Below are 57,671 nucleotides of genomic sequence, written 5' to 3'. Positions count from 1 at the left end.
CTGGAAGAAGATTATGAGGAAAAAACAGGATATATTAAAGTGTTTCGAACTCCTAAACCTGAGTTTACTACGGGCGTTACCACAGGCTGCTCGCCGTTAAACGTTCAATTTAATGATAATACCAACCTTACGGGTGTAACGCTTAAAAGCCGCACCTGGAATTTTGGCGACGGAACTACTTCTTCCCAACAAAATCCTGCTCACACTTTTACCGGTACAAAAACGTTTGATGTTTCACTTACTATTGAAACGACGGACGGCTGTGTTAACCAGCTTAAAGAAGAAAATCTGATACATGTAGGCACTAAGCCAACAGCTAATTTTACAGCCACTCCCCGGGATGGCTGCGCCTCTGAACTAAGGCAATTTACCAATAAATCTTCGGCTAATGTTAAATCGTGGTCATGGAGCTTTGGTGATAAAACAACAAGCGAGGAACCTTCACCTTTACAGCATTACCAGGATTCCGGTTGGTTTAATGTGCGGTTGATTGTTAACAATAACGGGTGCAGGGATACGATGGTTAGAAATAAATACATTCACGTAAAAGCTCCTGGCGGAAGAATATTCGCAAACCCTGATTGCCAGAATCCTTATACATTTAATTTTTCAGCAACCTTGTCACCAAACACTACCTACCAATGGGCATTTGGGGATGGAGGTACATCCAACCTGAGGTCGGTACCACATACCTACCCCGCGGTAGGTGCATATAATGTGCAACTCAGGGTTGATGATGGTATTTGTTACGATACCACAAACCGTATGGTTTTTGTTTCTGAAATTAAACCTGTTGCTAATGTATTATCTGCGGCGCCTTACTGTTATGGTAATCCTGTTCAACTGGGGTTTACACAGTATGATCCTGATATTGCAAAAGATTTCAGGTGGTATTTTGGCGACGGGGATTCCACAGGATATAATTCAACCCGTGATACGATAAACCATGTTTATGATACGGCAGGTAATTTTAATCCTGTTGCAATTTTCCGGAATATTTATAATTGTACCGATACAATTGATTTAAACCCGATAACCATAGTAGGCGCTACCGCTAAATTTTCCCTGCCAGACACTGCGTGTACCCTTACCAAAGTAGATTTCTCAGATGAATCAACCCCATCAGGATCGCCAATACAAAAATGGTTTTGGAGTTATGGCGATGGCAGAACAGATTCAGTTCAGGGGCCTGCCCTAAACTATTATGATTTTCCCGGTCTTTATAATGTTAAACTCACCGTTACCGATGGCAATGGCTGCGTGAATTCCAAAACACAGCAAATGCAACTGCTTACCACGCCAACAGTTGTTGCAGGAAACGATACATTATTATGTTTAGGTAAAAGCGCTGTTTTAACGGCCACAGGCGCTTCAACTTATATTTGGAATACTGATCAGGCGGTCATTTGTAATCCTTGTACTGTTCCACCAACAGTAGCACCCAATGCAACAACAAATTATTATGTAAAGGGCTCTACGCCGGAAGGCTGTTTTGCTACAGATACAGTTGTTGTAACCGTTCAACCTAAAGAACGCGTAAGCATACAACCGGGTGATACGGCTGTTTGTGCAGGATCATCCCTGCAACTGATCGCAGGTGGCGCAAGCTCAGGCAATTATTCATGGTTTCCTTCTACGGGGTTAAGCGATGCTGCTATTGCCAATCCCATTGCCACGCCTTCCGGAAATATTTCCTATTCAGTTTCCGGCAGCGACAGCAACCATTGCTTTACCGATACGGCAACTGTAAACATTACCGTTAATCCGTCGCCTACAGTGGATATTACCGATAGCCAGGTGGCATTGCCTGTGGGTTCTACCTATACACTGCAGTCAACTTCAAGCGCCGATGTTATTGATTGGCAATGGTTGCCGCAAACAGGCCTTTCCTGTTTCAATTGTCCAAGCCCTGTTGCCACATTGGGCAGCCCGTTAACTTATACCTTAACAGTTCGTAACAATTTCGGTTGCATCAATACGGATTCAGTTCAGATGATTCCCGCCTGCATCGAGAATTTCGTCCTTATACCAAATAGTTTCACGCCCAATAATGATGGTTTAAATGATTATTTCTATCCCAATTCAAAAGTGCCAATAACCGTAAAATCCATGATTATTTTTAACCGCTGGGGACAGAAAGTTTTTGAAAAGGTAAACTTCACTACCAATGAAGCTGCTTATGGCTGGGATGGCAAGTTTAAAGGCCTTGTTCAAAACATGGGTACATACGTATATGTGATGCAACTGATATGTGTGGATGGAAGCATAATCAATCAAAAAGGAACCATAAACCTGCTGCGTTGATTTAATTTATTGGCGACCGGGATATTGTTCAAGCGCTTTCTGCAGGCAATCCATAGCTGCGCTTATGGCTTCAAGATTTAAAACATAGGCAAGCCTTACTTCGTCTTTTCCATAATCAACCGAGCCATAAAAACCTGTTGCCGGAGCCAGCATTAATGTTTGGTTATCATAACTGAATTCTTCCAGGAGCCACTGGCAGAATTTATCAGAATCATCAATGGGCAGCTTAGCCATAGCATAAAAAGCGCCGCCGGGATTGGGGCAGTAAACACCCGGAATAGCGTTTAATCGTTCTACAATTAAATCCCGCCTGGCTTTGTATGCTGCTTTTGTTACATCAAAATAATTATCCGGCAAATCAATCGCTGCTTCTCCCGCTATTTGCCCAAAAGTTGGAGGGCTTAATCTTGCCTGGGCAAACTTTAATGCCGTATTATACACTGTTTCATTACGCGTAATAAATGCACCTATTCTTGCACCGCAGCAACTGTAACGTTTGCTGATGGTATCCATCAATACCACATTGTCATCACAGCCTTCCAGTTGCATAGCGCTGAAATGCTCTTCTTCATAACAGAACTCCCGGTAGGCCTCATCGGCAAATAAATACAGGTTGTGTTTTAGAGCAATTTGCTTCAAAACTTCCATTTCATCTTTACTATACAAATACCCGGTAGGATTATTGGGGTTGCAAACAACAATTGCTTTTGTGCGGTTGGTAATAACTTTTTCAAAATCTTCTATCGGGGGTAATGCAAAACCGTTTTCTATGTGCGATGTTATCGGTACCACATTTACGCCTGCTGAAACGGCAAAGCCGTTATAATTGGCATAATATGGTTCGGGAATAATTACTTCATCACCGGCATCCATGCAGGCCATAAACCCAAACAAAATAGCTTCACTGCCGCCGGTAGTAATTATGATTTGATTATGATTGATGCTGATGCCATTCTTTTCATAATAACCCACCAGTTTGCGGCGGTAACTTTCATTACCTGCGCTATGGCTGTATCCCAGAATTTTAAAATCTGATTTGCGGACTGCTTCCAAAACATGTTCAGGTGTTTCAATATCGGGCTGGCCAATATTAAGGTGATACACTTTTATGCCTTTCTTTTTCGCTGCTTCGGCAAAAGGCACGAGCTTTCGTATGGGAGATGGCGGCATTTCGCGGCCACGCTTGCTAATGGTGAGCTTAGACATACCACAAACCTAAAAATGAAAACTGATAAGGCAATAAAATTTATCCGTTCAGCCTGCCCGATTTCTTAATTATTCTTATGAAGATGTAAATAACCAGTAAAACTGCGAGGATGATGATGAGCAGGGTGTTACGCCAATGGCTATCGTAATTTGTGAGCTGCGGATAAAAGAACAGCAGCAATAAAACAATACCAACCAGCCATATAAAAGTGGTTGTGTGTTCTTTGGCAACATAACGTTTCCAGTTAAAATGCATGCCTGAAAATGTTTTGCTGATGCCTTTAAAACTGGGTACCCAGCGGTTCACCCTTGCGCAATAATTTATAAACTGTTCGCCGAATTTATTGCGCAGAAAATTTTCTTCGGCCAGCACAATTGCCTGCCATATAAAAAGAAAAAAGGGGATCATTATAACAACATACAAAAGGGAATTGGATAATATACCCACACCGGTAATCATTAAAATATTACCCACATATAAAGGGTTGCGGCAATGAGCGAATATGCCTGTGGTGACAAGGTCTTCCGCATAAACTTTTTTATTCTTTCCACCGCGGATTATATAAGCAAGCCCAATGGTAGCGCCGCGTGTAGCCTGCCCTAAAACCGTAATAATTAAACCGATTATAATTGGGTACCAGTAATAGTTTTTACCAAATTTTTCTTCGGTAAATAATTGAGGCAGGCCCGGCACAAACAGCAACGCATAAAATATGATAAACAACCAGTTGCGGTATTTAAAAAAGAAATTGCCTATTTGTACCATATTATTTTTTTACTGCAATAAGGCCGGCGAAATTATACCATTTGAAAAAAACTTCCACATGTGCAAAGCCGCTTTCGCGTAAAAGCAGGTTATCCTCGCTTAGTTTGTAAGGCACCAAAACATTTTCCAGCGCTTCTCTTTTTTGTGAAATTTCCATTTCGCTGTAGTTATGGCGGCGTTTCATATCGTAATAATATTTTATGAAGTCGCGGTTAAAGCTGCTTTCTTCAGCCAGTATTTTTTCAATCAATATTAAAACGCCGTCTTTATTCAGGCCATCATAAATTGTTTTAACCAACCGCTCCCTGTGAACCGGGCGTATAAATTGCAGTGTGAGGCAAAGCACTACCACAGAAGCATTCTTAATTTCAACATTCTGATTGAGATCTGCATTTACCAGTTGGTATTTTCTTGTAAAACCGGCTTCCTTTAGTTTGGCATCGCATTTTTGAAGCATCTGGTCAGAATCATCCACACCAATAAACTCAATATTTTCAGGCACCAGCGTATTCATGCCTATCATGGTAGTGCCGGTTGAGCAGCCGAGGTCATACACATAACTGCCTTCTTTTGCATGGTCTGCAGCAAGTTCTGCTGTCATGCGCTGCATCTCGCCATAATAAGGCACCGACCTGTTTACCATATCGTCAAAAACATTGGCTACAGTGGCGCCGAACTTAAAATCGGAAGCTTTTTTTATTTCGTCTTTAAAAACCTGGTCCTGGCTCATAAATTATGATGGCAATATTTGTGTTGCCATTGCACAAAAGTATTGAATGATAATACATTTTTCAGCTAATTTCAACGTATTTGTAAAATGGCTTTATTCTTTTATTGATGAATGCCCCGGCAGATTTGCCAGCATCAATTGTTTTTAAAAAATCTTTCCACACCTTTTTTGGCATTTTTATATACTGATAAGTCCGGTTATTGGAAAATGTGGCTTCCAATATATGTTTATCTTCATTGTAGCTTATACTTTTTAAAGCTTCGGAATTTAAATGGATTATGTTATTGTGAAATGATTTTTTCATGCCTGGATTATTAATAATTAAAAAATTATACCGGAATTGATGCAGTTGCTGCCAAATAAATAAATTGCATTGCTTTGATTGGAAAAATAAAATTGAAAAACCGCCCTGTATTGTTCTTTTTCCTGCTGCTTTTAAATACGGGAGCTTTTGCGCAAAATCCGTACGAGCTTGCTGGCTCGGCCACACAAGACGATTGCGGTTGCTATACTTTAACCAATGAAAGCAACTTCACGAAGGGCGCCGTATGGAATAAAAACCAGATAAACCTTTCCCAACCGTTTAATTATGCTTTTAATGTTTTTTTGGGCTGTGATGATGTGGGCGGCGCCGACGGGATTTCTTTTGTGTTGCAAACCTCCGCTGCAGGTGTTGGTAATGAAGGCGCAGGGCTTGGGTACGAGGGCATAGCATCTTCAATTGCTATAACCATAGACACTTATACTAACGGCGTTCAGGATGATCCTGATTATGACCACATCGCTATACAATCTGACGGAAACACTTTCCATCATTCAATTTATAACCTTGCCGGGCCTGTTGCCGTTTTGCCCGGCGGCGACAATATTGAAGACTGCCAATGGCATGTATTAAAAATAAACTGGCAGCCTGAGAATGATTTGATGGAAGTAAGCATGGACGGCCACCTGCGCCTCTCTCTCACCAAAAACATTGTGCAGGATATTTTTAATAATAACCCGCTTGTATATTGGGGCTTCACTGCCGGTACCGGCACCAATTTCAATGTGCAGAAAGTTTGCGTGCCGCTTGAATCTAAATTTGTTTTGGCGCCGCATAACAACAGTTGCGTTGGCACATCTTTCAGTTTTGCCGACAGCTCCACTTCGTATGGAAATATCAGCAACTGGTATTGGGATTTTGGTGACGGCGCCACTTCAAACTTAAAAAATCCCCCGGCGCATGCGTATGAACAACCCGGCGTTTATAATGTTTCTTTAAACGTTAAGGGCGGCGATGGCTGCCTCTCTGATACTTTTGCCCAAACCCTCACGGTGGGCGCTTATCCCAATGCAGGTTTTAATACCAGCGTAACCCCCATTTGCGCAAATGATACCGTAGCTTTTACAGATGCCACCGCTTTAAACGGCGGCACTAAAAATTACTGGTATTGGGATTTAGGCAATGGCAGCACTTCTTCATTACAAAACCCGTTACCCGTTAAATACCAGCCCGGCACTTATACCGTAAAACTGTTTGTAAACACCAAAGAAAACTGCCCTTCCGATACGGCCGTGCAAACTTTTACCGTAGGCAGAGCACCGCAAATAGATTTTACAAAAACAGATACCTGCAGCAATATCCCTGTAACCTTTAGGGCAAAGAATAACAGCCCTGGTATTGTGATAAATAAATGGCTATGGGATTTTGGCGACAATATTTTCTCCGAAGACCCGGTTGCCACCCATACTTATACAAGCGGCGGCACTTACACGGTGGCGCTTGCGGCACAGGCTGACAACGGCTGTGATGCCGATACGGTTATAAAAGCAGTGCGGGTGTATGGCTCTGCTGCCAATGCGGGCAGTGATACCACGGTTATGCTTGGCTCCCCCTTTCAGCTGGAGGGCAGCGGCGGTGAAATTTATTCATGGTCGCCGTCCACGGGGTTAAACAATACCCACATTGCCAGCCCCACCGCTATTTTGTATGAAGACATTACCTACACGCTTACCACCACCACGGCCATAGGGTGCGCCACCAGCGATATGGTGCATGTAAAAGTTTTTAAGGGGCCGGAAATATATATCCCCACCGCTTTTACGCCCAACGGCGATGGCCTGAACGATAAGTTTAAGATTACGCCCGTGGGCATTAAGGAAATATTTTATTTCAGGGTACTGAACCGCTGGGGAAAGGTTGTTTACACCTCTCAAAGTTTTTCTGCCGCCTGGGACGGTAATTTAAACGGCATACCGCAACCCACAGGCACTTATGTATGGATGGTTGCAGGCAAAACAAATGCAGGCGCGCCATTTGTGAAACGGGGCACGGTTGTATTGATACGATGAAGGTTTATTTTTTGATTTGGAAATGCTTTTGATGGAAGAACCCGTTGCTGAAGAACACCAGCGGCGGCGGAAAAAATATACTTTTCCCTCAGTTACCGATAGATAACTAAAGAAGGTGCTTTACTTGTAGATTTTTCTAACTCAAACCCGCTTTTTCTTAAGTTGTCTTTGAAATCTTTACCTTCAACAATGAAGGGAAAATTTTTAAGGAAGTTATATTGAAAGTCGATATTATAACGATCGGATAAGTTGGTCTTGTCTAACACCAGGTAAGGGCAAATACCCTGAATACAATTTTTAATAAAGTCCGAAACAGAAGCGCTGTCTACCTTGTATCCGTTGCTACCATTCTGAATTTTATAAAACACCTGTTTCCCTGTTGCTTTTTGAAATGTATAGCCTTTTACTTTTTTAAGAAGATAAACTGGTTGCTCAACACTATCTATACGAACCTTAATGCCAAAATTCTGCAACAGGTATTTCCGTAAATCAACGAAAAGACTATCCTTTCTTTCCTTACTTACAATAATATCAAAACACAAAGGCTCATCCGGAACCACGGCAGCAGCAGATGAATCATACCCTATCAATTTAAAGTTTGGTTCATCAAAAGTTTGTTGCAGAACATCTTCAACAGTATAATTGATTGCCGTAAATCGTCTTCCATCAAATAGTGGGTGATGGTGCCAACCTTGTATTCGTGCAGGCAGAGATGGAATAGCTTTAGTAATCTGAAATCTTGTAATGGTAGAAGAATCTGTTTGCATATAATCGGTATTGCTGTCAAATTCCTGATATTTTTTTTCATGGAGACTAACCGATTCTCCTTTCAAGGCATTTTGTATTACCTCCTTGGTAATGTTGTACGGCTCGGTAATAGCCAGCACCTTTAAGTCTTTGCTAATTAAAACCGTATGAGGTATTGTAAGATGGGGAAAGTAATTATTTAATTTTCTTGTAGTATCCAATGCAAAAACAAAAGGTTGTCTGTTTTTGGAGAGGTAATGTTTTATAGTGTTTTCATTTTCATCTGAAACAGCTATAATAGTAATGCTATCGCCATACGTTTTCTTTAGTTCTTCCAAATGCTTCATTGATAAGATACAAGGAGCACACCAGGTTGCCCAAAAATCGAGGATAGTAAGTTTTCCCTTTAAGTCGTGTAGGCTCTTAGTATTCTTAGTATCATTAATTATCTTATCTATGGAGATTTTTTCAACTGTTTGTCCAATTGCAGCCTGTTTAATTTGACCGGAAGCTGTTACAGAAATAAATAATATAAATATAATCTTAAGAAGCCTTATATAGTATATCATGATATCAAAATGTAAATAGATTATGATTTGGCAGCCGCTCAGGTCTGTCTATAAAGTTGATGTTTCGCAACGTCAGCCATTACCAAACACTTCGCTGAGCGGGTTGTTGAACAAAAGCTAAGTAGAAATATAAGTGAAACTAAAAATTTCAAGGTCTAAAAATATTATATCACACAACGCGCTGTTTTCCGTTACAAAATACGAAACTACTCAAAAAAGCCGCTATTCAAAATCAACGCTTTAATGTTATACAGAATCAATTGTTGTTGGAACAATCCGATCTTTCTCTGCCCATAAATTAATTCAAAAAAACCGCACCTTGCGGCCATACCCGTCGGGAGTTTCAATTAGCAGTTAATCATTCACGCCATCATTCCACAATACGCAGCTTTGCATAATTCAGCATGATCTTTTTTTCGCCGTTCAGTTCAAACTTTACGGTGGCTATGGGGTTATGGGCGCTGCCTTCCAGTTTGGTAACTAATCCATAACCAAATTTCTGATGCTCTACTTTCTGGCCTTCCTGCAAATTGGTGGTGTCGCTCGGCACAAAATCTTTTGATGGAATATGCTGAACCGTTTGCGGCGGCTTGCTGGTTAAACCGGTAGGCAATGCCGACGTTTTTGATTTGGGCGCCTGGCGGCTTGCGTTTGAAAATTGTGTGTTGCCTTCAAAGCCGCGGTGCATTCTCGCAAATGCCGAACCCATATTACTGGTTTGGTTCCTGGCGCCGCCGCCCGCATATGTGCGGTCTAAAAATGTTTCGGGCAGTTCATCCAAAAAGCGGCTGGGCTCGTTTTGGGTTAGGCTGCCAAAACGGTAGCGCGCATTGGCATAGGTTAAAAACAAATGCTTCTCTGCCCTTGTTACCGCCACGTAAAACAAACGCCTTTCTTCTTCCAGTTCTTCGCGTGTGTTTATGCTCATGGCATTTGGAAATAATGTTTCTTCCAGGCCGCCCACAAATACCACCGGAAACTCCAGGCCTTTTGCAGCATGTATCGTCATCAGCTTTACCACATCAGCATTTTCATCTTTTTCATCTGCATCGGTTAATAAAGTTATCTGCTGCAGGTAAGCGCCAAGGGTTTTATCGCCCACTTCACCATCTTCATTATCCGGGCTTTCGGTAAACTCTTTTATAGAGTTGAGCAACTCCTGCACGTTCTCATACCTTGCCAAACCTTCTGTGCTTTTATCGTTAAAAAGCTCTTTTACAAAATTGGTATGCTTGCCCACCTGCACCGCAACATCGTAAGCATTCTTTTGTTCCAGCATGCTTTGAAAGTAGCGGATCATGGTTACAAAATTCTGAATGGCTTCCAGTGTGCCTGCTTTAAAACCAAACTCAGATGCACGGGTAAGCACATCCCAGAAAGTTATGTTTTGATCGTTAGCGAAGATCACAATCTTCTCCACCGATGTTTTGCCAATGCCGCGAATGGGATAGTTAATGATGCGCTTTAATGCTTCTTCATCCCGTGTGTTTACAATTACACGCAAATAGGAAATAAAGTCTTTAATTTCTTTTCGCTGGTAGAAGCTGATGCCGCCGAAAATTCTGTAAGCAATGCCCATGCGGCGCAGGCTTTCTTCATACGAACGGCTTTGTGCATTGGTGCGGTAAAGAATGGCAAAATGTTTATTGTGATAATGATTGCGCAGCTTTTGTTCCTGAATGGTATCAGCCACATATTTTCCCTCATCATTATCCGTCATGGTGCGCACCAGTTTAATTTTTTCGCCATGCGCATTTTCCGTCCACAAACTTTTTGGCAGTTGGCCTTTATTATTTTTTATGACTTCGTTGGCCACATTCAGAATGCTTTGTGTGCTGCGGTAATTCTGTTCCAGCTTAATCACTTTTACATCATCATAATCCTGCTGAAACTGCAAAATGTTTTCAATGGTGGCGCCGCGAAAACTATAAATGCTTTGTGCATCATCGCCCACCACACAAATGTTTTCGTTTACAGCAGCGAGCAGTTTTGTTATCTGGTACTGAACAGGATTGGTGTCCTGGTATTCATCAATTAAAATGTATTTGAATTTATGCTGGTACTTATGCAGCACTTCGGGAAAGTCGCGCAGCAGTTCATACATCTTGAATAAAAGATCGTCAAAATCCATTGCGCCGTTTTTAAAACAACGCACCTGGTAAGCTTTATACACCTGTGCCAAAGCGGGGCGGTTGGCACGCATGTCTTCCTGCTGTAAATAATAATCGTTGGCATATTCATCAGGCCCCACCAATGCATTTTTTGCAGATGATATGCGGTTATGAACAACGTTTGGTTTGTATAATTTATCGTCGAGATTTAATTCGTTCACTACTGTTTTTATAACAGAGCGGCTGTCATCCGTATCATAAATAGTAAAGTTGTTTGGATAACCAATACGCGGCGCTTCGGCCCTTAAAATTCTTGCAAATACGCTGTGAAAAGTTCCGATATAAAGATTGCGGGCTTCGTTGTTGCCGAGAATTTTTTCCACGCGCTCTTTCATTTCGGCGGCGGCTTTATTAGTAAATGTAAGTGCCAGGATGTTAAACGCATCAATGCCGTTTGCCATTAAGTGTGCAATGCGGGTGGTAAGCACTTTCGTTTTACCGCTGCCGGCGCCGGCAACTATCATCAATGGCCCGTTAATATGTGTTGCTGCCTCACGCTGCGGCTCGTTCAATCCTTTCAAATAATCCTGCATGGGCGCAAGTTAACTTCCATCCTAAAAAAGGAAATAAAAAATTATTGACAGCTATTGAATGTTATAGTGCGCAAGGGATAAATTAGCGAATCATATTTTTTGTCAGACCTCACCCCCTAATCCCTCTCCAAAGGAGAGGGCGCTAAAACCGAACAGCACAAAATCACTTTTTTACATCTTGCGGAGTATAAAAAAATTACAGGAATAAATTGCCGGGTTGTTATTGTTTCATCTTACAACTCCACCACTGCCAGCACCGGGAAATGGTCTGATGAAAACCTGCCGTTCCAGCTTTCTGAAATAGTGCCGTGTTTCAGCACGTTTACTTTATTTTTTATGAAGATGTGGTCGATGGCTTTATCACTTACTTCTTTTGATTTAAAAGCATTGAATGTGCCTGTGGGCCCGTAATGCGGCGTTTGCGAAACGGAAATAGATTCCGTAAGATGGTCAGGATTTGTTTTATCAACAATAATTTTTATAGGCTCATCATTTTCCGATGCATTAAAATCGCCCGTAACAATTACCGGCAGGCTGCCCGCCATTTCTTTTGCTTTTTGCAATAACAATTTGGCGCTTTCAGCCCGCGCCACTTTGCCTATATGATCAAAATGTGTATTAAAAGCATAGAATTTTTTATGCGTGAGTTTATCTTCAAAAAAACACCAGGTAACAATTCTCGGCAATACCGCATCCCATCCTTTGGAACCTGCTTCATCCGGCGTTTGCGATAGCCAGAAAGTTGCATTCTTTAAACAAAGTAATCTTGTTGTATCATAAAATATAGCGCTGTATTCGCCTTTTGTTTTGCCATCGTCGCGGCCCACACCTGCATGCTTGTAATTGGGAAGGCGTTGCTGTAAATCCTGCATCTGGTCATCCAAAGCTTCCTGCACACCAAGAATATGCACGTTGAAAAATTTAACCTGCGAAGCCGCAAGGTCTTTTCTATAAGGCCATGCGTTTAAACTGTCGCCGGTATTGTTATAACGAATGTTAAATGACATTACATTCAAAGGCTGTGCTTCTGTAAACATGGCGATAAAGCAAAATGAAATGAAGAAAGCAAATTTCAACAATCGCATAATTTATTATTTGGGGCAATGTTATATAATTTTGAACGAATGCCACGAATGTCTAAGTAAACTGTTGGTGATTTAATAAAAAATTTATCTGTGCATCTGTTGCATTAATAAAATGAAATGCCGTAAAATGTTTTCAAGAGGAAGTGTATGTTAAGGCGTTAGATGAGGCCATTGAAAAAACAAATTTGCACGAATGAAATTTCAATTTATAAATATTGGCAAGCCGCATGATGAAGCTTTTAAAAAAGCGGTTGATGATTTTACAAAACGTGTAAACAATTATTATAATGTTGAATGGCTTATTATTCCACCGGTAAAAAATGCTGCAGTATTGCCGGAGGCTGAATTAAAAAAACAGGAAGCCAAACTTATTTTAAGTAAAATAAAGAGTGATGATTTTTTAATGCTGCTGGATGAAACAGGCAAACAATTAACATCGGTTGAATTATCAAATTTTATAGAACAAAAAATAAATGCAGGCGTAAGAACTATAGTGTTTTTAATTGGTGGCGCCTTTGGTGTAAGCGATGAAATAAAGCAACGCGCAAATTTTATATGGAGTTTATCAAAACTTGTTTTTCCGCACATGCTGGTGCGGTTAATTTTGACGGAGCAGGTTTACCGTGCATGTACTATTTTGCGCAACGAAAAGTATCACCATGCATAAAAGGCTTAAGGTGTAAGGCCCGCAGCTGATTGCTCATAGCTCACGGCTTTCTTAAAAAATTAAACATGTCAATAACAATTATTATTATCATTATAACAGGCATTATTTCTTTCATGGCGTTTAATAACCAGGACCTCATGGATAAACTTATTTTTTATCCGCCTGATATTGCCAAACGCAACCAGTGGTACCGGTTTTTTAGCAATGGTTTAATTCATGCTGATATTGGCCACTTGCTTTTTAATATGCTGTCGCTGTATTTTTTTGGCGACTATGTAAACGATGGCTTTTCGCAAATATTTGGCAGCGCGGGCACATTGCTTTACCTGGTAATGTATGTTTCTGCACTGGCCATTTGCCTTATACCCACCTACATGAAAAACAAAGACAATTATTATTACCGCAGCCTCGGCGCTTCCGGCGCTGTGTCTGCTGTTGTGTTTGCAGGCATATTGTTATATCCCGATGCACGGTTAAGCCTGCTGTTTTTACCCATACCTATTCCCGGTTTTATTTTCGGGCCATTATATCTTATTATCACGGCTTATCTTAATAAACGCGGCGGTGGCAACATCAATCATTCTGCCCACTTATGGGGTTCGCTGTATGGCGTTGCTTTTGTAATTGCTTTAAGCTTTGCATTGAATACCGGCTTTAATCCAATCAGTCATTTTGTTGATGCTATACGCAGCAGTTTAATGCGGTGATTTTTTGTTTGCCAACTGCTGAACACTCCTCATCACGGTTGTGTCACTCCCTTGTACAGTTGATTTGTTACGCAGCTTCAGCGTTCCTGTGCAGCAGTAAAACTTATTTTTAAAACCTCCTGTGTTGATGGTGTTATTTTAAAACGCTCATCAATTCTGTAACCAATAACCCAGATGATTTTTTTATTCATTTCAATAACCCAGGCATTTTCTTTTGCAGTTGCAGAAAGTTTAAGGTCAATAAAAAAGCGGCTGAGTTTTTTTTTCTTCTTCATTCCGAGAGGATAAAAATAATCGCCCTGTTTCCATTTGCGCAGCAATAGGGGATATTCAATTTTGCTTTCATCCATTTGTGCCATATTGCTACCGGCTGATAACTGGTAGCTGGTAGCTGAAAGTTTTTCAAACATCAACATGCCATTTTCAAATTTTACCTGCTTATCATTTGCTTCAATTAAAATGTGGTTAGCTTCTGAAGTTTCAATTGGTGCAATAATAAAATGGTTGCGGTTTTTTATTATCCTGTGCGTTGATGATTGCACATAGCTGCTGTTTGCTGCATCAAACAATTTTTTTATTTCAGCTAATTGTTGTGCATGAAAATTATAAGGTTTTATTATTTCCCATAAAACGGTATCCAAAGGTTGCGTTTGCTGCAGTTTTAAGATGGGGATATGAATTTCATTGCCTTTTTGTTCAATCAATTTCTTTTTATGTGTTTCAACTGACTGTTCGTATAAAATTGCCACATCTTTAAACCGTTGAATATTGCTTTGCAGGTTTTGCCTTGTGTTTTCAAATTGCGCTTCTGCCAAAGGAATAATATTATGCCTGAAAAAATTGCGGGTGTATTTATCCTGTAAATTGGAAGAATCTTCCACCCAGCCTAAATTATTTTCTTCCGCATAAGCGGCTATTTGTTTTCTTGTGGCAAACAATAAAGGGCGGATAATTTTTCTTGCTTTATCATAAGCTTGCATGCCCGTTAGGCCGTGAATGCCGGTGCCGCGAAAGAGGTACATCAGCATGGTTTCAATATTATCATCAGCATTGTGCGCTATGGCAGTAAAGCTGATAGCTGATAGTTGATGGCTGATAACTGAAAACCAGTCATACCTTAATTTTCTTGCTGCTTCCTGTATGGAAATTTTGTTGTCTTCAGCGTATTGTTTTGTGTTGAATTGTTGTATGATAACTTCCCTGTTATATTTTTCTTTTAAGGTTGTCATAAACAATTCATCTCTTAAACTTTCTTCACCGCGCAGCTGGAAATTGCAATGCGCAATAATAAAATCATAGCCTGATTTATAAAAAAGATCGGTTAATACAACGCTGTCTATACCGCCGCTTACAGCTAATATGAATTTGTTATTGGCCGGCGATAAGTGCGGAAAATCTTCTTTTAAATGCTGTTGAAATTGTTGAAGCAACATGCGGCAAAAGTAGTTCAAGTGTTTACTTGTTCACAAGTTCACGGGTTCATTTGTTTGAAGGTTTAAAATTTAATGTATGCAGAGGTATATCTCTGCATACATTAAAATGTTGCTACGAAGTGCAGCACCGGCATGACCACAATAAACAGAAGCGAAAAGCTTTTTATAATTTCAATTCAATCTTATTGCTGGTTTTGCAGGCCTCGTAAATGGCATCAATGATCTTTAAATCTTTCACGGCTTCTTCACCATCAACAGGCACAACGGGCTTTTCATTATTTAATATAATTCCCGCCATAGCATCCATTTGTACGGTTTGATGCGTTACCACCGGCGCTTCTAATTCACCTTTATTGGTACGGCCTTTTATGGGCCCATAACCGGTTGCCGGCAATAATTCTGCAAAGCCTTTAGTGCCATTGAGAAAAAACCTGTCGAGGTTGTTCATGCTGTAAGTGGAAAGGCAGGAAGCAACAGCGCCGCCGGGAAAACCAAGCTGAAACTGTATGGTCTCATCAACGCCTTCTTTAAATTTCTGCGGGTTGTTTTTGGTTTCCTGAGCTGTAACCCAAACCGGGTCTTCGCCAATCATATAGCGCGAACCATTGATGGAATAAATACCAATATCCATCATAGAGCCGCCGCCGGCAAGCGCTTTATTTAAACGCCATTGTGTGGGATCGCCGATAGTAAAACCGCTCAGGCCCTGGAAGAATAAAACCTTGCCAAATTCGCCGGCATTCCGCATGCGGATTATTTCGAGTGTGTGCGGCTCAAAATGCATGCGGTAGCCAACCAGAAGTTTTACATTATTGGCTTTGCATGCATCCACCATTTCCTGCCCTTCTTTCGCATTCAGGGCCATTGGTTTTTCGCATATAGCATGTTTGCCTGCTTTGGCAACACGTATTACCTGTTCTTTATGCAAACCATTGGGCGTAATAACATACACGGCATCTATATCAGGATTATTTTTTATAGCATCAAAGTTTTCGTAGTTGTAACAGTTCTTTTCAGGAATGTTATACTTTTTTTGCCAGTCGGTAATTTTAGATGGCGTGCCGCTGATGACGCCAACCAGCTTTGCCCTTTTACAATCTTTCATGGCTTCGGCTACACGTGTGCCATATCCGCCCAAGCCCATAATGGCAACGCGTAATATTTTATCGTCGTTAATACTTGTATTCATAGTAGTTGCATTTAAAATGTTTAGAACAGGGATGCTTGCTGCGGTTAGTGAAACCTGTTGAATAAAAGACCGGCGAGATTTCATAATGGCTTATTGTTTTAAATTTTAATAATTGCGGATCAGAGACCCGTTACATAATGCTGCGAAGCCCGGGGACTTCGCAGAGCAGAGTTTTTTATGTGGCAATTTATAAATTTCTGTTTAACTATTTCAAGATGTGTGGGTATTGATGTCAGCATAAATGCATGGTTGTAGTTATTAATGCCCATCTTCTTTTAGTACAGAATGAGATTGCGGAAGCGTATCATTCGAAGTAAGTGCTCAAAAATTTTTTTAAACAGATGGTTTGGTTTTTGTTTTTGAATAGAATGATTTTAATCATTTAAAAGTTAATACTATGAAATCTCTACAGGGAAAGAAGGTTGCTATACTTACTGAGACAGGGTTTGAAGAGGTTGAATTGACAAGCCCTAAAAAAGCGCTGGAAGCAGCCGGTGCGGAAGTGCATATTGTATCGCCCCAAAAACAAAAAGTAAAAGCATGGAATCATGATCATTGGTCAATTGAACTGAATGTTGACAGGCAGGTTGATGATGTAAAAGAAGAAGATTATGATGCATTGGTTTTGCCCGGTGGCGTAATGAATCCTGATAAATTGCGTACCAGTAAAAAAGCTGTTGAGTTTACAAAGAACTTTATTGAATCAGGCAAACCAGTTGCAGCTATTTGCCACGGCCCGCAAACATTAATTGAAACGGATTTGCTGGATGGCAGAACGCTTACTTCTTATCCATCGCTAAAAACAGATATTGAAAATGCCGGTGCAGACTGGGTTGACCGTGAAGTGGTGGTTGACAATGGCCTGGTCACAAGCCGCAGTCCCGATGATTTGCCGGCCTTCAATAAAAAAATGATAGAAGAGATACATGAAGGCGTGCATGTGCCTGCACCTGCGCATTAAAATAGTGAGTATGGTTTTTTGAAGGATAAGCCCCGTTAACAATTTAACGGGGCTTTATTTTTGTTGATGATTTTTAAAACATAAGATGGAAACCATCACGGCGATTGTTGAAACACCAAAAGGCAGTAATGCAAAATATAATTACGATGAACAGCACAACGGCTTTAAATTGAAAAAGCTTCTACCGGCCGGAATGGTATTTCCATTTGATTTTGGATTTATACCTTCCACGAGGGGAGGTGATGGCGACCCGCTTGATGTAATCATCCTATCAGAAATAAAAAGTTTCCCGGGTTGTATTATGGACTGCAGGCTGATAGGCGCTATAACAGCTTCACAATCCGCAAAAGGAAAAACTGTTCGAAATGACAGGTTGCTTGCGGTTCCGCTTGCCTCACAGTTATTTGAAACCATTCGCTCAATAAATAATCTCCCAAAAGATATCATAACTCAACTCGAAAGTTTTTTTATCAATTACAATAAACTCGAAGGCAAAACATTCAAACCTTTAAAACATATAGGCGCACAGCAGGCATTAAAACTTATTAAAACCAACATACAATGAACATAATAAATTTTTTATTCGGAGAAGGCGAACATCTAGAAATGTATCAAATGTGCATCAGGGCTTTTGTCATGTTTATTATAATGCTTGTGCTGATAAGGTTTGCAGGCATGCGCACCTTTGCCAAGCGTTCCCCGTTTGATACAATTGTAACCATTATGCTGGGTGCCATACTCGCAAGGGGTGTGGTGGGCGCATCCGGTTATGTTGATACAATCGTAGCTTCCGGTGTAATGGTTGTGATGCACCGCATTGTTGCCTGGCTGTCTGTAAAAAGAAGGAAGTTTGAAAAGCTTGTAAAAGGCACTTACATTAAGTTGTATAATAACGGCGCAATTATACAGGATGCGCTTGAAAGAACGGGCATGAGTGAAAATGACCTGCATGAAAGCCTTCGCCTTGAAACCAAAAAACTAACGCTCTCCGAAATTGATACGGCATTTCTTGAAACAAACGGAAGAATAAGTTTTATATTGAGGCGGGATGAACAGGGAAACTAAACCAGGGGTTACTGCTTATTCCAAAATTTTTGTTTGCTATTAAATTAATTTTAGTCTTCATCAATCACCTGCTATGAAATTACTTTCCGTTTTTATCTTACTGATAATGATTACAATTAATGCTGCCGCACAAAATGCTATTGGCGTTTTTGAAAACCAGTTTGCCATAGGCGATACCAAACAGGGAAGTGCTGTTTACAATGCACAGGAACAGGAATATACCATAGAAGGTTCGGGTAATAATATCTGGTTTAACCACGATGGCTTTCAGTATGTATGCAGGCAACTGGACGGTGATTTTATTCTGCGCTGCAATGCATCTTTCATTGGTAAAGGTGTGGATGCGCACAGGAAATTGGGATGGATGATCCGTTCTTCTCTAGACAGCACTTCGGCTTGTGCCAGTGTTGCCGTGCATGGTGACGGGCTTACTTCGCTTCAATACCGCAAAAAAAATAACGACAGCATGATGGAGGTAAAAGCAAAGCTTACCGGCGCCGATGTGATACAACTGGAAAGGCGCGGTAATACATACATCATGTCTGTAGCGCATAAAGGCGAAATATTTACCGAAGACAGTGTTCAGCTTGATCTTGGTGATAAAGTATATGCGGGTTTATTTGTTTGTGCGCACAATCCTACGGTTACAGAAAAAGCTATTTTTTATAATGTACGCATTGTAAAACCGGCGCCGCCCACACTTGTTCCGTACAGGCAGTACTTAGGCAGCCAACTGGAAATAATGAATGTTGAAACAGGCAAAAGCAGGATTATTTATCAATCGCCAAAATCTTTGCAGGCGCCTAACTGGATGAAAGACGGTAAACATTTATTGTATAACAGCGAAGGGCTTATTTATAAATTCGATCTTGCCACTAATAAACCTGCTGTTTTAAATACCGGCACTGTAAATAAAAACAATAACGATCATGTGCTTTCTTTTGACGGAAAAATGCTGGGTCTCAGCAGCGGCAGCCCCTCAAATATTTTTACAGTTCCGGTTGAGGGAGGGGAACCAAAGCCTGTTACACAAACAGGCCCGTCTTATTTACATGGCTGGAGCACTGATGCAAAAACGCTTGTATTTACCGGCCAGCGTAATGATGATTTTAATATATACACCATTCCGGCAACCGGCGGAAAAGAAACGCAGTTAACTACAGCCAAAGGCCTGGATGATGGCCCGGAATATTCGCCCGACGGTATATACATTTATTTTAATTCTGCAAGAACTGGTACCATGCAGTTGTGGCGCATGCATACAGATGGAAGTAACCAGGAACAACTTACCAATGATGAATTCAATAACTGGTTTCCGCATATTTCGCCTGACGGTAAATGGATCCTTTTTATTTCGTTCGAAAAAGATGTTGACCCTTCAGACCATCCTTTTTACAAGCATGTTTATATAAGACTGATGCCGGTTGAAGGTGGCAAACCAAAAGTGCTTGCGGCTTTATACGGAGGCCAGGGCACCATGAATACACCTAACTGGAGCCCTGACGGTAAGTATATTGCATTTATAAGCAACAGTGATTTTTTATCGCCGGTTTACCCGGGTGAATAAAATTATTCTGAAATTTTAAAGGCGATTTTCTGTTTGTTCAGGAATGCAACAGTATGCCCGTTTTCAATGGCAGGCAGCCATTTTGGCCCTTGTTTAAGCACACGAACAGCCTCTGCACCGGCGCCGTAACCGGGATCATTTAATGCTTTTACATCAGATAAATTTCCGTCTTCATCCACAATAAAGGAAAGTGTAACTGTGTAAATGCCAGGAGGCGCTTTTCTTTTGGCAAGTACACTTGCATCCAGTTGTTTCGCCAGGTAAATGCCCCATGCCTCGGCACCGCCGGGGAATTGAGGTTCAATTTGTGCCGTGGTAAAAATGGGTTTAGTGTTTGAATCTTTTACATCAATTGATTTGTTGTTATTGCTTGTACTGTTCCCGGTTTGATCTTTTGATTTTATTTCTATTACGCCATTCTTGCCTTTATCACCGTATTTATCAATTGCCGGTTTGTCTTTTAAAACGTTTACTGATTCTATAGTTTTTTTGTCGAGCTTATTATATTCTTCTTTGCTTGAAATTTTACCGTCAATTACGTATAAAACATCAACGGGAACTTTCAACACGATTGGTTCTTTAGCTGCATTCTTAGAAGTTATTTCTATTACGCCATGCTTCCCTTTATCGCCATATTTATCAATGGCTGGTTTGTCTTTCAAAACGTTTACTGATTCTATTGTTTTTTTGTCAAGCTTATTATATTCTTCTTTGCTTGAAACTTTTCCATCAATTACATATAAAACATTATCGGGCACTTTCAACACGATTGGCTCTTTAGCTGCATTCTTAGAAGTTATTTCTATTACGCCATTCTTTCCTTTATCGCCATATTTATCAATGGCTGATTTGTCTTTTAAAACGTTTACTGATTCAATATTGGTTGCTTCATTCTTTATAGCTTCTTCCTTTGAAACAATTTTTCCATCCACAACATATAATGGTTCCTGGGCTTTTTTCGCAGACGTTTTTAAAGTAATTAATACAACTCCATTTTCTGCTTTTGGGCCATAGATTACTCGGGATGCAGAATCTTTTAAAACATCAATACGCTCAATATCTGCTTCATTAATTAATTTGATTTCTGCTTCAGAAGATGGCTTCCCGTTTACAACATATAATGGTTGTTTGTCGGCAGTAACATTAAGTATGTTTGCAGGTATGGTATCCCTTATACTGGTTGCTGCGTGGTTTGCATAAGCTGCTATTCCTTCGAGAATATTTTTCGCTATCAATTCAATCTTTGCATCGTCTTTTAAATTGGCTGCATCTTCTTTGTTGGTTATGTAGCCGCATTCAATTAAAACTGAAGGAATGTTACTGTTCTTTAATACCCATATGCCGGTACTGCGTGTTTGTAAAGATGGCGCTGCGGTAAAATCCCTGCTTATATTTTGAAGAATAGCAGAACCCAGCACTTTGTTTTGGGTAGCAAACTTTTCATCAGACTTCGAAGAAAGCAATACTTCAAAACCTGATTCTTTTGGATGTTCTTTATCATTAGTGTTTACATGAATCGAAATAAACGCATTTGCATTTTGTGTATTCGCAAAATCTGACTTTTCACGTGGGTTCATATATACATCGCTGTTGCGGGTAAGTATTACATCAATGTTATATTGAGATGAAAGCTCTTTTATTTTTTGTGCAATTTTTAAAGTGGCATCTTTTTCATACATACCATTTGCTGATGCGCCTTTATCTGCTCCGCCATGCCCTGCATCAACAACCAATACAAAAGGTTTTGCCAACACCGGGATGGCGTTGCCTGCATTTCTTGTTTTTACGGTAAAAGCAAACAGGCAAACGAGGGCTGTGATTAATGGTAAAATCATTAATCTTCTTGCATAACTAAATTGGGGTTTCTTTGAAATGGTAAGCATTGTTAATCGTCTTTTAATAGATGAATAAAAAATAGATTGTGCAGGTAAAAAATTGAATTTTCCAAACTGGGCAGTTAATAACATTTTGGCAAAAGCGTCTGCATCTGCATGTTTTACAGCTTCTTCATCGGCAATAAATTCATGTATTAAATACAGTTCTTTTTTTATAAGGTGAAAAAAGGGGTTCATCCAATAAAAACACATTATCAGTTGCATAAACAGCTTATCCCACGAATGTTTTTGCCTGATATGTGTAATCTCATGCTGCAGTATTTGTTTGCCGGTTTCTTCTTCCAGGCTTATATCATTTCTCCAGAAAATATCTTTAAGAAAAGAGAACGGTGCTGATGAAATATCGGTATTTATGAAATCAAAATCTGTAAACTGCTGTACAGGATAGTTTTTCTTCAGCAGCTTGATTTTTATTATGCGGCTGCATAAAACGGCAAGTAAAACAAGGCCTGTTGCTACCATAGCATATATTGTAAGTTGTTCCCAGTTAATACCGGTCTTGCCGGTTACCATAACTTCATGTTCACCGCTGCCATAAATAATTTTATAGAGATGAATAGTTTGATCAGAGTCGCTGAAAAAAGTAAACCATTCCAGCTTTAGCAAGGGCAAAACAATGCTTATGGCAACTGCCATTAAAAGATAAAAACGGTTATAATAATGAAAGCGTTTATTGCGCAGCGCAATGTGATAGTATAAAAAAAGAAGCCCGCTAATGCTGGTTACCTTCAAGAGGTAAATACTTAGTTGCTGCAGCATATTATTTCTTTTTTAATTGTTGAAGCAATAGTTCAAGATCTTCCACGCTTAATTTGTTTTCTTCTACCAGGAAGGAAACGGCTTTGCTGAATGAGCCGCCAAAATATCCTTTCACCAAACTGCTCATAGTGTTTTTTGAATAGGCCTGTTTGGATACAGCGGGCGAATATTCATTCATCCTGCCGAAGGTTTCTGTAACTACAAATTTTTTTTCAATCAATATTTTCAAAAGCGTAGCCACCGTATTGGGATGGGGTTTTGGGTTAGGCATGGATTCTACTATATCTTTTAAAAAACCTTTATCAATTTTCCAGAGCGCCTGCATAACCTGTTCTTCGGCCTTGGTTAATGTTTTCATATAACTAAATGTTTAGTCAAATGTAAAACTATGTTTTTAGTTTTACAACTATTTTTTTAGTTAATGTTTTTGTAATGCTGAAAACCGGGAAGCTATCCTGGTTTAATCCGCGTTAATGGTTGCGTATAATTTTATTTGGAAATAAGCCGGTTGTAAAAACTATTCTATTAACTATATTCACCTGCAATATATTTTTCATCAAAAACATATTTTCATGAATTACCGGCATCTTTTCGAAAAGCCATTTTTTTTATCTTCTTTCAGCTTATTGATACTTTGCTCCAGTGCTTGTTCTCAAAACAAATCTTCTGCACCTGTAATTCGTTTTACAAAACAAATGATTGCTGCAGAAAGCTTTGAAAGCGTGAATGTGTTTGATGTAAATAATGATGGAAAACCCGACATCGTATCCGGGTCGTTTTGGTATGAAGGGCCTGATTTTTTTAAGGCGCATTACATAGGGCCGGTAAAACGCTACAATGAATATTGGGATGACTTTTCCACTATTCCTTTAGATGTAAATGGTGACGGGCGAATGGATTTTATTACCGGGAGCTGGTTTAGCAATAGCCTTCACTGGAAAGAAAACCCGGGAAATAATACAGGTATATGGACAGATCATTTAATTGATTCCACCGGTAATGTAGAAGCTGCACAAGGCTGGGATGTGGACAATGACGGCACAATAGAAATAGTGCCTAATAATCCCAATTTCCCGCTGAAATTTTATAAGCTGGAAAAAGATGCCGGCGGCAAGGCTTCAGGAAAATTTGCTAAGACAGAAGTAGCCCCAAAACAAGGGCATGGATTGGGCTTTGGCGATATTAATGCGGATGGCCGTGGTGATTTTATTATAAGTGATGGCTGGCTTGAAGCGCCTGCAAATCCTTTAAAAGAAACATGGGTATTGCACAAAGAATTTAACCTGGGACAAGCCAGTGTGCCTGTGTTGGTGGAAGATGTAAACGGCGATGGAAAGAACGATATTATTTCGGGCCAGGGCCATGATTATGGCCTGGACTGGTATGAACAAACCATGGATAAATCAGGGAAAAGAAATTGGGTTAAACATGCTATCGACCCAAACAATTCTATGTTTCATACTATGCAGTGGGTGGACATTGACGGCGATGGCAAACCTGAGCTGATAACCGGAAAACGTTACCGGGCGCATGATACAGACCCGGGCGTGCATGATCCGGCAGGATTGTATTATTATAAATGGAACGGGGAATCATTCACCAAGCAAATCATCAGCTATGGCCCGCTGGGTGAGGGTAAAGGAACGGGGTTATACTTTGCTGTGGCTGATTTACGCGGTACCGGAAGAAAAGATATTGTGGTGGCAGGTAAGGATGGTTTATATGTATTTTATAATGATGGCGCGGCTGCTGTATCCAATAAAGGAAAATAGATTTCCTGTTTCATCTGACAATACATCATTAAAATAATTCAAAAATTGCTGTTATGTTAATATTGTGAGCAGTGAATGGTAAGTTGTGAGTAAATACGCTCACACTTCACGATTATCGCAGCACTACTTACGGTTTTATTTTTACTTTTGCCGCCTGTGATAAATGCAGCAACCTTTAAAATTTATATTTCATGTTTGAGCCTGTAGTTACTGTAAGAGATGCCAATATATACCAGGGAGATAACCTTGTTTTAAGTGATGTAAGCTTTACAATTGAACGTGGTGAATTCGTTTACCTTGTGGGTAAAACCGGCACCGGCAAAAGTAGCCTGCTGAAAACATTATACGGTGAGCTGTCTCTTAAAGAAGGCGATGCTACAGTTGCCGGATATAACCTGCGTGATATGAACTGGAAAAAAGTTCCGTTCCTGCGCCGTAACCTGGGCGTTGTTTTCCAGGACTTTCAATTGCTTACCGACAGGAATGTGAACGAAAACCTGCGCTTTGTTTTGAAAGCAACGGGCTGGAAAGATGAAAAACTGATTGAAGAAAAAATTGCTGACGTGCTCGGTAAAGTTGGCCTTAAAAGCAAAGGGTTTAAGATGACCTTTGAATTGAGTGGCGGTGAGCAGCAGCGTATTGATATAGCAAGGGCCCTGCTTAATTCTCCTAAACTTATTTTGGCCGATGAACCTACAGGTAACCTTGACCCTGAAACCAGTGATGAGATTATGCAGTTGCTGGTAAGTATTTGTAAAGATTACGGCACATCAATCATTATGGCCACACATGATTTTATGGTGATAAGCAAATATCCTTCCCGCATGCTTAAAACCGAACGCGGTAAAGTGTTTGACAGCGCGGTGGCGGAAGTTTAAGATTCAGAAAACATAAGGTAAAACGATGGTGAGTAGCGAGTGGTCAGTTGTGAGTATGTTAAACACAATGCAGTTGATGCATTTTCTTTATAACTTCTAAAACTCAATTGATGTTTCAAAACCCTGTTTTTTAAACGGCCTTTTTATGTTTTAATTCTAAACCAAATAATACTAACTGTTATGCGTTTGAATGTGATGAAACCCTGCCTTATATGTGCTGCAATAATATTTTTGTGCGGCTGTCTTGGGCCAAAGAAAATTAATAAATGGGTAGCTCAAAATTATGTGGATGCAACGCCCACAAGAAAAAAGAGCAATATTATAACCATTACGTCCGGCATTAATTCAATGGGCGATGTATTATCTGAAACACAGAAGAAAACAAGTCATGTATTGCCCTTATTGTTTTACTGGCAGTATGATTATAAAAACAGCACGGCGCTCAATCCGCAAATTGGCATTAATAATTTTACTTCAACGGTTTTGTCTTATTCCAATAAAACGCTGAAGCAAAAATTAAATGGCAGAAAGCTGGAATTGAACATTGAAAAGATGCCAACAAATTTTGCCATTGATGACAAGGGACATATTGTTTGGGTGATTTTATATGCTTTCTCATGGGATGTATTGACCGTGCAGCCTGAAGACCATCAAATGGTGGTTTCCTACAAAATACTGAACCAGGATAATTCCTCTTATAAAACCGGAACGGTTGATATTTCAAATACTGATAAAGGACTTACACTGGGTATGTTTCAATCGCTTAAAAAGAAAACATTCCAGTATCTTGATCAATACGATGCTTCTATAACATCCATGAGTAAAATGGTGATAGATAAGATTGCTGCTGAATTGTAAGCTGCTATGGGTGTGAATCAATTCACTACTGCTATTGCCATGCCATCATGTTCTTTTTCACCCACGTTTTGTATAATGCATGCTGTTACTTCTTTGGTTTCAGCTAATAATTTACTAAAGCGCTGCACGCCTTTTACGGCTTCATCTTCAGAGGTTTCATCCAATATTTTTCCTTCGCGTATAACATTATCTGCAATAATAAGTGTGCCGGGGTGCGACAGTTTTAATGCCCATTGAAAGTATTCGGCATACGGCGGTTTATCTGCATCAATGAAAATCATATCAAACACCTTTTGCTCCTGTTGAAGCTGCGGTAAAAGGTCAAGCCCTTTGCCCACCCTTATTTCAACCAATTTATCCAGCCCGGCACGTTTAATATTTTCACGGGCTACATCAGCATGCAGTTGTTCATATTCAAGGCTGATGAGTTTACCATCTTCAGGCAATCCTCTTGCCATCCAGATGGTGCTGTAGCCTGCCAGTGTGCCCAGCTCCAGGATGCTTTTTGCCCTGCATAATTTCACAAGCACCTGTAAGAATTTTCCCTGGCTGGCTGAAACACTTATCTGCGGGATATTATTCTTTTCTATTGATGCAACAACTGCATCCAATGCCTCATCGTTTTGTGCAAACAATTTGCAGATATATTGATCTACGGCTTGAAATAATTGCTGGTTCATTAATGTTTGTGTTTTATAATGTTTAAAATGTTTTATATAAGCTTTGCTGTTTACTTTTAAATGAAGTGCATATATAATTCAAGTACAGTTGAAAATTACAGCGATAAAAATCAACAAATATGATAATTGTATAAAAAGATATTTTTTCTTTTTTGCAAATGCCTCAAGCCACGTTACAATATTGGAAATTAAATAAACGCTAAAGCCTTTGAAGTAGTTTTCCGGGAAGCAAAAAAATGGCTTTGAGAAAATTAAACACACCATCTACGGCAAAGCCAATAAGCCTGAAAGGCAGTGTTATAATCCAAAATACAGGATAAAGTACTAATGCTAAAATAGCCAGTGGCCAACAGAGGATAAACAAAATAATCCAGGCAATAAATGTGAGCATGTGCTGAAGGTAATTCCTGATTGCTATTTTTTAATACTGAATTATATAAGCGGTGCAAAAGATACAGCAGGCTGCTTTACATACATCCATGAGATAAAATATTTGAAATATGCTCATTCCTTCTCAATTCACAAACACTTCATCTACAAATGCCCAGGCTTTATCGCCTTTGCCGCCATGCCAGGCCGGTAAACTGCGTACCGGCATTACTAATAATTTAATACAGGTAACGCTTGTTTTACTAAAGCTGCATGTAACAGCAAGGTTTTCCTGCGTTGACTCCGGAGTTGGTTGCTGCGGTTTTACCGTAGTTAATAGCTTTAAATTATTCTTATCTGTTCCGCCCCAAACGGTAACCTGTGCCGGCGGAAAAATATAAGCGCCAATCTGCTGCAACATGCTTAAGGTTATACTGCTGGCTTCAACTGGTTTGTTAAACAGCAACATTACTTCCATCGGGTTTTCGCGGTAGCCCAGCCATTTGCCGCTGGCAAAATTGATGTCGCTTTTTATGCCATCAATAATAGTAGCGGCACCGTTGCCTTTGTATTTGTCATCCACTTTGGAAAGCAACAATGCGCTGTCAGCATGATAAGTGCCTTTAAAGAAATGCTGGCTGATAATGTCACTGCTTATCCAGCCTGGTTTATAGGCTTTCGCTTTTAAGGTAAAATCAGTATTAATATCAATGACCTTATCATACACCGGAGAGGAAATGCTGTCGGGCTCATTTCCATTCATCGTATAGCGAATAACCGCGCCGCGTATATAATGTTTCAGCTTTAAAGGTGTTGGATTAGTGATAACAAAATTATCGTTCTCTAAAACAGGCGGCGTAAGTTTTAAAATAGTGCTGTCGCCTTTAAACCCGGTTTGGTAGGTAATATTCTTATTCTTTTCTTCCAGTGACTGAATATCTTTTTTGTCAATCTCTGTATTCCATAAATAAACGGCCCTTAGTTTAGGCAATGTTGTAAGCGCTGCTACCTGGCTGGGTTTTACTGGTGTGCCCGATAATGATAAGCTTTTTAAAAATCGAAGTTTATTTAATTCCTGTAATGTGTTGCCGGTGATGGATGTGAAGTTAAGATTAAGGTAACGCAGGTTCACAAATTGCGCTATGGCTTTAAGATCATCATCTGAAACAGGCATGTTGCCTAAATTCAGCTCAACAATTTGTGTGTTCAAGGGCTGCAATGCTTCCAGTTCTTTGCTGTTATAAAACGGCTTGTTATAAAAGTTTACAACAAGTGCCGGCGATTCCATGGCAACCGGCGTTATTACGCGGTTGTTATTGCTAAGCTTGATAATTTGCTTTTCATCAGCGGCCGCAAAATCATATACTTCATCTGATGATTGTTTCAGCACTTTTGATGCGAGTATATGCAACGTATCGGTAACAGGTAAATCCGTTACTTTTTTATCGAATTCAGCGCCGCTCTTTATCCATTCATATAAGATGGAAGATTCTTCATCCGTTAACTGCGGCTTGCCCTTTGGCGGCATGTGTTCTTTTGCTTCTTCGGGCAAATGAATGCGCTGCATCAGCAAACCAAGATCAGCTTTTGCAGTGTCCCAGAGCTTACCATTTTTACCACCTTTTAATAGCAGTTCTTTCGTCTCCATCACCAGTTCGCCTTTAGCTTTTTTACTGTTATGGCAGCCCATGCATTTATCTTCAAGAATAGGTTCTACCAGGTCAGCATATACAAAAGCATCTTCCAGGCTTACCTGTGGCTTTGTGTGGGTTGGTGTTACAGGAGCTAATACAAAATTGTCGCCATGTGTAATATCAGCGCCGAGATGGCCAGCCCAGATAATAAGCACAGCCGTGCATACCACGGGGATGTTTAACAACGCAGGGTTTGTCTTAAAATAACTGCGCAGAAAATAAATTGATACGAGTAAGAAAGAAGTTATGGAGCCTGTGTATTTATGCAGTGCGATGTTATCTGCATCATAACCTGCTTCACGGGATAATAACAATCCTGCCAATGCCGTTATCACGGCCATAAAAGCAGCAATAACCAAGAGCCATCCGCTGAGGTCAATAAACCAGGGTTCGGCTTTTGTTTTTTTGGGTATTATTAAAGTGATGACAAAATATATAAGTACTAATACAATTGGGAAATGCAGTATAACCGGATGCAGCCTGCCCGCCACCTGCAACCATAATGGCACAATAAGCTTATCATCAAAAATTAAAAAGAGAAGCAGTAAAGAATTTAATGGTATCAGTAAAGTAGCGAGTATATTTTTCATGCCCCAACCCTAAAGGGAAATTATGTAAAGCCCAACTCTAAAAGACATAACTTTTATTAGCGTTGGAACGAAAATTCATTTATAAGCTGATATTAGTAAACAAGTTTGATATTTCACACTCTTGAAAAATTCCCCTTTGAGATGGGGGCGTAGTGGCGGCTCATACCCTCTTTAATTTATATGGATACACTTTGCCCGAAGCCCATTGCGCCACATATAAATTATGATCCCTGTCAACACACACATCATGCGGATGCACAAATATTTTATCGGTCTGGCTCATTGGTTGTAACACACCGTCAATATAGGTTGGTTCACTGCCGCCAATATTGCTGATAACTTTATTGTTTTTATCGAGAATGGTTACAAAGCCCGAGCCTTCTTTATTCATATCCGGCGAACGCAGTACCGCTGCATATAAATGATCGCCCTGAATAACGGGCCTGCACACGCAGGCGCCCGGCAGTTTAATTACTTCGAGCAGTTTGCCATCCTTGGTAAAACGTTTAAAGCAGTTACGTGTTCTGTCGGTAACCAATAACATATTATTATCAATCCTTGTGTCGAAACAAATGCCGTGTGCGTTATCCAGATGTTCATCGCCATCGCCGCGGCCGCCAAAATAATTTTTCAGTTTGCCCTGCTGATCGTATTGCAACACATATTGAGCGCCGTAACCATCGGCAATAAAAATATCGCCATTGCTATCAATAATAGTTTCAGTTGGCACAAACTCTTCCCGTTTTTTATAAATGCCGTTTGCATCTAATGGTGCGTCAATTGTCAGCAATATTTTGCCATCCATTGTGGCTTTATATACCTGGTGTTTTACGGTATCGGTAATGTATAAATATTCAGTACCGTTTTCATTGTGCAAGGTCAATCCGTGGCCGCCTGGAAATTCATGCCCCCACACATCCAGCAGTTTGCCTTTTGTATCGTAGATTAAAATATTGTTTTTGGTTTCGTTGGTTAATAAGATAATGCGGCCTTGTTTATCCTGCACCATTTCGTGGCAATCATTCACAGGATATTTAGATGCATCGGCCTGGCTCCATCGCGTATCAAGCGTATATAACATATTGTTGTAGCCATATACTTTCTCTTTGTTTTTTGCAAACAGGTTGTGCATAATCAGCAGGCTTCCGGCGGTCAATGATGTATGTTGTACAAATTTTCTTCGGTTCATAAATGCAATTATTTTATTGAATACAAGCTATGTGCTTTTTTATTTTAATAACGAAGGTTTATAAAATTTTTGAGCCACAAAGGCGCAAAGGCTCGAAGAAACATGAAGTTTATTAATCCAATCTTTTTGTTAAGAAGCTTCATTCTTTTACTTCAACTTCTTTATGCCACTTAGTGTTTTCGTGTCTTTGTGGTTTAATATTTTTTTGAGCCACAAAGACCAAAGGCTCGAAGAAACATGAAGTTTATTAATTCAATCTTTTTGTTAAGAAGCTTCATCCTTTTACTTCAACTTCTTTATACCACTTAGTGTTTCCGTGCCTTCGTGGTTTATTTATTTTTTGAACCACAAAGACACAAAGGCACTAAGGGAATGCAAATTTATCAGGCCATAATATCTTTTACCACCGTTCCGGCTACATCCGTTAACCTGTATCTTCTGCCCAAATGCCTGAAGGTTAGTTTCTCATGATCAATACCCATCAGCGCTAAAATGGTGGCGTGAAAATCATGCACATGCACCGGGTTCTCCGCTATGTTATAACCAAACTCATCTGTCTCGCCATACACGCCTGGCTTTATGCCGCCGCCTGCCATCCAAACCGTAAAACAGCGCGGATGATGATCACGTCCATAATTATCTCTTGTCAGCAATCCCTGGCAATAATTCGTGCGGCCAAATTCACCACCCCATATCACCAGCGTTTCATCCAATAAACCACGTTGTTTTAAATCTGTTATCAATGCAGCGCTCGATTGGTCAACATCTTTACACTGGCCTTTAATTTCATTGGGAAGATTGCCATGCGCATCCCAGCCCTGGTGATACAGTTGCACAAAGCGCACACCATTTTCACTTAGCTTTCTTGCCAGTAAACAATTGGCAGCAAAAGTGCCAGGTACCAAACAATCCGGGCCATATAATTTAATAATGCTTTCCGGCTCCCTGCTCATATCTGTAATTTCAGGAACAGCGGTTTGCATGCGGTAAGCCATTTCATACTGTTGTATGCGGGTGTTTATTTCAGGGTCGCCAAACTCTTTGTAAGAAGCATCATTCAACTCGGCAAGTTTATCCAGCATAAGTCTGCGGTCCGTTTTATTCATGCCATCAGGGTTGTTGAGATACAGCACCGGGCTATCACCGCTGCTAAACTGTACACCCTGGTGAATAGAATCTAAAAAACCATTCGACCAAAGCTTTGAATACACGCCCTGTCCATTGCCTTTTCCTTTTGACAACAGCACACAGAATGCAGGCAGGTTTTTGTTTTCACTGCCCAGGCCATAACTCAGCCAGGCGCCCATACTTGGCCTGTTGCCCACCTGCGCACCGGTTTGAAAAAAGGTTAATGCGGGATCATGATTAATAGCTTCGGTGTATAAGCTTTTTACGATGCAGAGGTCATCCACCACGCCGGCTGTATAAGGCAACAACTCACTTATCCATGCTTTTGCCTGGCCATATTGATTGAATTGAAAATAAGTGCCTGCCAGCGGAAATTTTTTCTGATCGGCTGTCATGCCGGTTAAGCGCTGGCCCATGCGTATGCTGGCGGGCAAATCTTCGCCGTGCATTTTTTGAAGCAAAGGTTTGTAGTCAAATAAATCAAGCTGCGACGGGGCGCCGTTTTGAAAAAGATAGATGATACGTTTTGCTTTTGGTGCAAATTGCGCAAGGCCGGTAATGGCAGCCTCTTCATCGTTTTTGCTGAACAGGTCGGGAATAAGCAATGAACCTAATGCCACGCTGCCAATGCCAAGGCTTAACCTTGATAAAAAGCGGCGGCGGTTCATGCCCAGCCTGTGTTCCAGAATTTCTTTTTCCATGATTATTTTTTGAACCACAAATACTCGAAGGCGCAAAGAATCTTTATTCCTGGCGTACCTTAATGATTTTGTGTTTTCGTGGTTTATATTAAAGTCAAGTTGCTACTTCGTTATCGCCTCGTCCATATTATATATCATCTCTATTGTTTTCATTAATGCAGCGGTTGAATTCTTATCCACTTTGTCATCCTGTATATATTCGCCCTGCATCAATGTTGTATCAGCGCTTAATTTATTTTGTTTGAACGATTGCAATTGTTCATCATAATAACTTTTCAAAATCTTCATTTCCTTGTCATCTGGTTTGCGGCAAATGATCAGCCTGAAGGCTTTCGTTAAATTGTAGGTTTCATCTTTTTTTTCTTCCATTAATTTTTGCGATAATACGCGGCTTGCTTCCAAAACTGTTGGATCATTTAACATGATCAAAGCCTGCAGCGGCGTATTGGTTTTCAATCTTTTTACTTCACACTGATCGCGGTTGCTCGCATCAAAAATTACCATCGACGGCGGCGGAACTGTGAGCTTGATAAATGTGTATATACCACGTCTGTATAGCGAATCGCCGTGATCTTGTTTGTAAGTTGCCAAAGCGCCGCGCCCTGAAGTGGCCTGCTCCCAAAGCCCTTTTGGCTGGTAAGGTTTAACGCTTGGGCCACCAATAGTTCTAACCAATAACCCGCTGCTCGATAAAACCATATCTCTTATCAATTCAGCGGGTAAACGAAACCGTGGCCCCCTGGATAAATAAGCGTTTTCCGGGTCAACTTCAATCTTTTCTTTTGAGGCAACAGCCGACTGGCGATAAGCTGCACTCATTACCATTTGTTTTACCAAACGTTTAATGTCCCAGCCGTGTTCCATAAAATCAACGGCCAGCCAGTCAAGCAATTCCGGGTGCGTGGGCAAATCGCCCTGCATACCAAAATCGCCGGAAGATTTTACAATGCCACGTCCAAAAAACTCCTGCCATAATTGATTTACAAAAACACGCGCTGCAAGCGGGTTGTTTTTATTCACCGTCCATGCGGCCAGCCCAAGGCGGTTACGCGGATATTGAACAGTATCAAACCTCATTACTGCAGGCAAAGCAGCAGGCAGCACCTGGTAGGTGGGCCGGTCATACACGCCGCGATCCAGCACGTATGTTTTGCGCAGCGTATCCTGTTCGCCCATTACGGAAACCATCAGTGTTGATGTATCCGCATCATTAATAAAGTTGAGAAGCTGCTTGCGGTCGGTATCTGAAATGGAAAGCAAAGGCATTTTTGCAGGCTTCGATATGCTTACATCGCCTTCATAACCCACCTCTTTTGTATTATTGAAGAAAGCAAACAAAGAATAATAATCTTTCTGGCTGAAAGGATCATATTTATGATCGTGGCATTGCGCACACTCCACTGTTAAACCCATAATGCCACGGCTGTAGGTTTTTGTTTTGTCAAGAATATATTCAATGCGGTATTCTTCCGGAATTACGCCGCCTTCTTCCGTGTATTTATGGTTGCGGAAAAAGCCTGTTGCCAATATTTCTTCCTTGTTGGCCTCTGGCAACATATCGCCGGCTATCTGCCAGGTAAGAAAAGTGTTGTAAGGCAGGTTTTCGTTAAACGCATGGATCACCCAATCCCGCCAGGGCCATTGTGTGCGGATGTTATCATCCTGGTAACCATAGCTGTCTGCATAACGTGCCACATCTAACCAATGCATGGCCATCTTCTCTCCATAGGCATTACTTTGCAGCAAACGGTCAACAGCTTTTTCGTAAGCGCCGGGGCTTTTATCATTCAAGAAATCATCCATTGCCTGTAATGATGGCGGCAGGCCTGTAATATCTTCTGTAACGCGTTTTAATAAACGTTCCTTATCTGCTTCTTCATTTGGTTTTAACCCCTTCGATTCCATTTTGGAGAGAATGAAATAATCAATTTCATTCTTTGTCCATTGCTCATTTTTTACTTTTGGCAAAGGCGATTTTTCAGGCGCCACAAAAGCCCAGTGGCGTTCATATTTTGCACCTTGTTTTATCCATTTTTTAAATAAGGCGATTTCATGTTCGTTCAAAGTTCCCAAATGCGATTCAGGCAATGGCATCAGGTAGGTGGGATCGGTTGATGAAATGCGCTTGATCAGTTCACTTTCTTCCGGTTTGCCCGGCACGATGGCAAAAGCGCCTTTGGTTTCTTTCAGTGGTGCATAAGCTGAATCTGCAATGTCTAATCTTAAAGAGGCCTGCCGTTTATTGGCATCGGGGCCATGACAAATAAAACATTTATCGGAAAGGATGGGGCGTATGTCAAAATTATAGCTAACCGTTTCCGGCAAAGCATCGCTGCTGCTGTGTGTGTTATTACAGGCGTTTATAACAAAAACACAAATAGTAATACAAGCAAATAATGTAAGTAATCGTGAAAGCATTGGCTCAATCGTAGAGATTGCAATATACAAATTAGCCGTGAGAGTTGAAGATTGCAGGAGTTATTTCTGCGTGTTGAATATAACCGATATATAAGGTGCCTGCAAGGGATGACCAGAACACCTGCTGATTTTTTATACAGAAGATAACAGCTCCATCTGTTAAGTTTGTTCTTAAAAAAATATTGATTATGTCCTTACACTTAGGCCGCCAGGTTTTTGGTAATCCGGCCAATGCAGGCAAAGTTTTATCGAAAGAAGAAGCCTATAATTTATTGAATGACTGGGTGAAGAACCCACGCCTGCAATTGCATGTAAAACAGGTGGCTGCTTTAATGCACGCCTGGGCAAAAGAAAAAGAAAATTTAAGCGATGCAGATGCATGGCGCTGGAAACTTGCAGGCTTGCTGCATGATGCAGACTGGGACCAATGGCCAGAAACACATTGCCGTAAAATTGTTGAAGAGCTCGAGCAGAGGAATATAGATGCTGAAATTATTCATGCCATAGCAAGCCACGGCCCGGCACATTTTGGGGTAGAACCGCAAACAAAGATGGATAAGATGATGTATGCTTTTGATGAATTAAGCGGGTTGATTCATGCCTATTCTTTAATGCGGCCAAACGGTTATGAAGGCATGGATGTGAAGGGCGTGAAGAAACGCCTGAAGGAGAAATCTTTTGCAGCAAATGTTTCGCGGGATGAAATAAATGACGCCTGCAACAGGGCGGGCGTGACGCCGGATGAACTGATTGCGTTTATTATTCCGAGACAGGCGGTGGTAAGTTAAATAGTTCACGGGTTCATTTATTTGCGGCCTGGCGGGTTGGAACAAAAACTTGTGAATATATGAACCCGTGAACCCTGAAACCCAGATAGGTTCTTTTAACTTCTTATCTCTCAGCAAATCTTAACTTTGCGCAGTTTATGAAGCAGTTTGCAGTTCCCAATATATACCGCAGTGAGCTTATTACAGCTATAAAAAATAAGAGAAAAAGCGAGGATAAACTGAAGAAAGATTTCACACCCACGCTGCTTGATTTTGGCCCGCTGCAAATTTATCTCGCAAGGCATTTTGGCTTTTGCTATGGTGTTGAAAATGCCATTGAAATAGCTTTCAGAACCATTGAAGAAAATCCCGGTAAAAGAATTTTTTTGCTGAGCGAAATGATTCACAATCCGCAAGTAAACGCCGACCTGAAAGAAAATGGTATTGAATTTTTGCAGGATACCTATGGCAAACAGCTTATCCCCTTTGAAACATTAAAAGAAGATGATATTGTACTGATCCCGGCTTTCGGTACTACGCTTGAAATTGAAGCCTTGCTGCAGCGTAAAGGCATTCAATCCGAAAAATATAATACCACCTGTCCCTTTGTAGAAAAGGTTTGGAACCGAAGCGCCCAGATAGCCGGCAAGGGTTACAGCATTGTGGTGCATGGCAAACCAAAACATGAAGAAACAAGGGCAACGTTTTCGCATGCTTCATCCAAAACGCCAACGGTTATTGTGAATGATATGGATGAAGCGGTTGAACTGGCTGGCTATATTACAGGTAAAAAAACGGCGGAAGAATTTTATACGGCATTTAAAGGCCGTTACTCCAATGGATTTGATATTACAAAAGACCTGCAGCGTTTTGGCGTGGTAAATCAAACCACGCAGCTTGCCACCGACACACAGGCCATTGCCGATTATTTAAAGCAGGTGGTAAAGGCGCATTACAATCTTGATGATAAAAATATCCAGGAGCGTTTTGCGGATACACGGGATACGCTTTGTTATGCTACCAACGATAATCAGACGGCGGTTGCGGATTTATTACATACCGAGGCCGATATAGCCATAGTGGTTGGCGGTTACAACAGCAGCAATACTTCGCATCTTGTGGAATTATGTGAAGAAAAACTGCCTACATTTTTTATAAGCAGCGCCGATAAAATTTTGTCTTCAACAGAGATTATGCATTGCAACTGGCGCACCAAGCAGGAATACCTTACTCAAAGTTATATGCCCGCCAAAAAACCGTTACGCATTTTAATTACCAGCGGTGCAAGCTGCCCGGATGCCGTTGTGGAAGATGTGATAGAACGCCTTGCCGGATTCTTCTCAACAGAAAAGAATGTGCAGGCTTTTATTCAGGATTTTTCATAATACAATTTTCCATTGCATTTTTGTTATTATGTTGCCGGTGGTTGATGCGTTTTGAAACCAGGTTGGTTTATCCTCCTTCCGGGAAGCGATTGCTTCGGCAGCATATTTTAATCAGCAGTTTAGCACATGCAAAAAACCGTTATTATAATTGTTGGACCAACGGCATCAGGCAAAACTGCGCTGTCATTACAATTGGCAGCACATTATAAAACAAGTATTATTTCTGCTGATTCGAGGCAGTGTTATAAAGAACTGAATATTGGTGTTGCCAAACCGCCCGAAGCGGCGCTGCAATCCATCAAACATTATTTTATTAATTCTCATTCCATTCATGATAATGTAAATGCGCAGGTATTTGAGGAATATGCTTTGCAGGCTGCTGAAGAAATATTTGCAAATAATGATATAGCGATAATGGTGGGTGGCACAGGCATGTATATTAAAGCATTTTGTGAAGGGCTGGATGTGATACCGGAAATAAATGCGTCGGTACGTGAATCTATTATTCAGCAGTATAATCAGCAAGGTTTAACATGGCTGCAGCATGAAGTAAAGGAGAAAGACCCGGCTTTTTGGCAGCAGGCTGAACAGCAAAATCCCCAGCGCCTGATGCGGGCGCTGGAAGTAATAACCGCAACCGGCATTTCAATAGCTAAATTCAGAAGACAGGAAATGAAAACAAGGAATTTTCAAATAAAGAAAATTGGGATAAACCTGCTGAAACAGCAACTGCATGAAAACATTAATGCCCGCGTTGATGAAATGATCAGCGAAGGATTAGTGGAGGAAGTAAGATCGCTGTTGCCCTATAAAAACATTAATGCCCTGCAAACCGTTGGGTACAAAGAGGTATTTGATTACCTGGAAGAAAAATGCAGCCTGCCTGAAGCTATAGAAAAAATAAAAACAAACACCAGACAATATGCAAAACGCCAGCTTACGTGGTTTAAAAAAGATAAGGAGATTGAGTGGGTTGAGAAATATGAATTAATAAACCGCTGGCGGAGTTAAAGATTAGGGTGCTCCAAAAAAAATTGGATATTAATATTTGAGGAGTCTCAGTTCTCAAACAAAGATGAAGCCCGTTGGTTAATGAGACATTTTGTTGAACTTATTTACCGCAATTTCCGGGCTGCTAACTTATATAATCAATACTTTTTTTGACAAAACCCTATACTTTTCCAGCTTATTACCATATAACTAAATGAGATTGTTTTATTTATAAACAATATATGTATTATTTACACATTACTTTTTTTAGCATTTTTTTTGGAAAGATGCAATGAATTGTTAATCTTAGCTGTCTTATTAGCTTTATTTATTCATCACTTCTTATTAATTCTTATGAGACAAAAAATCGATTGCATGCGCGTATGCGCCAGTTTTCTTTTGTTTTTTTTATTGAGTATCTCAGCAATTGCACAAAAACCGGTAACAGGTAAAGTTACCAGTGCCAAAGACGGTTCACCCATTGGTTTTGCAACGGTAACGGTAAAGGGAACCAATGTGGGAACTTCCAGTGATGCTGATGGAAACTTTTCACTCACAATGCCTGCCGGCAGTACAACCCTGGTTATTTCTTCTGTAGGGTATGCTACTATTGAAGTTGACGCCAGCTCGGGCTCGGTTAACGTTGTTTTAAGTGAATCTTCTTCTTCACTTGATGAAATTATAGTAACCGGCTATACTTCTCAAAAGAAGAAAGATATTACAGGTTCCGTATCCGTGGTAAACGTAGAGGAAATGAACAAGCTGCCTACAAGCCAGATTAATAATCAGCTTCAGGGCCAGGCAGCCGGTGTAACGGTTATCGGTTCCGGGCAGCCGGGTGAAACGCCCCAGGTACGTATCAGGGGTATCAATACTTTTGGTAACAACAACCCATTATATGTTGTTGACGGTGTGCCAACGGGTAACATTAATGACTTGAACCCTAACGATGTGGCTTCGCTGCAGGTTTTAAAAGATGCAGGTGCTGCTTCAATCTATGGTTCCCGTGCTAACAATGGTGTTATCATTATTACAACCAAGAGGGGACGGGGCAAAACATCCGTAACTTATGACGGGTATTATGGCCAGCAGGTGGTAAAGAGAGGAAATCCCTGGAACATGCTGAACCCGCAGGAAAATGCCGATCTCACTTATTTAGCTTACAGGAATGATGGTTTGGAACCTACCACCTATTATTCATTGTATGGTTCTGGTGATAAACCTGTGCTTCCGGATTATATTGCTCCGGCAGGTGCGAAGGAGGGAGACCCTTCTGTTAATCCTGATTTGTATTATGTAAACCCCAATTATACGGATGCAAGTGAATTAGGTTCTTTCCACAGGATTATCAAAGCTAATAAAGCCGGGACTGACTGGTTTCATGAAATGAATAAGGATGCCCCAATGCAAAGCCATAATGTAACTGTAAGCGGTGGCAGTGATAAAAACTCTTACCTCTTTTCATTTAACTACTTAGATCAGCAGGGAACTGTAATTTATACCTATCAGAAAAAATATGCTGTAAGGGTAAATACACAATTTAGTATCGGCGACCGCATTCGCGTAGGTGAAAATTTAAGTTATACCATAAATAATAACCCTCAAATCACTCCTCTGACAGAAGGCGGGTTTATAGGCTATGCCATGCGTGAAATGCCTATTATTCCTGTGTATGATATTATGGGAAATTTTGCCGGTAACTACGGGGCTGCGCTGGGTAATGCATTTAACCCTGTTGCAACGGCTTACCGTACAAGAAATGACAAAGGGCTGGGCAGCAGGCTGTTTGGCGCAGGCTATGTAGATGTTGACCTCATAAAAGGTCTGACATTGCACTCCCAGTTTGGCGGTGAAGTGTATTCCGGTTACTATCACAGCTTTGGTTATCCAACTTATGAGAATACAGAAAATACCACATCTAATACGTATTATGAGGGTTCAAACTGGGGTTATAACTGGACATGGACAAATACACTAACTTATCACAGAACTTTTGGCAAGCATGATGTTCAGTTAATGGCAGGTACAGAAGCTTATTATGAAACCGGTGAAAATATAGATGCCTGGAACAGGGATTACTTTTCATTTGATCCCAACTATACCACATTAAACACAGGTACCTATGCATCTCCTTCTGTAAGCAGCGGCAGGTATTATGGCAGTTTATGGTCTCCCATTATTGCAAGACTGGATTACCAGTTTAATGAGAAATACATTATAAGCGGGGTCTTCAGGCATGATGGTTCTTCCAAATTCACACCAACACATAAATATGGCAATTTTCCTGCTGTAACTGTGGGCTGGCGTATATCCCAGGAAAAATTTATGGAAAGTGTAAAATGGATAAACGAGCTTAAGCTCCGTGCCGGATGGGGCATAATGGGTAACCAGATAAACGTGTTCCAGAATAACCAATATGCAACTTATAACGGAGATAAAGGTTCTTCATTCTATGATATTGGCGGAACTAACAGTTCTCTTGTGCAAGGCTTTAAAACAGGCCAGGTTCCTAATGAAGATACTAAATGGGAAAAAGACATTAACAGCAATATAGGGGTAGATGCCACTTTGTTTAACAATAAGCTGAACTTTACTTTAGATTACTACCAGAAAAATATCAAGGACCTTTTATTTAACCCGCCATTACCTGGTACTGCCGGTAACGGAACAGCGCCTTATGTAAATATCGCCCAGATGCATACTAACGGATGGGACGGTTCTATATCCTATCATGGAAATATTACCCGCGATTTACAGTTCGATTTAGGCTTTAACCTTACTTCTTATAAAAATGAAATCATCAAGGTTTCAAATACATCAGACTATTTCTTCACCGGTGATTCAAGAAGGTTTGGAAACAACTTTATAATTAACCAGGTTGGCCAGCCTGTAAATGAATTCTATGGTTACAAGGTATTAGGATACTTTAATACGCAGGCTGAAATAGATGCGCTGAATGATGCTGCCAGCAAGGCTACCAATGGTGAAGTTACCACTTATGAGCAGGATGCAGGTCTCGGCCGCTTTAAATATGCCGACGTAAATGGCGACGGATATATTTCAGATGATGACAGGACTTATATTGGTAATCCCAATCCTGATTTTACCTACGGTATTAATATTGGCCTTACTTATAAAGCGTTTGATTTCAGTGCTTTCTTCTTTGGTACACAGGGTAATGAAATATGGAATAATGTGAAATACTGGACAGACTTGTTCCCCACATTCGTTGGTGCAAAAAGTAAAACAGCCTTATACGATTCATGGACACCGGAGCATACAAATGCTTCAGCACCTATGGTTTCCAGCAACAGTTATTTCAGCACAGCAGGTGTGGCTTCATCATGGTATGTTCAAAATGGTTCTTATTTAAGGTGTAAGTATATGGTTTTGGGTTATACGCTGGGTGCTAACAACCTGGGCAAAACAGGCATTCAAAGCCTGAGGGTGTATGTTCAGGCAGCTAATTTGTTTACCATAACAAAATATGCTGGTGTTGATCCCGAAATTAACAGCAGTGCCGGCGATGATACACAATCAAGAGACTTTGGTGTGGATGAGGGTTCTTATGCAAACCCAAAACAATTTATCATTGGCTTAAATGTTAAGTTTTAAATTAATTATTACCTAAAAGAAATTAACATGAAATCATTTCGAATTATAATTCCGGTTACTGCTATAATTGCTGTAGTAGCATTTTATTCCTGTAAAAAGGACTTCCTGACACATACGCCGCAAGGACAGTTAAGTGCTGATGTGCTGGCTTCGCCCTCGGGTATTAACGCATTATTGATAGGCGCTTATGCCGCCCTGGATGGACAGAACGTTGGTAATGGAACACCCTGGGGTTCTTCTGTGAGCAACTGGATATGGGGCAGTGTAATGGGCACAGATGCTTCAAAGGGAAGTTACGCCGGTGACCAGCAGGGTATGAATGAAATATTTAACTACCAGTCAAGCACCTCTAACAGCTTTTTTGAAGATAAATGGAAAGCTGATTATGAAGGCATAAGCAGGTGTAATAATGTGCTTAAGGTTTTACCTCAGATTACTACCATGTCAACGGCTGATACTACCAATATCGCTGCACAGGCAAAATTTTTAAGAGCGCATTATTATTTTGATCTTAAAAAAATGTTCAATATGGTGCCGTGGATAGATGAGACCACCACCGACTATAACCAGCCTAACAATACAGATGTATGGCCGAATATTGAAGCCGATTTTAGCTATGCTTACGATAATTTGCCTGAAACACAATCTGAAGCAGGACGCGCAAATAAATGGGCAGCAGGCGCATATCTTGGCAAAGCTTATTTATACCAGGGAAAATACGCCGATGCAAAAACCATTTTCGACAATATAATTGCCAACGGTAAAACATCATTGGGCGTGAAGTATGATTTGTTTACAAACTTTGAAGATAACTGGCGCCCTGAAGATGAAGCCACTAGTCCGGAAGCCGTTTTCCCTGTTGAAATGACGGCTAATGCAGGCAGCTTTGATAATGCCAATTATGGTGATATGCTGAACTTCCCTTATGGAAACAGCCCCTTTGGATGCTGCGGTTTCTATCAACCAAGGCAGGATCTTGTAAACTCATACAGAACAGATGCCAATGGGTTGCCATATCTTGATACCTACAATGACCATGCTGTAAAAAGCGATATGGGAATCGGTTCCGGCCAGCCTTTTACACCAGATGCAGGGAATCTTGATCCAAGGCTTGACTGGACTGCAGGCAGACGCGGATTACCTTTTAACGACTGGGGCATTCATCCGGGTGCAGACTGGATCAGGGACCAGGCTTATGCAGGCCCTTATGCCAATAAAAAGAACATTTACTGGCAAGTTACACCGCAATTCCATGATGGTTCTTCATGGGCGCCGGGATCAGCAATTAACTATCTCGTGATTCGTTTTTCTGACGTGTTATTAATGGCTGCAGAATGTCATGCACAAACAGATGATCTTGCCGGTGCGCAGGCTTTGGTGAACAAAGTGCGTAACAGGGCTGCAAATAAATCCGGATGGTTATATAAATACAAAGATGATTCTGATCCTACGGGCGGATTTTCTACCACCCCGGCTGCCAATTACGTAATAAGCCCTTATCCTGCCGGTTATTTCAGCAATAAGGATATAGCATTAAAGGCAATCTATTTTGAACGCAAACTGGAACTCGCCATGGAAGGCCATCGCTTCTTCGACCTCGTTCGCTGGGGCATAGCAGAATCCACTATAAATGCATTCCTCACTTATCAGAAACCATTCTCTGCAGATATAGCAACTGCTTCAAAGTTTGTTGCTCCAAAGAATAACTATTTCCCTATTCCGCAAAACGAAATAGATATTACAACGGTAAATGGAGAGAAAACGCTAACGCAAAATCCGGGATACTAATTCTGAATTTTTCAATAAAAAAGAGGAAGTTTTAAACTTCCTCTTTTCATTTATAAACTGCATGAGAATCGTTTTTTTAAGTTGCTGGCTGCTACTGGCATTTTCTTTCTGTAATAAACAGAAAACACTCTTCTCTGAAATTCCGCCAACCAAAAGCGGCATTTCATTTTCAAACATCATCACAGAGAATGATAGTATAAACATTCTTGATTATGAATATGTTTATAATGGAGGTGGTGTCGGGGTCGGAGATTTTAACAGGGATGGATTACCGGATATTTACTTTACAGGCAGCATGGTATCTAATGAACTATACTTAAATGAAGGCGGTTTGAAATTCAGGAATGTAACACAAGCTTCAAATACGGCAGGCGAGGGCAAATGGTGTAATGGCGTAAGCGTTATTGATATAAATAATGATGGGTGGCCTGATATTTTTGTAAGCGCAACGCGTAATTCAAATGCCAATGACCGAAGAAGCATTTTATATATGAACCAGGGGTTAAATAAAGAAGGCATTCCCGTTTTTAAAAATGAAGCCGCAGATTATGGGCTTGATGATACAAGCTATTCTACCAGCGCATCTTTTTTTGATTACGACAATGATGGCGATCTTGACATGTTTTCACTGGTTGCAGGAAAGCTGCAGGGCAATAAAAATCCAGGTGGATATTCATATAATTTAAATGATACAAGCAGCCTTAATATCAGCAGGCTTTTTCAGAATAACTGGGATGAAAATAAGCAACATTCTTATTTTACCGATGTAAGTAAAATTGCCGGTATTAATAAAAGCGGCTATGGGCTGGGCATAAATATTACAGACATTAATCATGATGGATGGAAAGATATTCTGGTAAGCAATGATTATTTATCAGGCGACCAGCTTTGGATAAATAACGGCGATGGAACTTTTTCCGAAAGGTCGAAAGAATATTTTAAGCATACAAGCTTTTCCGCCATGGGCAATGATGTGGCTGATATTAATAACGACGGCCTTCCCGATATTATTGAACTTGATATGAGCCCTGCTGATAACTATCGCCGGAAACTGATGATGAGCCCGAATAATTATCAAAATGTTTTAAGCTTTGAACGGTTTAATTACCAGTACCAATATGGTCACAATACATTGCAGTTGAATTGCGGCAATGCCCCGGGTGAAAATGATTCCGTTAAGAAGCCCGTGTTCAGCGACATTGCTTACTTCAGTGGTATAGACAGGACTGACTGGAGCTGGGCGCCACTGGTTGCAGATTTTGATAACGATTCCTACAGGGACATTATTATTACCAACGGCTTTCCAAAAGATTTGAGCGATCAGGATTTTATTGCTTTTAGAAATAAGTTGTCTTCTGTTGCTTCCGATGATATGCTTATTGAACAAATGCCCGCTGCCAAGCTTAAGAACTATGCTTTCAGCAATAATCACAATCTTACTTTTTCTGATGTAACAGAAGCATGGGGCATTAAAACGCCTACGTTTTCAAACGGTGCAGTGTATGTTGATTTAGATAATGATGGAGATCTTGATGTTGTAACCAATAATATTAACGGCCCTGCGTCTGTTTACAGAAATAATCTGCGTCAGCAAAGCAAAGCAGCTTCAAACTATATCAACATAAAATTTAATGGCGATAATAAAAATATAAATGGCCTGGGTGCATTGGTCAGTATATATTATAATAGAAATAAAAGCCAGTTTTGGGAAAATACACCTTACAGGGGATACTTATCAACGGTACAGGATGTAGCACATTTTGGTCTTGATTCAGTGACTGCAGTTGATTCAATTGTAATTATCTGGCCCGATCATACAAAGCAGGTTATAAAAAATGTAAAGGCCAATCAAACAATTACTGCAGATAAAAAAGATGCAATTATTCAATACATATTTAAAAACCATACGATTGATAGTACAGCTTTATTCACAAACGTTACAACCTCTGTAAACGTGCATTATATACAAAGCGAAAAAGATTTTATCGATTTTAATATTCAAAAATTATTGCCGCATAAATTTTCTGAATTTGGGCCAGGCATGGCAGCCGGTGATATTAATGGGGATGGATTAGATGATTTAATTACAGGCGGATCATTTTATTACACCGGTCAAAAGTTTTTGCAGCAGAAAGATGGGAAATTCCTTCAAAAAGATTTGATCGGAAATACCATCAATAAAAATGCAGAAGATGAAGGCCTGCTTTTATTTGATGCTGACGGCGATGGCGATTTAGACTTGTATATAGCAAGCGGCGGTTATGAAACTGAACCCGGTTCGCCGGCTTACCAGGACAGGTTTTATATAAATGATGGTAAAGGAAATTTTGCTTTAGATTCAAATGCTTTGCCTAAAAATTTCACCAGTAAATTTTGTGTGCGTGCAGCCGATTATGACAAGGATGGCGATCTTGATTTGTTTGTTTCGGGCCGTGTTGATCCCTGGAATTATCCAAAGCCTGTATCAAGTTTCATCTTTAGAAATGATACAAAAAATGGAACGGTCAGGTTTGTTGATGTAACAAAATCTGTTGCCCCATCGCTTATAAATATTGGCTTAACCTGCGACGCCATTTTTTCTGATTTTAATAATGATGGCTGGCCGGATATTATTCTTGCCGGCGAATGGATGCCAATTACTTTTTTACAAAATGAAAAAGGCATATTTAAAAATGTAACGGTCACTTCAGGAATATCAAACAATATTGGCTGGTGGAATACAATTGCCGGCGGCGATTTTGATAATGATGGAGATATTGATTACATAGCAGGCAACACGGGGTTAAACACTTTTTACAAACCAAGCGAAAAGTACCCGGTTTCTATTTATGCAAAAGATTTTAATGACGATGAAAATTACGATGCCATCCTGTCTGTATATCTTCTCAATAACAGCACAGAAAAAAAGATGCAAGAGTTTCCGGCATGTTCGAGAGATGATATGATAAGGCAGATAAATACTTTACGCAAAAAATATAACACTTATAAATCCTATGCAACGGCAACAATCGATTCTGTTTTGAATGAAGAAGATAAAAAAGATGCGCTTATTTACCGTGCCAACAATTTTGCTTCCTGTTTTATAAAAAATGATGGTAATGGAAAATTTACAATGGAACAACTGCCTGCCATAGCACAAATATCAACGCTTTGCGGCATGAGTGTGGAAGATTATGATGGCGATGGCAACCTGGATGTTGTAATAAACGGAAATAACTATGGTATTGAAGTTAGTACAGGCCGGTCCGATGCCTTGAATGGATTAATGTTAAAAGGTGATGGTAAAGGCAATTTTATGGCTGTTTCAATTTTGCAAAGTGGTATTTATATACCCGGCAACGGAAAATCAATAACCGCGCTTAAAAACCAAAAGAATGAATGTTTGCTCGCAGCATCGGAAAACCGCGGCCCGATGCGCGTATTCTATTTAAGAAATAGCGCAATATGCCTGCCTGCCAGGCAGGATGAGCAATATGCTGTTATCAAAACAAAAGATAATAAGAGCCGTCGCCAGGAAATTTATTATGGCGCATCTTATCTTTCCCAGTCTTCAAGGTTTATTTTAGCAAATTCCTCAACAGCTTCCATTTGTTTTTATAATTCAAAGGGAGAAGCACGGCTAATTAAATATTAATGCGTTATTTATTGTTTTTAATAAGTATTTTTTTATCGAGTGCCTGTAATAATCAGCATAAAGATCCATATAAAAATAACCTTGGTATTGATGAAAAATATGTGGCGGCTGTTGATACACCACACTATACAATTATAAATTGGGCTGATACAATAATTAATGTAGGAAATATAAAGGAAGGCGACACTGCTTTTGCAAGTTTTAAGTTTAAAAATTCCGGTGAAACGCCACTTTTTATTTTAGGTGTAAAACCGAGTTGCGGGTGTACTGTCGTAGATTATCCGCATAATAGTGTTACGCCCGACGATTCAAAATTCATAAAAGCTAAATTCGGCACTTTACACACGCATGGCTTTACCAGAAAAACAATTTTAGTTACTACTAACACACGTAATGGCGGTAAAACATTATTGGCAATAGAGGCAAATGTAATTGCTGGTCAATAGTAATATTATATGAAGCGTACATCAGTTTTAGTGTTTATCGGTTACCTGTTTTTTATTAGCTGCAGCCAACCGGCATTTGTAAAAAATAAAACGCATGCGTCCACACCGGATAGCAGTATAAAAAAAGGTAAAATACTGGCTGAAACATTTTGTCAATCCTGCCATAGCCTGCCAGACCCTTCTTTGCTTACAGCAGGCGTTTGGGAAAATGGTGTACTGCCTGCAATGGGCCCGCGGCTTGGTATTTTCGAGCACCGGTATAAACGTTATCCCAGTAACATTAATGATCCCAATATCGGCAGGCATTACTATCCGCCATCACCGTTGCTTTCAAATATTGACTGGCAGCATATAATAGATTATTATACCGCACTTTCGCCAGATACAATCGCATTGCAAAAAAGAAAAATCCCTATTAAAACTTCTGATGCCCTGTTTAAAGCTAAAGCGCCTGCTTTGCATACAGCGAATGCAACCACATGCCTCGTTACAGTTGATACAACTGAAAAATCAATATATACTTCAGATATTTTAAATGGAGCTTTATACAAATACAATACATCTTTAGAGATGATTGATTCGCTGCAAACCGGCGGCGGTATTGTTCAGTTATTGCAAGCAGGCAGGCAAAAAATCGCCTGTAATATTGGTATGTTTCCTCCAAATAACCTGGAAGCAGGCAGTATTCAAAGCATATTAAGCAATAATAAGCGCATGAAGGATTCTGTTATGTACAAAAAATTGATGCGGCCTGTAAATATCAGTACTGCGGATTTAAATAATGATGGCCTGCAGGATTTTGTTGTATGTGAATTTGGATATTTAAAAGGCGCATTGTCATGGCTGCAGCATAATAGCAACAATAGCTATACGCGGCATGTTATAAAAGATTTACCAGGCGCTATAAAATCTGTGACCGGCGATTTTAATAACGATGGAAAACCAGATATAATGGCGCTGTTTGCACAGGGTGAAGAAGGTATTTTTCTTTTTACCAATAAAGGTGATACCACCTTTGATGAAGAAGAAATATTACGCTTTCCGCCAAGTTATGGTTCAAGTTATTTTGAACTGGATGACTTTAATAAAGATGGCTATCCTGATATATTATATACCTGCGGCGATAACGCTGATTATTCTCCCGAATTAAAGCCTTATCATGGTGTATATATTTTTTTAAATGACAAATCCAATCATTTTAAGCAGTCTTACTTTTTTCATATAGATGGTTGTTATAAAGCAATTGCAAAAGACTTTGATAATGATGGTGACCTGGACATTGCAACCATTGCTTTTTTTGCTGACTATACCAATGAACCGGGGGAAGGATTTGTTTATTTGAAGCATATTGGCGGCAATAATTTTGAGCCCTATAGTTTGCCGGAAACAGAAAACGGAAGATGGTTAACGATGGAGGCAGCGGATATTGATAAGGATGGCAGGAGTGATCTTATTTTAGGCAATTGCTCTGTCGGCCCCACTATTACAAAATCAAAAATTGATTTTAAGCAACAACCACCATTTCTCTTGCTTAAAAATATTCAGTAACTACGTACCTGCATACAGCAAAAAGATCGCCGGCCTTTTATGCAGTTCAATTTTTTCTTTCTTCCAGTCTTTTATTTTTTTGGTTTGAATAGATTCTGTTGAAGCTGTTATATCCACAGCAATACATAATTGCGTTTCAGGTTTTGCAGTTGTGAGAATATCATTTACCAATTGATTATTTCGATAAGGCGTTTCAATAAAAATTTGTGTACAGCTTTTTTTAATGGATTCATTTTCCAGTTCAATAACCTTCTTTTTGCGTTCGTGCGCATCCACCGGCAAATAACCAACAAACTGGAAACTTTGGCCATTCATGCCGCTGGCCATTAATGCGAGAATGATAGAATTAGGGCCAATCAGCGGTATCACTTTTGCCTGCATTTGCTGGGCAATCTGAACAAGCATTTGCCCCGGATCGGCAATGCCGGGACAGCCGGCTTCACTCATTATACCAATTGTTTTATGTTGTGCTATATCGTTCTTAAAGCTTTGTTGCACTTCCGTTTCAGCCTTATGAATTGTATGCCAGGTGTAAGCATTAATATCAATCTCTTTCCATATTTTTTTTAAAAATCTTCTTGCAGTGCGTTCATTCTCCGCGTATAAAACATTGCATTGTTTAACGGCATTAATTATATAGGAAGGAATTGTTTGCAATGCGATTTCATCTTCATGCAAAACAATGGGGATGAGATAAACGATTGCTGCTGGCATCAGGCTTCGGTATTTGAGGGAATAATATCTTTTGCTTCATGCAGGCTTAGCGTTGCAGCAACCACGGCGTATGTTGGTGCAAGCACCCAGCCTATTATCGGTACAACCTGTATTAAATAAAACATTAACCCATTGCCAATAGCAAGGCCTTTATGATTGCCGATAAAATATATACTGTCTGCCGCGGTTATTTTTTTTCTTTCAAAGCTATAATCGAGCATGGAGAAGCCATAATAATAACATTCAACCAGCAAAGCAAGTAATGGCGTAAGCCATCCGGCAATCGGTATCAACGATAATATCAATATTGAAACCATGTAAACGGATTGCCATAAACAATTGCGTAAGGCAATGCTTATGCCCCTGAAAATATCTTTAATGAATTGCTTTCCATCAAATTCAAATTCTTTTTCTTCTATTATAGATGCGGTTTTTTCACTTAAATAAGCAAATACAGGTGAGCCAAGAATCAGCCATATATATTTAAATAATGAAAAATAAAAAAGCATTTGTATAAGCCAGAGCATTATGCCTCCGAATGCAAAAAGAAAACCAAGCAGGCCCGAACCGTTTTCAGCAAGCCATGCTTTTATGCCGGTTTTTAAACTCAGCCATTCAATGAAATTGTTGGCTGTTGATCCGAAAAAATAAAGCGAGATACAAAAGAGGATACAATAAAAAATGCCCGGAATAATTATCCATTTCCACAATTTGTGTTCGCGTATAAAATGGTGCGCTTTGTAGTAACTCTGTATGGCTATAATGATCTCTTTAAGCAACAGGCATTAATTTTAAATCATTAAATGTAATTCAAACTGATGATTAAGGCTGAACTAACAACGAGCGAGCAACAATTTTTAGCATCATTAAAAATGTTAAATGAGAATTTTTATACGCGCAAAGATGTTGTAAAAATTTCAAAGGAATTATTGGGCAAGATAATCGTTACTTATTTTGATAACCGGCTTACGGCGGCACGCATTACCGAAACAGAAGCTTATAACGGCATTGTTGATAAAGCTTCTCATGCTTATAACAACCGCCGCACCAAACGCACCGAAATTATGTATGCCAGCGGCGGCGCTGCGTATGTGTATTTATGTTATGGCATTCATCATTTGTTTAATGTGGTTACTAATTTAAAAGATGTGCCTAACGCAGTGCTGGTTCGTGCGGCAGAACCGCTTATTGGTATTGAAACTATGCTTTACCGCACCAGGAAAACAAAGCCGGATTATACTTTAACCAGCGGCCCCGGCAATGTTTCAAAAGCGCTGGGCATTTACACGCATCATACGGGTATTGATTTAAGAAGCAACCATTTTTTTATTGCTGAAGACAGCTATACCGTATCAAATAAAAATATTATTACAACCACCCGCATTGGCGTTGATTATGCGGCTGAGGATGCTTTGCTGCCTTACCGGTTTTTAATAAAAGATAATAAGTATGTAACGAAGCTGCCTAAGTTGAATAGTTGATAGGTTGAGAAGTTGATAGGTTGATAGGTTGATCGGTTGAAAAGAAGTCAATCTTTTAGCCTTTTCACGTTTGACGATTCACGTTCTTATCTTCGCAATATGTTTTATTCTGCTGTGCGCAAGCTGCTGTTTAATTTTGATCCTGAAGCGGTTCATTATTTCGCAATGAATAGCTTAAAAACAGCTTGTAATATTTCATTCGCCAAAAAAATACTTGAGCGTAGCTTTCAAAGGAACTATCCTTCTTTACAAAAAAACATATTTGGGCTGAGCTTTAAAAACCCTGTTGGCTTAGGCGCCGGTTTCGACAAAAATGCTTCGTATTTAACCGAGCTGGAAACACTTGGTTTTGGTTTTGTTGAGATAGGAACAGTTACACCCAAACCGCAAAGCGGCAACGATAAACCGCGATTATTTCGATTGCCCGAAGATAAAGCGCTCATTAACCGCATGGGCTTTAACAACGATGGTGTTGGTGTAATACGTAAACGCCTTGAAGACTGGAAAACCAGTCAACGGCCAACGGTCAACGGCCAACTGGTTATTGGTGGTAACATTGGCAAGAACAAAGTAACGCCCAACGAAGATGCATGGAAAGACTATGATATTTGTTTCCGTGAATTGTTTGACTGTGTTGATTATTTTGTGGTGAATGTGAGCTCGCCCAATACGCCGGGCCTGCGCGAATTGCAGGAGAAAGATTCGCTAAGAAAGATATTGGCTCATCTGCAAACGATTAATCATACGCATTCAAAACAAAAGCCGCTGCTGCTTAAAATTGCACCCGACCTGAACCATGCACAGCTTGATGATATTATTTCGCTTGCCTTTGAAGTAAAACTCGATGGCATTGTAGCTACCAACACAACCATTTCGAGAGACACGCTGAAAGCTGAAAGCTCGAAGCTGAAAGCTGCGGAAGCAGGCGGCTTAAGCGGCAAGCCTGTGTTTGAAAAATCGAACGAAGTGCTGCGATATTTAATCAGTAATTCAGAGAATAAAATTCCTGTAATTGCAAGCGGCGGTATTTTTACCGGTGAAGATGCCAAAGTGAAATTAGATGCCGGCGCTTCACTGGTGCAGGTATGGACAGGCTTTATTTATGAAGGGCCTTCAATTGTAAAAAATATAAACCGGTTTTTGCAGCATGCTTAATTCAATCCCGGAAAGCTATACAGGTTTTTTGGCAAGATAATTCTTTATATAATCTTCAATGCCTTCTTCAAGCGAAGTAAAGGGTTCATTATAACCTGCATGTTTTAGCTTAATGGTTGTCGCTTCACTTACTCCGCGAAAACCGCCGGCGATATCTTCCGGCATTTCTGTGTAGGTAATATTAGGTTCTTTTCCCAATGCTTTAAATACAAGTATTGCCACATCTTTAAAGCTTCGTGCTTCACCGGTGCCAACATTGTAAAGGCCATTTTTTTCAGGTTGCCACTGTTTATGTATCATGGTTTCATACATCCACCATATAAGTTTCGCCACATCTTTTACATAAACAAAATCACGCAGCTGGCCACCATCTTCAAACCTGTCGCTGTTACTTTTATATAGTGTAACGGTATTGCTTTCTTCTATTTGTTTAAAGGTTTTTAATACAATGCTGCAACCTTCGCCTTTATGGTATTCATTCGGCCCATAGATATTAAAGAATTTAAGCCCGGCCCAATATGGCGGCGCATTTAATTGCTGAACCGCCCACTTATCAAAGTTATGTTTGCTGGTGGCATATTCATTCAGCGGCTGAAGATCATTGATTGTATTATCATCGTCTGTAAATCCTAATTCCCCGTTGCCATAAGTAGCGGCAGAAGATGCATATACCATTGGAATGTTATATGCCGTTGCATAGTTCCATACATCTTCAGAATATTCCACATTCATTTCCTGCAATACTATATTACTCTTCTCTCTTATATTCGTCCTGGCGCCTAAATGAATAATGAATTCTAAGTTCGGCTTGTTCTCGTCAAGCCACTCCAGCAAAAGCTCCCGGTCAACGAGATATTTATATTTTTTGTCTTTCCAGTTCCGCTCTTTTTGAAGGTCGGTAAACTTGTCTGCCAGTACAATATTTTCCCGGCCTTGTTCATTAAAAAACTGAACAACACAACTGCCGATAAAACCAGCAGCGCCGGTAATTAATATCAATGGCTGTTTTTCCATTAATTGCTTAATATTTTTTCAATTGCTGTATCGTACCTGTTCTTCCAGTTTTTTATATCACCAAAATCTTCGCCATTAATTTTTATGGCTGATGATGTAACTGTGCCCAATACCGCAATATCTATTCCTGCAGAGGCGGCTTTATGTTTTAATTCCTGCAGTTTTTCTTTTGAACAGCTTACTACAACACGGCTTTGCGCTTCGCCCAGCCAGAAAGCATCGGTTCTTAAACCTTCAACATCGCCGGCAACGTCAAAACCGAGATTACGGTTAAAGCCACTTTCAAGCAGTGCAACCATTAAACCACCTTCACTTATATCGTGTGCGCTTGCAATAATTTTTTCTTTTATGATGGAACTGATAAATTTCTGTACAGCAAATTCCTCATCAATATCAAAATATGGTGCAGGCGATAGTTCAATGCCTTTTATTTTATGCACGTATTCGCTGCTGCCAATATCATTTTTTTGTGTACCGATGAGAACGATCATATCGCCATCGTTTTTAAAATCGAGCGTCATTTTATCTTCGGGGTTGTCCAGCACGCCAACCATACCAATTGTGGGTGTTGGATAAACAGGCCCTTCAGGATTCTGGTTATAAAAACTAACATTGCCGCCCGTTACCGGCGTATTGAATTTACGACAAGCTTCACCCATACCCTGCACGGCTTTTACAAACTGGTAATACACTTCGGGAATGTAAGGGTTGCCAAAGTTTAAACAATTGGTTACGCCGATGGGTTCGCCGCCGCTGCAAACAATGTTGCGGGCTGCTTCGGCCACGGCAATCATAGCGCCTTTATGCGGATCTGATTTTACATAACGGCCATTACAATCAACGGTAACGGCTAAAGCTTTGCCCGTGCCTTTTGCCAGCACTATTGCAGCATCGCTGGGAGCGTTGGTGCTGGTGTTAGCTGCGCCTACCATACTATCGTACTGCACATAAATCCAGCGCTTGTTGGCAATGTTAGGCAATTGAATTATTTGTTCTGCAACAGATTTTAATTCGGTATTGCTTTCAATATCTTTTATACTATTTATGTTAAAACCAGCGACTTCTTTAAGATAACCGGGCTCTTTATATTCACGCTCGTATTGCGGGGCGCCACCGCCGAGTACTAAATCATACGCAGGAATTTGCGCTTCCAGTTCGCCGTTCTGGTAGAAACTTAGTAAACCATCATCGGTTACTTCGCCTATCTGGCTACAGGGCAAATCCCATTTGTCAAACACTTTCAATACTGCTTCTTCCTTGCCTTTTTCTACCACGATCAACATGCGTTCCTGGCTTTCGCTTAATAATAATTCCCAGGCCTTCATGTTTTGCTGCCGGGTAGGCACTTTATCCAAATCAATGCGCATGCCCACTTCGCCTTTGGCGCTCATCTCACTGCAGGAACAAATAATACCCGCGGCGCCCATATCCTGCATGCCCACAACGGCGCCGGTATCAATAACTTCAAGGCAGGCTTCGAGCAATTTCTTTTCCTGGAAAGGGTCGCCCACCTGAACGGCGGGTAAATCTTCCGTACTTTCTTCCGTAATATTAGCTGAGGCAAAAGAAGCGCCTCCAATACCATCTTTGCCTGTTGCACTTCCCACAAAAAATACAGGGTTGCCCTTGCCTTTTGCCGTGGCGCTTACAGTTTTATTAACCTGCAAAATACCCACACTCATGGCATTTACCAGCGGGTTGGTAGCATAACAATCTTCAAAATAGGTTTCACCAGCCACGGTGGGCACGCCAAAACAATTGCCATAATGGCCAATGCCATGCACTATACCTGCCAGCAGGCGCTGGTTCTTTTTTTCTTTTAAATTACCAAAACGCAGGCTGTTGAGCGATGCGATAGGCCGGGCGCCCATGGTAAAAATATCCCGCTGAATACCACCCACGCCAGTCGCCGCGCCTTGGAAAGGTTCGATTGCCGATGGATGGTTATGGCTTTCTATTTTAAATACCACACCCCAGCCATTGCCCAAATCCATAAGGCCGGCATTTTCTTCACCGGCGGCAACGAGCATGCGGCCACCATCGCGGGGCAGGGTTTTTAGCCATTTAATGGAATTTTTATAGCTGCAGTGTTCACTCCACATGGCGCTAAACGCACAGAGCTCGGTAAAGTTGGGCGTGCGCCCGAGTTTTTGTTTTATCAGTTCAAATTCTTCGGCTGTAAGACGTAGTTCTTCGGCTGTTTTTGCGGTAATTTCCATTCAGTGTTTATGAACGATGAGATGATTGATTTACCCCACAAAATTAAACAATTATAGCTTGCCCGTTTTTTTGAATTTGTTTAAAGACGCACAATTTTAAGCGTAGTTTGGGCTACAGATGCACAGATAAACAAAAGCGAAGAATTACACATAAAATCGTTTCTGTGTGTCAATTAATGTTTTATTTGCTTTGCTGCAATTTTCTAAATATGCCTGTTGTTAATTTACAAACCCGTGTCAATGCGCCCATCGAAATTTGCTTCGATCTTTCCCGCAGCATTAACCTGCATACCATTTCTACTGCGCAAACGAAAGAAAAGGCAATTGCAGGAAGAACAAGCGGCCTGATAGAATTAAGCGAAACTGTTACCTGGCAGGCGACCCATTTTGGCATAAAACAAAAACTTACTTCAAAAATTACGGCTTATGAAAGGCCGTTTCATTTCAGGGACGAGCAGGTGAAAGGTGCATTTAAGTACATAAAACACGATCATTATTTTATACAGGATGATGGTTTTGTTATAATGAAGGATGTTTTTGAATTTGGATCGCCGCTTGGTTTATTAGGCAAGCTGGCTGATAAATTCGTGCTTACAAAATATCTTACCGGCTTCCTGCTTAGAAGAAATAATCTTATTAAAGAATATGCGGAAACTGAAAAATGGAAAACTGTTTTGGATAGCAGTGCTTATTAAAACCTTTAGTTAAACAATAGCCCTTACGCAGCAGCGTTTTAAATTTTTATTCATCTTTAGTAAATGAAACGCCCGGTAAAACGTTTCTTACACACAAGTGAATGTACATTAAAGGCGTTCCATGAGACAACTGGAAAAATAAATAAGAACGAATGAAACAACCTTCTTTACTCTTTTGCATTTTGATGGATATAATTGGATATGCCACGTATTCCATTCCTTTGTTAGGCGAAGTTGGTGATGCATTATGGGCGCCCGTGTCTGCGATTATCTTTTATATTTCCTTTGGCGGATGGAAAGGCGGCTTTGGCGCCATCTTTAATTTTGTGGAAGAAATATTGCCCGGCACCGATTTTATTCCAAGCTTTACCATTATGTGGCTGGTGCAGAGGGCTGCAAGAAAGAAGATTGCAGTTTCAATGTGATACTTCCCTAGTTCACCACTTTAGCAATCCTTCCATCTTTTCCGGCTAAAAAAACAGCTTTACCTTTTTTGGCTTTAGTACAAACATGAAAGCTTTCGTTTGAAATAAGTTTCCAGTTTAAGCCGCCATCCATTGAAACGTCAACGCCGCTTGTGCCGCAGGTTATGAGAACATTCGATGTTAAAAATGCTACGCAGCTTCTGTAACCATGCGGCGGCGTTTGCACCGGCGCATGCAGTAATCTTTCACCGTCTATTGTAAATACGTCGATGTTATTTTTTTTGAGCGTATCATTTGCATAATCACCGCCAACAATAGCAATCTTTTTCATAGCCGGATCAACATCAACAGAATTAGCGCCTTCAGAGCCTTTGCCATGAATAATATTCAATCCTGCGGGCGAGCCATTTACAAACAACCTCGAATCTGTACCGCCGGTAACAAAATAAATAAAGGGTTGATTTTTGTTGCCCATCATTTTAATATTCGTTCCGCTGGATGCAAAAAAAGCTTCACCATCCGCTGCGGTGTATTCATTATCTGCTTCTTTAAGTGGCAACCATTTATCACCATAATCAGTTGTCATGGCAATAAATAATTTATTGTTGATAGGGTCGCCAATCACAACACCGCTGCCATCTTCTGTAAAATCCATTGCATCTAAAAACATACCGGGCCTGTCATCACGAAAAACCTGTGCCCACGATTTACCACCATCTTTTGTTTTTAAAATAAGTGCCGGTGTGTCCACGGCAATTATTACAGCCGTGTTGGCATCAAAAGCTTCTATATCACGAAAGTCACGGGTTTCATAATTTTTTACGGTTATCCAT

The 57,671-nt window shown here is 40.4% G+C and carries 44 protein-coding genes (2 of these 44 running past the window's edge); 23 read left to right on the top strand and 21 right to left on the bottom strand.

Annotated elements, in window-relative coordinates; translation table 11 throughout:
* Positions 1–2,304, top strand: partial view of a PKD domain-containing protein gene (locus BM015_RS02165; RefSeq protein ID WP_177191783.1) — the 3' portion only. It extends 240 nt beyond the left edge of the window; the window shows 2,304 of its 2,544 coding nt (coding positions 241–2,544); its start codon lies beyond the left edge, outside the window; the stop codon is at positions 2,302–2,304.
* Between the two features lie 6 nt (positions 2,305–2,310).
* On the opposite strand, the gene BM015_RS02160 is transcribed toward BM015_RS02165, so the two are convergent.
* The 4 genes from BM015_RS02160 to BM015_RS02145 all read right to left on the bottom strand — a co-directional run bounded on the left by BM015_RS02160 (position 2,311) and on the right by BM015_RS02145 (position 5,310).
* A complete protein-coding gene (locus BM015_RS02160) occupies positions 2,311–3,510 on the bottom strand; it encodes a pyridoxal phosphate-dependent aminotransferase (protein WP_090654036.1) in 1,200 nt (399 codons plus the stop codon).
* A 40-nt stretch (positions 3,511–3,550) separates the two neighbouring features.
* On the bottom strand, positions 3,551–4,276 hold the full coding sequence (locus BM015_RS02155) for a methyltransferase family protein (RefSeq protein WP_090654034.1): 726 nt from the start codon (positions 4,274–4,276) through the stop codon (positions 3,551–3,553).
* 1 nt (position 4,277) lies between these two features.
* A complete protein-coding gene (gene cmoA / locus BM015_RS02150; RefSeq protein ID WP_090654032.1) occupies positions 4,278–5,006 on the bottom strand; it encodes a carboxy-S-adenosyl-L-methionine synthase CmoA in 729 nt (242 codons plus the stop codon).
* Between the two features lie 61 nt (positions 5,007–5,067).
* Positions 5,068–5,310: a KTSC domain-containing protein gene (locus tag BM015_RS02145; RefSeq protein WP_090654030.1), complete on the bottom strand. Its 243-nt coding sequence runs from the start codon at positions 5,308–5,310 to the stop codon at positions 5,068–5,070.
* Between the two features lie 74 nt (positions 5,311–5,384).
* Here BM015_RS02145 and BM015_RS02140 point away from each other — a divergent pair, with 74 nt between their 5' ends.
* Entirely contained in the window at positions 5,385–7,337 is a 1,953-nt protein-coding gene (locus BM015_RS02140) for a lectin-like domain-containing protein (RefSeq protein ID WP_090654028.1), read from the top strand.
* Positions 7,338–7,429: 92 nt separating this feature from the next.
* Here the strand turns inward: BM015_RS02140 and BM015_RS02135 are convergent, their stop codons facing one another.
* From BM015_RS02135 to BM015_RS02125, 3 genes are all read right to left on the bottom strand, one after another.
* Complete coding sequence (locus tag BM015_RS02135; protein ID WP_090654027.1) at positions 7,430–8,653, bottom strand: TlpA family protein disulfide reductase; 1,224 nt, start codon at positions 8,651–8,653, stop codon at positions 7,430–7,432.
* 370 nt (positions 8,654–9,023) lie between these two features.
* Positions 9,024–11,357 (bottom strand): ATP-dependent helicase, encoded by a 2,334-nt coding sequence (locus tag BM015_RS02130; RefSeq protein ID WP_090654025.1) that lies wholly within the window; start codon positions 11,355–11,357, stop codon positions 9,024–9,026.
* A 233-nt stretch (positions 11,358–11,590) separates the two neighbouring features.
* The gene (locus tag BM015_RS02125; RefSeq protein WP_090654023.1) at positions 11,591–12,442 is read right to left on the bottom strand and encodes an endonuclease/exonuclease/phosphatase family protein; all 852 of its coding nucleotides are present in this window, start codon (positions 12,440–12,442) and stop codon (positions 11,591–11,593) included.
* 193 nt (positions 12,443–12,635) lie between these two features.
* On the opposite strand from BM015_RS02125, the gene BM015_RS02120 reads away from it, so the two are divergent.
* Entirely contained in the window at positions 12,636–13,109 is a 474-nt protein-coding gene (locus tag BM015_RS02120) for a 23S rRNA (pseudouridine(1915)-N(3))-methyltransferase RlmH (RefSeq protein WP_090654021.1), read from the top strand.
* Positions 13,110–13,174: 65 nt separating this feature from the next.
* On the top strand, positions 13,175–13,816 hold the full coding sequence (locus tag BM015_RS02115) for a rhomboid family intramembrane serine protease (protein WP_090654020.1): 642 nt from the start codon (positions 13,175–13,177) through the stop codon (positions 13,814–13,816).
* 77 nt (positions 13,817–13,893) lie between these two features.
* On the opposite strand, the gene tilS is transcribed toward BM015_RS02115, so the two are convergent.
* Positions 13,894–15,249 carry a tRNA lysidine(34) synthetase TilS gene (tilS, locus tag BM015_RS02110; RefSeq protein ID WP_090654018.1) on the bottom strand — a complete coding sequence of 452 codons (1,356 nt, stop codon included), beginning with the start codon at positions 15,247–15,249 and terminating at the stop codon, positions 13,894–13,896.
* 163 nt (positions 15,250–15,412) lie between these two features.
* Positions 15,413–16,522 carry a Gfo/Idh/MocA family protein gene (locus tag BM015_RS02105; protein ID WP_090654016.1) on the bottom strand — a complete coding sequence of 370 codons (1,110 nt, stop codon included), beginning with the start codon at positions 16,520–16,522 and terminating at the stop codon, positions 15,413–15,415.
* Positions 16,523–16,835: 313 nt separating this feature from the next.
* Here BM015_RS02105 and BM015_RS02100 point away from each other — a divergent pair, with 313 nt between their 5' ends.
* From BM015_RS02100 to BM015_RS02085, 4 genes are all read left to right on the top strand, one after another.
* Positions 16,836–17,399, top strand: coding sequence for a type 1 glutamine amidotransferase domain-containing protein (locus tag BM015_RS02100; RefSeq protein WP_090654014.1), 564 nt, complete (start codon positions 16,836–16,838; stop codon positions 17,397–17,399).
* An 85-nt stretch (positions 17,400–17,484) separates the two neighbouring features.
* Complete coding sequence (locus BM015_RS02095) at positions 17,485–17,964, top strand: inorganic diphosphatase (protein ID WP_090654012.1); 480 nt, start codon at positions 17,485–17,487, stop codon at positions 17,962–17,964.
* Entirely contained in the window at positions 17,961–18,464 is a 504-nt protein-coding gene (locus tag BM015_RS02090) for a DUF421 domain-containing protein (RefSeq protein WP_090654010.1), read from the top strand. The genes BM015_RS02095 and BM015_RS02090 overlap by 4 nt, the downstream gene beginning before the upstream one ends.
* 73 nt (positions 18,465–18,537) lie before the next feature.
* Entirely contained in the window at positions 18,538–20,031 is a 1,494-nt protein-coding gene (locus BM015_RS02085) for a TolB family protein (protein WP_090654008.1), read from the top strand.
* A 2-nt stretch (positions 20,032–20,033) separates the two neighbouring features.
* Here the strand turns inward: BM015_RS02085 and BM015_RS02080 are convergent, their stop codons facing one another.
* Together BM015_RS02080 and BM015_RS02075 are read right to left on the bottom strand one after the other, a co-directional pair.
* A complete protein-coding gene (locus BM015_RS02080) occupies positions 20,034–22,685 on the bottom strand; it encodes an N-acetylmuramoyl-L-alanine amidase (protein WP_090654006.1) in 2,652 nt (883 codons plus the stop codon).
* 1 nt (position 22,686) lies between these two features.
* Positions 22,687–23,043: a BlaI/MecI/CopY family transcriptional regulator gene (locus tag BM015_RS02075; protein WP_090654004.1), complete on the bottom strand. Its 357-nt coding sequence runs from the start codon at positions 23,041–23,043 to the stop codon at positions 22,687–22,689.
* A 337-nt stretch (positions 23,044–23,380) separates the two neighbouring features.
* Between BM015_RS02075 and BM015_RS02070 the strand changes: the two genes are divergently transcribed.
* From BM015_RS02070 to BM015_RS02060, 3 genes are all read left to right on the top strand, one after another.
* On the top strand, positions 23,381–24,457 hold the full coding sequence (locus BM015_RS02070) for an FG-GAP repeat domain-containing protein (protein WP_245751169.1): 1,077 nt from the start codon (positions 23,381–23,383) through the stop codon (positions 24,455–24,457).
* 191 nt (positions 24,458–24,648) lie between these two features.
* Positions 24,649–25,335, top strand: a complete 687-nt coding sequence (locus BM015_RS02065; protein ID WP_090654000.1) for a cell division ATP-binding protein FtsE — start codon at positions 24,649–24,651, stop codon at positions 25,333–25,335.
* A 180-nt stretch (positions 25,336–25,515) separates the two neighbouring features.
* A complete protein-coding gene (locus tag BM015_RS02060) occupies positions 25,516–26,193 on the top strand; it encodes a hypothetical protein (RefSeq protein ID WP_143075726.1) in 678 nt (225 codons plus the stop codon).
* 17 nt (positions 26,194–26,210) lie between these two features.
* Here the strand turns inward: BM015_RS02060 and BM015_RS02055 are convergent, their stop codons facing one another.
* From BM015_RS02055 to BM015_RS02030, 5 genes are all read right to left on the bottom strand, one after another.
* On the bottom strand, positions 26,211–26,873 hold the full coding sequence (locus BM015_RS02055) for an O-methyltransferase (RefSeq protein ID WP_090653996.1): 663 nt from the start codon (positions 26,871–26,873) through the stop codon (positions 26,211–26,213).
* Positions 26,874–27,387: 514 nt separating this feature from the next.
* Positions 27,388–29,526 carry an FN3 associated domain-containing protein gene (locus BM015_RS02045; RefSeq protein ID WP_090653992.1) on the bottom strand — a complete coding sequence of 713 codons (2,139 nt, stop codon included), beginning with the start codon at positions 29,524–29,526 and terminating at the stop codon, positions 27,388–27,390.
* A 160-nt stretch (positions 29,527–29,686) separates the two neighbouring features.
* Positions 29,687–30,715 (bottom strand): NHL repeat-containing protein, encoded by a 1,029-nt coding sequence (locus tag BM015_RS02040; protein ID WP_090653990.1) that lies wholly within the window; start codon positions 30,713–30,715, stop codon positions 29,687–29,689.
* A 383-nt stretch (positions 30,716–31,098) separates the two neighbouring features.
* Positions 31,099–32,544 (bottom strand): DUF1501 domain-containing protein, encoded by a 1,446-nt coding sequence (locus tag BM015_RS02035; RefSeq protein WP_090653988.1) that lies wholly within the window; start codon positions 32,542–32,544, stop codon positions 31,099–31,101.
* Positions 32,545–32,646: 102 nt separating this feature from the next.
* The gene (locus BM015_RS02030; RefSeq protein ID WP_090653986.1) at positions 32,647–34,962 is read right to left on the bottom strand and encodes a PSD1 and planctomycete cytochrome C domain-containing protein; all 2,316 of its coding nucleotides are present in this window, start codon (positions 34,960–34,962) and stop codon (positions 32,647–32,649) included.
* 188 nt (positions 34,963–35,150) lie between these two features.
* Here BM015_RS02030 and BM015_RS02025 point away from each other — a divergent pair, with 188 nt between their 5' ends.
* From BM015_RS02025 to BM015_RS01990, 8 genes are all read left to right on the top strand, one after another.
* A complete protein-coding gene (locus tag BM015_RS02025) occupies positions 35,151–35,750 on the top strand; it encodes an HD domain-containing protein (RefSeq protein WP_090653983.1) in 600 nt (199 codons plus the stop codon).
* 137 nt (positions 35,751–35,887) lie between these two features.
* The gene (locus BM015_RS02020) at positions 35,888–37,114 is read left to right on the top strand and encodes a 4-hydroxy-3-methylbut-2-enyl diphosphate reductase (protein WP_090653981.1); all 1,227 of its coding nucleotides are present in this window, start codon (positions 35,888–35,890) and stop codon (positions 37,112–37,114) included.
* Positions 37,115–37,240: 126 nt separating this feature from the next.
* Complete coding sequence (miaA, locus tag BM015_RS02015; RefSeq protein ID WP_090653980.1) at positions 37,241–38,125, top strand: tRNA (adenosine(37)-N6)-dimethylallyltransferase MiaA; 885 nt, start codon at positions 37,241–37,243, stop codon at positions 38,123–38,125.
* Between the two features lie 333 nt (positions 38,126–38,458).
* Positions 38,459–41,719 (top strand): SusC/RagA family TonB-linked outer membrane protein, encoded by a 3,261-nt coding sequence (locus tag BM015_RS02010; protein WP_090653979.1) that lies wholly within the window; start codon positions 38,459–38,461, stop codon positions 41,717–41,719.
* A 27-nt stretch (positions 41,720–41,746) separates the two neighbouring features.
* The gene (locus BM015_RS02005) at positions 41,747–43,507 is read left to right on the top strand and encodes a RagB/SusD family nutrient uptake outer membrane protein (protein WP_090653977.1); all 1,761 of its coding nucleotides are present in this window, start codon (positions 41,747–41,749) and stop codon (positions 43,505–43,507) included.
* Between the two features lie 61 nt (positions 43,508–43,568).
* Positions 43,569–47,141 (top strand): CRTAC1 family protein, encoded by a 3,573-nt coding sequence (locus tag BM015_RS02000; RefSeq protein WP_090653975.1) that lies wholly within the window; start codon positions 43,569–43,571, stop codon positions 47,139–47,141.
* On the top strand, positions 47,141–47,587 hold the full coding sequence (locus tag BM015_RS01995) for a DUF1573 domain-containing protein (protein WP_090653972.1): 447 nt from the start codon (positions 47,141–47,143) through the stop codon (positions 47,585–47,587). The genes BM015_RS02000 and BM015_RS01995 overlap by 1 nt, the downstream gene beginning before the upstream one ends.
* Positions 47,588–47,596: 9 nt before the next feature.
* A complete protein-coding gene (locus BM015_RS01990; protein WP_090653970.1) occupies positions 47,597–49,135 on the top strand; it encodes an FG-GAP repeat domain-containing protein in 1,539 nt (512 codons plus the stop codon).
* On the opposite strand, the gene BM015_RS01985 is transcribed toward BM015_RS01990, so the two are convergent.
* Positions 49,136–49,849, bottom strand: coding sequence for an SAM-dependent methyltransferase (locus BM015_RS01985; RefSeq protein WP_090653968.1), 714 nt, complete (start codon positions 49,847–49,849; stop codon positions 49,136–49,138).
* Positions 49,849–50,628, bottom strand: coding sequence for an EI24 domain-containing protein (locus BM015_RS01980; protein WP_090653966.1), 780 nt, complete (start codon positions 50,626–50,628; stop codon positions 49,849–49,851). The genes BM015_RS01985 and BM015_RS01980 overlap by 1 nt, the downstream gene beginning before the upstream one ends.
* A gap of 39 nt (positions 50,629–50,667) precedes the next feature.
* Between BM015_RS01980 and BM015_RS01975 the strand changes: the two genes are divergently transcribed.
* Complete coding sequence (locus tag BM015_RS01975) at positions 50,668–51,330, top strand: DNA-3-methyladenine glycosylase (RefSeq protein WP_245751168.1); 663 nt, start codon at positions 50,668–50,670, stop codon at positions 51,328–51,330.
* A 99-nt stretch (positions 51,331–51,429) separates the two neighbouring features.
* The gene (locus BM015_RS01970) at positions 51,430–52,485 is read left to right on the top strand and encodes a quinone-dependent dihydroorotate dehydrogenase (RefSeq protein ID WP_090653964.1); all 1,056 of its coding nucleotides are present in this window, start codon (positions 51,430–51,432) and stop codon (positions 52,483–52,485) included.
* 15 nt (positions 52,486–52,500) lie between these two features.
* On the opposite strand, the gene rfaD is transcribed toward BM015_RS01970, so the two are convergent.
* Positions 52,501–53,499, bottom strand: coding sequence for an ADP-glyceromanno-heptose 6-epimerase (gene rfaD, locus BM015_RS01965; RefSeq protein ID WP_090653962.1), 999 nt, complete (start codon positions 53,497–53,499; stop codon positions 52,501–52,503).
* The gene (gene purL / locus BM015_RS01960; RefSeq protein WP_090653960.1) at positions 53,499–55,718 is read right to left on the bottom strand and encodes a phosphoribosylformylglycinamidine synthase subunit PurL; all 2,220 of its coding nucleotides are present in this window, start codon (positions 55,716–55,718) and stop codon (positions 53,499–53,501) included. Before purL ends, rfaD begins: the two co-directional genes overlap by 1 nt.
* A 209-nt stretch (positions 55,719–55,927) precedes the next feature.
* On the opposite strand from purL, the gene BM015_RS01955 reads away from it, so the two are divergent.
* Together BM015_RS01955 and BM015_RS01950 are read left to right on the top strand one after the other, a co-directional pair.
* Entirely contained in the window at positions 55,928–56,413 is a 486-nt protein-coding gene (locus BM015_RS01955; RefSeq protein WP_090653958.1) for an SRPBCC family protein, read from the top strand.
* A gap of 152 nt (positions 56,414–56,565) precedes the next feature.
* Positions 56,566–56,838 carry a hypothetical protein gene (locus tag BM015_RS01950; RefSeq protein WP_090653956.1) on the top strand — a complete coding sequence of 91 codons (273 nt, stop codon included), beginning with the start codon at positions 56,566–56,568 and terminating at the stop codon, positions 56,836–56,838.
* Between the two features lie 7 nt (positions 56,839–56,845).
* On the opposite strand, the gene BM015_RS01945 is transcribed toward BM015_RS01950, so the two are convergent.
* Positions 56,846–57,671, bottom strand: the 3' portion of a protein-coding gene (locus BM015_RS01945) for a WD40/YVTN/BNR-like repeat-containing protein (RefSeq protein ID WP_090653954.1). The gene runs 191 nt beyond the window's last position; 826 of the gene's 1,017 nt are visible here — the last part of the coding sequence; its start codon lies off the right edge, out of view; it ends in the stop codon at positions 56,846–56,848.

The sequence above is a fragment of the Parafilimonas terrae genome (assembly GCF_900115755.1).
GTDB classification, from domain to species: domain Bacteria; phylum Bacteroidota; class Bacteroidia; order Chitinophagales; family Chitinophagaceae; genus Parafilimonas; species Parafilimonas terrae.
The sequence above is the reverse complement of the archived record's forward strand: the minus strand, read 5'-3'. Positions and strand labels throughout refer to the sequence as shown.

Excerpts from the sequence above, each read along its gene's own strand:
- BM015_RS02160 (WP_090654036.1), bottom strand. The coding sequence starts at position 3,510 with ATGTCTAAGCTCACCATTAGCAAGCGTGGCCGCGAAATGCCGCCATCT.
- BM015_RS02155 (WP_090654034.1), bottom strand. The coding sequence starts at position 4,276 with ATGGTACAAATAGGCAATTTCTTTTTTAAATACCGCAACTGGTTGTTT.
- cmoA (WP_090654032.1), bottom strand. The coding sequence starts at position 5,006 with ATGAGCCAGGACCAGGTTTTTAAAGACGAAATAAAAAAAGCTTCCGAT.
- BM015_RS02145 (WP_090654030.1), bottom strand. The coding sequence starts at position 5,310 with ATGAAAAAATCATTTCACAATAACATAATCCATTTAAATTCCGAAGCT.
- BM015_RS02135 (WP_090654027.1), bottom strand. The coding sequence starts at position 8,653 with ATGATATACTATATAAGGCTTCTTAAGATTATATTTATATTATTTATT.
- BM015_RS02130 (WP_090654025.1), bottom strand. The coding sequence starts at position 11,357 with ATGCAGGATTATTTGAAAGGATTGAACGAGCCGCAGCGTGAGGCAGCA.
- BM015_RS02125 (WP_090654023.1), bottom strand. The coding sequence starts at position 12,442 with ATGCGATTGTTGAAATTTGCTTTCTTCATTTCATTTTGCTTTATCGCC.
- BM015_RS02120 (WP_090654021.1), top strand. The coding sequence starts at position 12,636 with ATGAAATTTCAATTTATAAATATTGGCAAGCCGCATGATGAAGCTTTT.
- BM015_RS02115 (WP_090654020.1), top strand. The coding sequence starts at position 13,175 with ATGTCAATAACAATTATTATTATCATTATAACAGGCATTATTTCTTTC.
- tilS (WP_090654018.1), bottom strand. The coding sequence starts at position 15,249 with ATGTTGCTTCAACAATTTCAACAGCATTTAAAAGAAGATTTTCCGCAC.
- BM015_RS02105 (WP_090654016.1), bottom strand. The coding sequence starts at position 16,522 with ATGAAATCTCGCCGGTCTTTTATTCAACAGGTTTCACTAACCGCAGCA.
- BM015_RS02100 (WP_090654014.1), top strand. The coding sequence starts at position 16,836 with ATGAAATCTCTACAGGGAAAGAAGGTTGCTATACTTACTGAGACAGGG.
- BM015_RS02095 (WP_090654012.1), top strand. The coding sequence starts at position 17,485 with ATGGAAACCATCACGGCGATTGTTGAAACACCAAAAGGCAGTAATGCA.
- BM015_RS02090 (WP_090654010.1), top strand. The coding sequence starts at position 17,961 with ATGAACATAATAAATTTTTTATTCGGAGAAGGCGAACATCTAGAAATG.
- BM015_RS02085 (WP_090654008.1), top strand. The coding sequence starts at position 18,538 with ATGAAATTACTTTCCGTTTTTATCTTACTGATAATGATTACAATTAAT.
- BM015_RS02080 (WP_090654006.1), bottom strand. The coding sequence starts at position 22,685 with ATGCTGCAGCAACTAAGTATTTACCTCTTGAAGGTAACCAGCATTAGC.
- BM015_RS02075 (WP_090654004.1), bottom strand. The coding sequence starts at position 23,043 with ATGAAAACATTAACCAAGGCCGAAGAACAGGTTATGCAGGCGCTCTGG.
- BM015_RS02070 (WP_245751169.1), top strand. The coding sequence starts at position 23,381 with ATGATTGCTGCAGAAAGCTTTGAAAGCGTGAATGTGTTTGATGTAAAT.
- BM015_RS02065 (WP_090654000.1), top strand. The coding sequence starts at position 24,649 with ATGTTTGAGCCTGTAGTTACTGTAAGAGATGCCAATATATACCAGGGA.
- BM015_RS02060 (WP_143075726.1), top strand. The coding sequence starts at position 25,516 with ATGCGTTTGAATGTGATGAAACCCTGCCTTATATGTGCTGCAATAATA.
- BM015_RS02055 (WP_090653996.1), bottom strand. The coding sequence starts at position 26,873 with ATGAACCAGCAATTATTTCAAGCCGTAGATCAATATATCTGCAAATTG.
- BM015_RS02045 (WP_090653992.1), bottom strand. The coding sequence starts at position 29,526 with ATGAAAAATATACTCGCTACTTTACTGATACCATTAAATTCTTTACTG.
- BM015_RS02040 (WP_090653990.1), bottom strand. The coding sequence starts at position 30,715 with ATGAACCGAAGAAAATTTGTACAACATACATCATTGACCGCCGGAAGC.
- BM015_RS02035 (WP_090653988.1), bottom strand. The coding sequence starts at position 32,544 with ATGGAAAAAGAAATTCTGGAACACAGGCTGGGCATGAACCGCCGCCGC.
- BM015_RS02030 (WP_090653986.1), bottom strand. The coding sequence starts at position 34,962 with ATGCTTTCACGATTACTTACATTATTTGCTTGTATTACTATTTGTGTT.
- BM015_RS02025 (WP_090653983.1), top strand. The coding sequence starts at position 35,151 with ATGTCCTTACACTTAGGCCGCCAGGTTTTTGGTAATCCGGCCAATGCA.
- BM015_RS02020 (WP_090653981.1), top strand. The coding sequence starts at position 35,888 with ATGAAGCAGTTTGCAGTTCCCAATATATACCGCAGTGAGCTTATTACA.
- miaA (WP_090653980.1), top strand. The coding sequence starts at position 37,241 with ATGCAAAAAACCGTTATTATAATTGTTGGACCAACGGCATCAGGCAAA.
- BM015_RS02010 (WP_090653979.1), top strand. The coding sequence starts at position 38,459 with ATGAGACAAAAAATCGATTGCATGCGCGTATGCGCCAGTTTTCTTTTG.
- BM015_RS02005 (WP_090653977.1), top strand. The coding sequence starts at position 41,747 with ATGAAATCATTTCGAATTATAATTCCGGTTACTGCTATAATTGCTGTA.
- BM015_RS02000 (WP_090653975.1), top strand. The coding sequence starts at position 43,569 with ATGAGAATCGTTTTTTTAAGTTGCTGGCTGCTACTGGCATTTTCTTTC.
- BM015_RS01995 (WP_090653972.1), top strand. The coding sequence starts at position 47,141 with ATGCGTTATTTATTGTTTTTAATAAGTATTTTTTTATCGAGTGCCTGT.
- BM015_RS01990 (WP_090653970.1), top strand. The coding sequence starts at position 47,597 with ATGAAGCGTACATCAGTTTTAGTGTTTATCGGTTACCTGTTTTTTATT.
- BM015_RS01985 (WP_090653968.1), bottom strand. The coding sequence starts at position 49,849 with ATGCCAGCAGCAATCGTTTATCTCATCCCCATTGTTTTGCATGAAGAT.
- BM015_RS01975 (WP_245751168.1), top strand. The coding sequence starts at position 50,668 with ATGATTAAGGCTGAACTAACAACGAGCGAGCAACAATTTTTAGCATCA.
- BM015_RS01970 (WP_090653964.1), top strand. The coding sequence starts at position 51,430 with ATGTTTTATTCTGCTGTGCGCAAGCTGCTGTTTAATTTTGATCCTGAA.
- rfaD (WP_090653962.1), bottom strand. The coding sequence starts at position 53,499 with ATGGAAAAACAGCCATTGATATTAATTACCGGCGCTGCTGGTTTTATC.
- purL (WP_090653960.1), bottom strand. The coding sequence starts at position 55,718 with ATGGAAATTACCGCAAAAACAGCCGAAGAACTACGTCTTACAGCCGAA.
- BM015_RS01955 (WP_090653958.1), top strand. The coding sequence starts at position 55,928 with ATGCCTGTTGTTAATTTACAAACCCGTGTCAATGCGCCCATCGAAATT.
- BM015_RS01950 (WP_090653956.1), top strand. The coding sequence starts at position 56,566 with ATGAAACAACCTTCTTTACTCTTTTGCATTTTGATGGATATAATTGGA.